The following is a 50,307-nucleotide window of genomic DNA, read 5'->3' on the forward strand; positions in this document are numbered from 1 at the left end:
AACTGAGCAGCTGCGGTGGCGGCGCATCGCCCCGGGCCTCATGGGCCTGGTGGGCCTCACGCAGGGGCAGGGAAGCAATCGCCCCCGCATTGCCGTGCAGGCCGCTGTGCAGGCGGCCGTTCTGCACCACGGCGCCGCCGACAAAGGTGTCCATGAAGACGTAGAGGAAGTGCGCCAGGCGCTGGCCTGCGCCCTGCATCAGCTCGGCCAGGCAGGCGGCGGCGGTGTCCTTGATGACGGTCACCGGCCAGCCCGACAGGCGCTGCACGCGCTCGCGCACGTCCAGGCTGTCCCAGGCGCTCAGGCGCTCGGGCGGCAGTTCAAGCTGCTGCTGCCAGCCCGACATCGAAAACGGCATGGCCAGACCCGCACCGCGCACGCGCCCGACGGCGTCGGCCAGGTGGTCGCGCACCGCCTGCAGGTGGCTGTCCAGCGCCTGGAAAATCGCCTCGGGCTCGGGAAAGTCATAGCGCGTGCTGCGCTGCAGCACCGCCCGCCCGGTGAAATCGACCAGAGAGACATCCAGCTGGCGCCGCCCCAGGCGGATGCCCACGGCGTAAGCGCCCTCAGGATGGATGGCGATGGGCACGCTGGGCTGGCCGACGCGGCCGCGCAGCGCGGCCTGCTTGAGCACCAGCCCGTCGTCCAGCATGCGCTGGATGATGACGCCCACCGTCTGCGTGGTCAGCCCGGTGATGCGCGCCAGATCGGCCTTGGCCTGCGCGCCGTGCAGACGGATCGCCTGCAGCACCACGCCCTCGTTGAACTGGCGCAGATCGCTGTGGTTGGAGCCTTGAGCGTGGCGCGGGGCGTGGCGGGGGAAGTTCTTCAGCACGGCAGTGAGCAATCGGGAATCGGGGTAAAAAGCCGCCCGAGTTTATGCCAGCGCGTCAGCGATCACGCCCTTTTTCAGGATGAAGTTGGCGTAGGGCTGCATCTCGCCGGTGTGGATGACGGCGAAGGCGCTGCGGCAGCGCTCGTAAAACGCGAAGCGCTCCAGCGCCTGGCAGCCCGCAGCGGTGGTTTCGCCGCTGGCGGCCAGCGCCTGGATCACGTCGCGCTGCACCTGCGAGGTGTCGCCCGGCGGCAGCTGGCAGACCTGCATGAAGGTCACCGGCTGATCCACCGCGCGGTCCAGCGGGAACAGCGGCATCACCGCCTGGACCACCTGCAGCACCCCGGCGCCGGGCAGGCGCACGACGGGCTTGCCCTGCGCCAGGCTGCGCGCGGTGAAATTGGCGTCGGCGATGATGATCTCGTCGCCATGGCCCATGTCGCACAGCAGCGCCAGCAGGTCGGGAATGAGCAGGGGGGAAATGCCCTTGAGCATGGTCGGTCCTTGGGTTCAGGCCAGACAGTCGGCCGGGATCTGGTCGGCTGACATGGCCCCGGTCATCACGGCGACGGTGTCGCTCATGCTGATTTTTTTGGGGTTGAGGACAGCGGCGCGCTTGCCCAGACGGGCGACGTGGATGCGGTCGGCGATCTCGAACACATGCGGCATGTTGTGCGAGATCAGGATCACCGGCAGGCCGCGGTCGCGCACCCGGCGGATCAGCTCCAGCACCATATTGCCTTCCTTGACGCCCAGGGCGGCGGTGGGCTCATCCAGGATGACCACATGCTGCGCAAAGGCCGCCGCGCGCGCCACGGCCACGCACTGGCGCTGGCCGCCCGAGAGCGTCTCCACCGCCTGCGTCATGCTGCGGATGCCGACTTTCAGATCGGCCATGCGCTCGATGGCGACCTGCAGCATCTTCTTCTTGTCCAGCATGCGCAGGGTGTTGCCCAGAAAGCCCTCGCGGCGCATTTCGCGGCCCAGGAAGAGGTTCTCGGCGATGGTCATGGCGGGCGCCACGGCCAGGTCCTGGTAACAGCATTCGATGCCCGCGCGGCGCGCCTCGATGGGCGTGCGGAACTGCACCGGTTTGCCGTCGAGCAGAATCTCGCCCTCGTCCGGAATGGTTGCGCCGGACAGCGCCTTGATCAGGCTGGATTTGCCCGCGCCGTTGTCGCCGATGACGGCCATGATTTCCCCGGCGCGCAGTTCAAAGTCGGCGCCATCGAGGGCGGTGACCTGGCCGTAGCGTTTGACCAGGCCCTTGGCCTGCATGACGAGTTTGGTGTTGGAGGTGCTCATCAGCGTGCTCCCTTGCGTGAGAGTTGATCCACCGTGACCGCGACAATCACCAGGATGCCAGTGATCAGCACCTGATAGACCGAGGACACGCCCATCAGCGTGAGGCCGTTGCGCAGGACGCCCACCACGATGGTGCCGGCCAGTGTGCCCAGCACCAGGCCGCGTCCGCCAAAGAGGCTGGTGCCGCCCAGCACCACGGCGGTGATGGCGTCCAGGTTTTCGGTTTGTCCGGCGTTGGGGTCACCCACGCCGGTGCGGGCCACGGCCAGCAGCGAGGCGATGCCGTAAAACACCCCGGCTGTGGCGTAAACGCCGATCAGCACGCGGTCGGTCGGGATGCCGATCAGGCGGGTGGCTTCGGGGTTGTTGCCCACGGCGTAAACGTGGCGGCCCGAGGCGGTGTCGCGCAGCCAGAACCAGGTGACCAGATACAGCAGCACCATCAGCACCGTGCCGTAGGCGATGCGCGTGCCGCCCAGCGAGAAAGTACTGCCCAGCCAGGTCATGGCATCGGGCACCGTGGTGACCGTCTGCGCGCCCGAATACAGCTGGGTGATGGCGAAGGCGATGTTGAAAGTGCCCAGCGTGACGATGAAGGGTGGCAGCTTGATGCGGGTGACCAGCAGGCCGTTGATCAGGCCAAAGAGGGTGGTCACGCCAATGCCCAGCAGGATGGCGATGGGCGCGGGCAGGCCGAAATCCTGCGCGATCTTGGTCATGACAATCGAGCCCAGCGCCATCACCATGCCGCAGGACAGGTCAATGCCCGCGGTGAGGATGATCAGCGTCTGGCCGATGCCGATGATGCCCACGACCATCACCTGCTGCAGGATGAGCGAGAAGTTGGCGGAGCTGAAGAAATTGTCGGTGGTCAGCCCGAACACCGCGCAGGCGATGATCAGGGCGATGAAGGGCCCGAGCTGGCTGATGGGCGGCAGCTTGTCTTTCATGGGAGGCTTTCAGCAAAGAGAACGGGGCAGCAGCGGGCGTCAGGCCCACCGCCGCCCCGAAAGGCAGGGCGGGAGACGGATTACTTGTTGCCCCAGCACTTGTCCAGACCGACCTTGGTGTCGGCGCTGGTCACACCGGCGACCGGTTTGGCAGCGATCAGCGTCACGCCGGTGTCGGTGTAGCCCGACTTGACCTTCTTGCCCGTCTTGGCAAACTCGACGCCAGCGGCCACACCCATGGCGGCCATCTGCAGCGGGTACTGCTGGCTGGTCGCGGCGATCTTGCCGGCCGCCACGTCCTTGACGCCGTCACAGCCGCCGTCCACCGACACGATCACCACGTCTTTTTCTTTACCGGCGGCCTTCAGGGCGTTGTAGGCGCCCGCGGCTGCGGGTTCGTTGATGGTATAGACCAGGTTGATGCCGGGGTTTTTCTGCAGGCAGTTTTCCATGCCGGTCTGGCCCTTGGCGCGGTCGCCGTAGCTGTCGGCCATGCAGACCACTTCAGCGGGCTTGGCCAGCTCGTTGCTGGTCGCGGGCAGCGATTTCAGGCCGTAGCCCTGCAGGAAACCGTTGTGGCGCTGGGCGCCCACCGGGTGGCCGGGGAAGAGATCCAGCGTGGCGATGACGGGCTTCTTGCCGCCCAGCGCCGCCTTGGCGTACTGGCCGATCAGCTCGCCGGCCTTGTAGTTGTTGGTGGCGAACAGGGCGTCCACGGCGGAGGCCGGGTCGGTCGGGCTGTCCAGGGCGATCACCTGCACGCCAGCGGCCTGCGCCTTCTTGATGGCCGGGATGATGGCTTTGGAGTCGGCCGGGGTGATCAGGATGGTCTTGGCGCCAGCGGCGACAAAGTTCTCGATCAGGGCGACCTGGCTGGCGTTATCGCCGTCGATCTTGCCCGCGCCGGACAGCAGCTTGGCGCCTAGCTTTTTGGCTTCGGCCTCGGCGCCTTCCTTCATCTTGACGAAGAAGGGGTTGGTGTCGGTTTTGGTGATCAGGCCAATGACGGGCTCGGCGGCGTGCGCGCCAAAAGAAAACAGGGCGCCCAGAGCGGCCAGGGCGACGGTGCGGGAGAGGGGGGTGAAGGCCATGGAATGTCTCGCTTGAAGAATGAAGTGAACGAAGGGTCGATGCAGGGAAAACGCCGGGAAATCAGGGAAGCCTGCCGCGCAGTGCCTGTGCTGCAGGACTGAAGTCAGTGTAATAAGTAAACAAAGATGATTTAATGGTGGAAACCCTGGGGCACTTTGGATGATTCGTTCACCAGTGAATCTGCACGCCGGCGCTTGGGTGGCTTGGCGTCCGGGCGCCGGGGCGCTCTGGTCAGGCTGCGCGCAGCGTGACGCGAAAGACGTTCAGCGGCTGGCCGGAGAGCGCGTCTTCGCCCAGCAGATAGCCTAGCTGCGCGCCGTGGCGGTCGCACAGCTCGCGGCACAGGTAGAGCCCAAGGCCGGTGCCCCGGCTGCGCGTCGAGTAAAAGGGTTCGAAGAGGTGGTTGTGCACGGCGGGCGGAATGGGGCTGCCGTCGCTGGCCACGTCCAGCCACCAGCCGCTTCCGCCGCCAGGCAGCGCGGGCGCGGCCCGTACGCTGATCTGGATGGAGCCGATCTGGCGGCGGCAGTGGCGCCAGGCGTTGTCCAGCAGGTTGACGCAGACGCGGTGGAAATCCTGGGCGTCAAACCAGAAGCTCGCGCCCGCTGGGCCGGGCGAGAGCTGCAGCACCAGATCGGGCGCCAGCGGCGGGGTGCTGGCCGCGGTGGTGGGGCAGTCGGCGGCGTCGGCCTGGCGTTCGCCGGGCGCCCAGTGGCGCAGCACTTCGGCGATCTGCTCGTCCAGCATCAGGGGCCGCGACTGGATCTGCTGCGGGTCTGCGGCGGTGTCCATCACGTCGTCGACGATGCGGCGCAGGCGCGACACGTTGGCGGCGATCATGTCCGACAGCCGCTGCAGCACCGGGTCGGTCAGATCCTCGTGCAGCAGCTGGTTGGCCTGCGCGATGGCCGCCAGCGGGTTGCGGAACTCGTGCGCGATGCCCGCCGAAAAACGGCCCATGGTGGCCAGACGCTCCTGGCGGTGGCGGCCCTGTTCGGTGCGCTGGTCCTCCATGAAGACGACGCAGACCGGCTGCTGGTGGCCACCCCGGTCGTGGGTGGCGATGCGGATGCGCAGCACCAGCGCGCGCTGCAGCCCGGAGGCAAAGTGCAGGGTCACCGTCTGGCGCCGCGACTGGATCAGCGCCTGCACGCTGTCGGTTGCGGCTGGCTGCGCAAAAGCCTGGCGCACGCTGGCGTGCAGCTCGGTCCAGGCGCTCTGTCCGGCCAGATCAAACGGCACCACGGGCAGCAGGCCCTGGTGGCCCAGCAGAGCGCGCGCGGCCGGGTTGGCGCTGTGTACCGATCCGGTGTTGTCCACGACCAGCACGCCCTCGTCCATGTCGCCGATGACCATGGCGTTGAGCAGCGCCTGCTGGCGCACCAGTTCGCGCTGCTCCTGCACCTGCGCGCGCTCGTGCAGGGTGCGCTGGGACACGCCCTGGGCCAGAAAGCCCAGCAGATACATGCCGGCCACGACCACCGCGCCCCGGCCCAGCTGCACCAGCGACTGCGGGAACGGATCCAGCGCCAGCGCAAACGGCGCCAGCAGGATGACCGCCGCCAGCGTGCTGGTGACCAGCGCGGTGCTGCGCGACATCAGCAGTCCGGCCATCAGCACCGGCAGCACAAACAGCGCGGCGTGGTTCAGCCCGCCAGCCGGTTCGCCCCAGTACAGCCAGCTGAAAAAGACGAGATCGCTGCCCACGGCCAGCAGCCAGGGGCGGTGCCACGCGGGCAGGGGCGGGGCCGGACCATCGCTGAGGCGACGGCGGCGCTGGCGCTGCTCCAGCTGCACAACCAGGCCCAGCCAGAGCAGGGCCTGCAGCGCATACAGCGTGGCGGGCACGAGGCTCTGGACCGGATTTTTGCCGACATCGGCCGACGAGGTGGACAGCAGCAGCTGCACGGCCAGCAGCGCCAGCGCCACAAACACCCGCACGCGCACGTAGCGCAGGTAGACCGGCCACTGCGGTGCCAGCGGGTCGGGCGCGGCGCCGCACAGATCGCGCAGCGCCAGTCCGGCGGCGGCCAGCCTCAGGGTGGCGGATGGCCGGACGGGAGGCAGGGGACTCACGCCGTGTGGGCAGGGCCGGCGTCAGCGTGCTCGCGGCAGCAGTAGGCCTGGTTTCCGATCATCAGCGCTTCGGGCCGCGCCAGATGGACGCCGCACTGCGCGCACACGACGGTATCGACTACCGGCGCGGGCGCGCTTCCGCCAGCAGCCTGCGCCTGCTGGGCTTTGAGGGCCTCGATCTGCTGCTGCAGCTTGCGCCGGATCCAGCGGCGGGCCAGATGCCAGCCGGCAAACAGGATGACCAGCCAGATGATGAGTTTCATGCGCGCGTCCTGACAGGCAAAAGCCCGATTCTAGGGGAGGCGCGGCGCCGCATCCACCGGCTGGGCGATGTCGAACTTGCTGCGCCGGATGCTGAAGTACGCCCGCACGTTGCGCACCTGGCGCTGGCCGCTGAGCAGGCTCTGGCTCAGGCGCTGGTAATGCGCCATGTCGGCCACCCAGGCGATCAGCACGAAATCGATGCCGCCGCCCGTGCGCCAGGCCTGCTGTACCTCGGGCAGCGCCTGCACGGCGGCCTCGAAGGCCAGCGCGGACTCGTCGGTCTGCGGGTCCAGAGTGATCTCCAGCACCACATGCAGGCCCTGCGCCACCTGCTGCGGCGCCAGCAGCGCCACCACGCGCTGGATGACGCCGCCCTCCATCAGACGGCGCACGCGGCGCAGCGCCGTCGCGGGCGAGACGTGCGCCAGCCGCGCCAGCGCCGCGTTGCTGCGCGAGGCGTCTTCCTGCAGCAGTCGAAGCAGCCGCCGGTCGGTGTCGTCCAGCTCCAGCGGGATTGAAGCGGCTGTGGATGAATCATTCATGAATGACTAAATTTTGGTTGATTGTTGCAAGATGGCATATTACTGCAATATTATTTCATTTACAGATGATTAATGAAAGATCGGGATCACGTCTGGTGAGCATGACAGCCGTGGCGCGGCTAGCATGTCGGCATCTTTCATCCTGTTCAAGGACCTGCTTATGTGTGGCATCGTGGGCGCCGTCAGTTCGCGCAACATCGTTCCGGTTCTGGTCGAGGGCCTCAAGCGCCTGGAGTACCGGGGTTATGACTCCTGCGGCGTGGCCGTGCACCAGGACGGCGCGCTGCGCCGGGCGCGCAGCACGTCGCGCGTGGCCGAGCTGGACACCCATGTGGCGCAGGACGGCATCGCCGCCGGGACGGGCATTGCGCACACGCGCTGGGCCACGCACGGCGAACCGGCGGTGCGTAACGCGCACCCGCACTTCTCGCGCGACCGCATCGCGCTGGTGCACAACGGCATCATCGAAAACCACGACGAGCTGCGCGCCGAGCTGCGCGCGCTGGGCTATGTTTTTGACAGCCAGACCGACACCGAAGTCATCGCCCACCTGGTCCACCACCTGTATCAGGGCGACCTGCTGGCGGCGGTTCAGCAGGCGGTGACGCGGCTGCAGGGCGCTTACGCCATCGCCGTGTTCAGTCAGGACGAGCCGCACCGCATCATCGGTGCCCGCGAGGGCTCGCCGCTGGTGCTGGGCCGCGGTCAGGACGGCGCCGCCGAGAACTTCCTGGCGTCCGACGCCATGGCGCTGGCCGGGGTCACCGACCAGATCGTCTATCTGGAAGAGGGCGACGTGGTCGACATGCAGCCCGGCCGGGTCTGGATCACGCGCCGCGACGCGGGCGGCCATTACGTGGACGTGCAGCGCGAGACACGCACCGTGCACGCGCACAGCGGCGCCGCCGAGCTGGGCCCCTACCGCCACTACATGCAAAAAGAGATTTTCGAGCAGCCCCAGGCCATCGCCGACACGCTGGACGCGGTCAGCCACATCACGCCCGAGCTGTTCGGCGAGAAAGCGCCGCAGGCGTTGTCCGAAATCAACCGCGTGCTCATCCTGGCCTGTGGCACCAGCTACTACGCGGGCCTGACCGCCAAATACTGGCTGGAAGGCGTGGCGCGCATTCCCACCGAGGTCGAAGTCGCCAGCGAATACCGCTACCGCACCAGCGTCCCCGACCCGAAAACCCTGGTCGTGACCATCACCCAGAGCGGCGAAACCGCCGACACGCTGGCCGCGCTCAAGCACGCGCGCAGTCTGGGCATGTCGCACACGCTGACCATCTGCAACGTCGCCACCAGCGCCATGGTGCGCGAGTGCGCCATGGCCTACATCACCCGCGCGGGGGTGGAGATTGGCGTGGCCTCGACCAAGGCCTTCACCACGCAGCTGATCGGCCTCTTCCTGCTGACGCTGACGCTGGCCAAACTGCGCGGCCACCTGAGCGCCGAAGAAGAAGCCCGCCACCTGAAAGATCTGCGCCACCTGCCCGTGGCAGTGCAGTCCGTGCTGGCGCTGGAGCCGCAGATCATCGCCTGGAGCGAGGAGTTCGTGCCGCGCCACAACGCGCTCTTCCTGGGCCGGGGCCGCCACTACCCGATCGCGCTGGAGGGCGCGCTGAAGCTCAAGGAAATCAGCTACATCCACGCTGAAGCCTACCCGGCCGGCGAGCTGAAACACGGCCCGCTGGCGCTGGTGACGCGCGAAATGCCGGTGATCACCGTCGCGCCCAACGACGAGCTGCTGGAAAAGCTCAAGAGCAACATCCAGGAAGTGCGCGCACGCGGCGGCGAGCTGTTCGTTTTCGCCGACGGCGACAGCCGCATGGAGAGCGAACCCGGCGTGCGCGTGCTGCGCATGCCCGAGCACTACGGCCTGACCAGCCCCATCCTGCACGTCATCCCGCTGCAGCTGCTGGCGTACCACACGGCGTGCGCCAGGGGGACTGATGTGGATAAGCCGAGGAATCTGGCGAAGAGTGTGACGGTGGAGTGAGGGTGCGGGGCAGGAGAGCCAGCCACTGGCGCATTCATTCCTCGCCCATCGCCAGGTTGCCCTGCGCTGAACCCGGTGGCCAAGCGCCCGCCTCCCTGCGGACCTCAAACCAGCGGTGCATGGCTGCGTCCTCACCGGCATATTCCCCACGCGCCGATTTCCACACCAAGGCAGGTGTGCGCTGGCGCAGCGACTCCAGGGATTTCTGCGCCTGCTGCACGCTGATCGGGCTTCCCAGCTTGTCACGGTAGAAGCGCAGCGCTTCGGCATCGTATGGGCGAAAGCGCGACCCCTGATCCAGCATGCGCCACAGCACCACCTGCTCGATGGGTTTGAGACCCAGGAAGTCGGATTCCATCTGCGCTTCGTCCTGAGACTGCTGGTCCTGCGCCGCCTGCTGCAGCGCGGGTTCGAAGCGGCCTTTGTGGCCCGACAGCGGGCTGAGCACGGCCCCCATCGCGGCCATGAAGAACTGCGGCCGGTGGCCGAAGGCGGTAAACGCCTCCTGCAAGGCGGCCCGGTCCACCGGGACCAGGTCGGGCCGCTGGGCCTCCACCAGGGTGGCTACATGGGCGATGAAATCCGTGTCCAGCGGGGGAAGTGTCTGAATCTGCGAACCGTAAAACGGTGCCCCCGCGCTGACCACCAGGCGCAGCAGCTTGTCACGATCGGACCCCGACATCACCAGCATCAGGTTCACCCGGCCAGGCTGGTTCATCTGGTCACGCGCCGACTTCAGCGCGGTCATCGCCACCTCGCCCGCCTCGCTGGTCAGGGCATGCTGGGCCTCGTCAATGATCAGCGCCACCGGACGGCCTGCCGCCAGGTGCAGGCTGCGCAGTGCGTCCACCAGGGTGAGGCCATCCACTTGACCGATCTGGCTGATGTCGATGTCCAGGGCGCCTGCCACCTTCACACTTTTGACGCCGGCCTTTCGTGCGGTGCGGGCGACCAGGCCAAGGTGCCCCTGCAGGGCTTGGGCAATGGCCTCGGCAATCAGGGCGCCGGGGTCGCGGCGGGTGTCGGCCCACAGGTCCACATATACGACTTCCACGTCGGCCTTCTGCAAGGCGGGCGCCAGGTCACCCTGCAAAAAGGTGCTCTTGCCGGTTCGGCGCGGCGCCGCCAGGAACAGTCCGTTGTGTGCGTCGCCCAGCAGCGTTTTGCCCTGCAGGGCCTGGACCAGCTGCTGCGCCAATGCGGTACGGTGGTAAGCGATCATGCAATTATCTTTTTTTATCCTGGAAAAGATATTTTATCTTTTTCAGGATAAAAGTGGATAGTTCGACAAAGCCCTTTCGTCCCGCCCACTCACGCCACCCCAACCACCTCATACCCCATCTGCCCTGACCCCACCTGCACCAGCACCTCATCCCCCTCGCATTTGCCCAGCAAGGCCCGGCCCAGCGGCGCCTCGCTGCTGATGACCTGAACGGGCTGGCCGCCGCAGAGCAGTTTCATGCTGCCCCCGGCGGGGCCGAGGAAGACGTGCTGCAGCGCGCCGTCGGCATCGGCCAGGCACACCAGCGCGCCAAGCTGTATGCCCTGGCGGGCGTCGTAGGGGCGCGGGTGAAACTGGCGCCAGTGGGTGATGGCCTGGCGGATGGCCGTGACGCGGCGGGCTTGGCCGGTGGCCAGGTAGGCAGCTTCCAGACCCAGGGTGTCGTACTTGTTTTCGGCGATGTTCTCTTCGTGCGTCGCCGTTTCATGGGCCGCCAGCGCGGCCTGTTCGGTTTGCAGCAGGTCTTGGGCGAGACTCTCCAGCACCTGCTGGCGTAACAGCGATTTATCCATGGGGGAAGCGGGAGTGGCCTCTCGAACAGGCTGCAGTCGGCTCTTGCGGATGAAGGGCTGCGCCCCTTACTCCGCAGCCCCGGGCTCGGTGAGTCGCTCGGGCTCTGTGGTGCGCAGGATTTCGCCCAGCACAGACGTGGCGTAGGTGCCAGCGGGCAGGGTGAAGCTGATCACCAGCTGGTCGGCTTGAGGCCATTCCCAGCTCATGTCGGCCGGGCTTGCCACCAGGGCGCGGCGCTCCTGGTCCAGTCCGGCGTATTCCAGGCCGTTGCACAAAATGGCGTGGCGCTCGGCCACGCTGTTCTCCAGGGCCTGCGCATCGCCCGAGGTGCTCACCCGGCCCCGGCCCCAAAGCGGCCCGGTGGGCTGGCCGGTGTCGGTCATCACATCGCCCGGCAAACTTTTGCCCCACAGCCCTTGCGCAATGCGCAGCGCCAGCACCTCATTGAAGACAAAAGAGCGCACCGCCGACAGGTAAATGCCCTTCTTCTTCGGATTGCGCACGCGAATCTCGCGCGCCAGCATGGCGCGGCCCAGCTCGACATTGCCGCCGTCAAAGCCAAAGCGCTGGGCGCCGAAGTAGTTGGGCACGCCCTGCGTCGCCACGGCCTGCAGGTTGGCCTCCAGCGCCTGCCGCTCGCCGCTGACTTCACGCAGCACGATGCGAAAGCGGTTGCCCTGCAGATCGCCCGGTCGCAGCTTCTTCACGTGGCGGCTCTGGCTCAGCACCCTGAATTCCGGGTGCGCAAGCGGCGTCAGGTCGGGCGTCTCGCCGGTTTTGCCGCTGGGCAGGTAGATGCTGAACCACTGCCGGGTGATGGCGTGGCGGTCCTTCAGACCGGCATAGCCCACATCCCACTCGTTCACCCCGGCGGCCAGGGCCAGTTGCTGGGCGACGTAGACGGTGTTGGCGCCGCTCTTTTCCACCTCCACCCAGATGTGCTCGCCCGCCCCCGAGGGCAACTGCAGCGGCAGCTCGGTGACGACGAAGTCCTCGTGATGGACTTTCAGCATGGCGCTGGCGCCGCTGGCCGGGTAGGCGCTGGGCCAGTGGGGCAGGGTGGTGTGGGTGGGGGGAGATTCGGTCATGGGAGTGTTGGCGGCGATTGAAGGGGCGAGTTTTGCACAAGCGGCTGACGTCTCTGCCAACGTTTGGCGCACGGCGGGCGCGGGAGATTCTGGTCGCCAAGCGCTACGGCGGGGTCGTTTGAGCCTGGAGGGCTGGCGCATCGGCTACTGCCCGCTGCCCGCGCCCACCCCGATGACGCGGGTGTCACGCTGACGCTGGAGCGCCATCCCCTTGAATTCGACGCCCCTCTGCGGCCCTGACATCTGCGAAAATGCTGTCTTTTCCGACCGACCGCCTTTGCCCGGCGCCGTCACACCCCATGTCCGACCTTGCTTCCTCGGTGCGCCAGCGGCGCACTTTTGCCATCATCTCCCACCCTGACGCGGGCAAGACCACGCTGACAGAAAAGCTGCTGCTGTTTTCGGGCGCGATCCAGATCGCCGGGGCGGTCAAGGGGCGCAAGGCCAGCCGCCACGCGACCAGCGACTGGATGGAGATCGAAAAGCAGCGCGGCATCTCGGTCGCCAGTTCGGTGATGCAGATGGAATACGGCGGCTGCGTCATCAACCTGCTCGACACGCCGGGCCACCAGGATTTCTCCGAGGACACCTACCGCGTGCTGACTGCGGTGGACGCCGCGCTGATGGTGATCGACGCGGCCAACGGCGTCGAGCCGCAGACGCGCCGCCTGCTGCAGGTCTGCCGCGCGCGCAACACGCCCATCCTGACCTTCGTCAACAAAATGGACCGCGAGGTGCAGGATCCGCTGACGCTGATGGATGAAATCGAGCGCGAGCTGGGCATGACGGTCGTTCCCTTCACCTGGCCGGTGGGCATGGGCAAGAGCTTCGCTGGCGTGATCGACCTGCGCGCGAAGCACCTGCGCGTTTTCGAGCCGGGCGAGGATCGCGTTCAGGGCGGCGACGAGCGCCTGCCGCTGTCGGACACGGCGGCGCTCACCCAGCGCTTTGGCATGGCTTATGACCAGGCGGCCGGCGAGATCGAACTTCTGGGCGAAGCGGCCACGCCGTTTGACGCGGCCGACTTTCTGGCCGGGCGCCAGACGCCGATGTTCTTTGGATCGGCGGTGAACAACTTCGGCGTGCAGGAGATTCTGGACGCGCTGACCGAGCTCGCGCCCGCGCCCGCGCCGCGTGCCGCGCTGCAGCGCGAGGTGGCGCCCGACGAGCCCAAATTCACCGGCGTGGTCTTCAAGATCCAGGCCAATATGGACCCGGCGCACCGCGACCGCATCGCCTTCGTGCGCGTGATGAGCGGCCACTTCGAGCGCGGCATGCGCCTCAAAGTCGTGCGCTCGGGCAAGGAGCTGCGGCCCAACACCGTGGTCAGCTTCCTGAGCCAGCGCCGCGAGCTGCTGGACGAGGCCTTTGGCGGCGACATCATCGGCATTCCCAACCACGGCGTGCTGCAGCTGGGCGATACGCTGACCGAGGGTGAATCGCTCCAGTTCACCGGCCTGCCGTTTTTTGCGCCGGAGATGTTCCGCAGCGTGGAAGTGGCCGATCCGCTGCGCACCAAGCAGCTCAAGGCCGGCCTGCAGCAGCTGGGCGAGGAGGGCGCCATCCAGGTCTTTCGCCCCGAATTGGGCTCGGTGCTGCTGCTGGGCGCGGTGGGCCAGTTGCAGTTCGAGGTCGTCGCGCACCGCCTGGAGCACGAATACGGCGTCAAGGCGCGCATCACCGGCAGCCGCTACCAGGTGGCGCGCTGGGTGACCTGCGACGCGGCCGATGGCGGCGAGACCGAACTCAAGCGCTTCATCAACGCCAACAGCCACCGACTCGCCTGGGACGCCGTCAACGCACCCACGCTGCTGCTGGAGTACGCCGCCGAGCTGCGCGCCATCGAAGAGAACTGGCCCAAAATCCGCTTCCACGCCATGCGCGAACACGCGGGGCTGGTGTTTCAGCGGGCGGGGGATTGAGATGAGCTGGCCCCAGCGACTGAGTCTGGTTCGCCATCTGCCCGCCGCCTGGCAACCCCGCGCGCGCCTGTATCTGGATCTGATCCGCTGGGATCGCCCGGCCGGCTGGCTGCTGCTGCTGTGGCCGACCCTGATGGCGCTGTGGCTGGCGGCGGGGGGCTGGCCGGGGCTGCACCTGCTGGGGGTGTTTGTGCTGGGCACGGTGCTGATGCGCAGCGCGGGCTGCTGCATCAACGATGTGGCCGACCGCGAGTTCGACCGCCACGTCAAGCGCACCGCGCAGCGGCCGGTGACCAGCGGGCGCGTGAGCGTCGCCGAGGCACTGATTGTCGGCGCGGTGCTGGCGCTGATCGCGTTCGCGCTGGTGCTGACCACGAACGCGCCCACCGTTCAGCTCAGTTTTGTGGCTGTGGCGGTGACGGTGCTTTACCCCTTTTGCAAGCGCTGGGTGTCCATGCCGCAGGGCGTGCTGGGCATCGCCTTCAGCATGGGGATTCCGATGGCCTTCGCGGCGGTGCAGGGCCAGGTGCCGGGCCTGGCCTGGGCGCTGATGGCGGTCAACCTCTTTTGGGTGCTGGCCTACGACACCGAATACGCCATGGTGGACCGCGACGACGACCTGCGCCTGGGCATCCGCAGCTCGGCGATGACGCTGGGGCGCTACGATGTCAGCGGGATTCTGGCTTTTTACACGCTGCACCTGCTGGGCTGGGTGATCGTGGCGTGGCAGAGTGTCAGACTGATGGGCGGGCACACGCTGGCCCTTCAGGCGGCGCTGCTCGCCGCTGCAGCGCAGGTGCTGTGGCATGGCTGGCTGATCCGCACGCGCGAGCGCGGGCCCTGCTTCACGGCCTTCCGCGCCAACCACTGGCTGGGGGCCACGCTGTTTGCGGGCGTGGTGCTGGCTTTGCTGTAAGCCGGCCGCCGACTTCTTCATCCGATTCAAAAACAGTTTCAAAAAGATTCAAAACCATGATCCTGACCACAGGCACCGCCGGTTTCATCGGCAGCAATTTCATTCTGGACTGGCTGGCCTCCACCGACGAGCCCGTGATCAACCTGGACGCCCTGACCTACGCGGGCAACCTGGAAAACCTGGCCACGCTGCAGGGCGATGCGCGCCATACCTTTGTCCAGGGCGATATTGGCGACAGCGCGCTCCTGCAGCGTCTGCTGGCGCAGCACCGGCCCCGGGCAGTGCTGAACTTCGCGGCCGAATCGCACGTGGACCGCAGCATCGCCGGGCCCGAGGCCTTCATCCAGACCAATGTGATGGGCACTTTCCGCCTGCTGGAGGCCGTGCGCGCTTACTGGAACGACTTGCCGCCCGATGAAAAATCGGCCTTCCGCTTCCTGCATGTGTCCACCGACGAGGTCTACGGCAGCCTGGGCGCGCAGGACGCGCCCTTCACCGAGCAGCACCGCTACGAGCCCAACAGCCCCTATTCGGCCAGCAAGGCGGCCAGCGACCACCTGGTCCGCGCCTGGTTTCACACCTACGGCCTGCCGGTGCTGACGACCAACTGCAGCAACAACTACGGCCCCTACCATTTCCCTGAGAAACTGATTCCGCTGTGCATCACCCGGGCGCTGTCGGGCGCCGCGCTGCCGATTTATGGCGATGGCCAGCAGATTCGCGACTGGCTCTATGTGGGCGACCACTGCAGCGCCATTCGCCGCGTGCTTCAGGCCGGGACGCCGGGAGAGGTCTACAACATCGGCGGCTGGAACGAAAAAGCCAACCTGGACGTAGTGCGCACGCTGTGCGCGACGCTGGACAAGCTCCAGCCCCGTGCCGATGGCGCCTCTTACGCCACGCAGATCACCTTTGTTCCCGACCGGCCGGGCCACGACCGGCGCTACGCCATCGACGCCAGCCGCATCGCCCGCGAGCTGGGCTGGAAACCGGCCGAGACCTTTGAAACCGGCCTGCGCAAAACGGTGCAGTGGTACCTGGACCACCCGCAGTGGGTGGCCAACGTGACCAGCGGCGCCTACCGCCAGTGGCTGGGGCAGCAGTATGGCGGCTGATCGCGATGTCCCGGTCATCCTGCTGACGGGCAAAAACGGCCAGGTGGGCTTCGAGCTGCAGCGTGCGCTGGCCCCTCTGGGCCAAGTGGTGGCGGTGGGCAGCGCGGACGTCAATCTGGCCGATGCCGTCGCGCTGCGCGAGCTGGTGCGGCGTGTGCGGCCTGTGCTCATCGTCAACCCGGCGGCCTACACGGCGGTGGACAAGGCCGAGAGCGAACCAGACCTCGCCCACGCCGTCAACGCCGTCGCGCCGGGCGTTCTGGGCGAAGAAGCTCAGCGCCTGGGCGCCGCCGTCATCCACTATTCCACCGACTACGTGTTCGATGGCCACAAGCCCGAGCCCTACACCGAGGACGACGCCTGCGCCCCGGCCAGCGTCTATGGCGCCAGCAAGCGCGCGGGCGAGCAGGCGCTGGCCGCAGCCTGCGCGCAGCACCTGATCCTGCGCACCAGCTGGGTGGTGGGCGCGCACGGGGGCAATTTCGCCAAAACCATGCTGCGGCTGGCAGCGACGCGCGATGCCTTGAATGTGGTTGCCGACCAGTGGGGCGCGCCCACGTCGGCGGCGCTGATCGCTGATGTGACCGCCCACCTGGCCGCACGCTGGCTGCGCCTGGCAGGCGCAGAAAAAGCGGTGGACATCCCTTGGGGCATTCCCTGGGGTATCTACCACCTGGTGGCGGGCGGCGAGACCACCTGGTGCGATTACGCCCGCCACGTGCTGGCGGCGGCCCAGGCGGCGGGGGTGGCGCTGAAGGCGGGTCCGGACCAGGTTCACCCCATCGCCACCGCCGACTATCCCACCCCGGCGCAGCGCCCGCTGCAGTCGCGGCTGGACACCTGCCGCCTGCGTGAGACCTTTGGCCTGCACCTGCCGCCCTGGCAGCAGGGGGTGGACCACATCCTGCAACAGATCCTGCCGAAAGGGCTGTCATGAGCGCACAAACTTCATCCTCTTCCCCGGCGGCTTCCCGTGTGCGGCGCAAAGGCCTGATCCTGGCGGGTGGGTCTGGTACGCGGCTGTATCCCGTCACGCAGGCGGTGTCCAAGCAGCTGATGCCGGTCTACGACAAGCCCATGGTCTATTACCCGCTGACCACGCTGATGCTGGCCGGGATCCGCGAGGTGCTGATTATTTCCACCCCGCAGGACACACCGCGCTTTGCCGAGCTGCTGGGCGATGGCAGCCCATGGGGCATGAGCATCCAGTACGCCGTGCAGCCCAGCCCGGACGGCCTGGCGCAGGCTTTTGTCATCGGGCGCGATTTTGTCGGCGGCGCCCCCAGCAGCCTGGTGCTGGGCGACAACATTTTTTACGGCCATGACCTGGTCCGCCAGTTGGCCCACGCCGATGCGCGCACGAGCGGGGCCAGCGTCTTTGCCTACCATGTGCACGACCCGGAGCGCTATGGCGTGGTCGAGTTCGACGCCCAGCGCCGCGCCATCAGCATCGAAGAAAAGCCGGTGCAACCCAAAAGCGCCTACGCGGTCACCGGCCTGTATTTTTACGACAGCCAAGTCTGCGACATAGCGGCGGACATCCGCCCCTCGCCGCGCGGCGAGCTGGAAATCACCGACGTCAACCGCCGCTATCTGGAACAGGGCCAGCTGCAGGTTGAGATCATGGGCCGGGGCTACGCCTGGCTGGACACCGGCACGCACGACAGCCTGCTGGATGCGGCCAGCTTCATCGCCACGCTGCAAAAACGCCAGGGCTTGATGGTGGCTTGCCCGGAAGAAATTGCCTACACCCAAGGCTGGATCGGCGCGGAGCAGCTCCAGCGCCTGGCTGCGCCGCTGGCCAAAAACGGCTACGGCCAGTATTTACTGCGCCTGCTGGGCCGCTGAACGAAAGACCCACATGCCCTACACCGTCACCCCGACCGCCCTGCCGGAAGTGCTGATCCTCGAGCCCCGCGTCTTTGGCGACGAGCGCGGTTTTTTCTTCGAGAGCTTCAACCAGCGTGATTTTGAAGCAGCGACTGGCGCGTCGGGTCAGCCCGCCACCGCAGCCCACTTCGTTCAGGACAACCACAGCCGCAGCCGACGCGGCGTGCTGCGCGGCCTGCACTACCAGATCCGTCAGCCCCAGGGCAAGCTGGTCCGCGTGGTGGAGGGCGAGGTGTTTGATGTCGCTGTCGATTTGCGCCGCAGCTCGCCGCGTTTCGGGCAGTGGGTGGGCGTGACGCTGGATGCTGACAGCCACCGCCAGCTCTGGGTGCCGCCCGGCTTTGCGCATGGCTTTGTGGTGCTGAGCGAATCGGCGCAGTTTCTCTACAAGACCACCGATTACTGGGCGCCCGAGTTCGAGCGCAGCCTGCTGTGGAACGATCCGGCGCTGGCCATCAACTGGCCGCTGGACCGGCTGGGCGGCCAGGCCCCGCAGCTCGCAGCCAAGGACGCCGCGGCGCTGCCGCTGGCGCAGTGCGAGCTTTACGACTGAGGCCGTGGTGGACCCGCGCTAGAATTGCCCCATGGACATCCACCACATTCTCAAAAAACTGCCGCACCGCTACCCCTTTCTGCTGGTGGATCGCGTGCTGGAGTTCAAAACCGGCGAAAGCATTGTCGCGCTGAAAAACGTGACCATGAACGAGCCGTATTTTGTCGGCCACTTTCCCATCCGTCCGGTGATGCCCGGGGTGCTGATCCTGGAAGCCATGGCGCAGGCCGCCGCGCTGCTGGCCTTTGAATCCATGGGCACGCAGACCGACGAGAAAAGCGTCGTCTACTTCGCCGGGATCGATGGCGCGCGCTTCAAGCGCCCCGTCGAGCCGGGCGACCAGCTGCACCTGCACGTCAGCCTGCTGCGCGCCAAAGCTGGCATTTACAAGTTCGCGGCCAAGGCCATGGTCGGCGCCGACCTGGCCGCCGAAGCCGAGCTGATGTGCACCATGCGCCAGGTGCCCTGAGGCCGCAGGCGGTTCAAGCCATGGCCCAGATCCATCCCACCGCGCTGGTTGACCTGGCCGCCCGCCTGCACGACAGCGTGCGCGTCGGGCCTTACTGCGTCATCGGCCCCGAGGTCAGCGTGGGCGAGGGCACGGTGCTGGGCCCGCACTGCGTGGTCGAAGGCAAAACGACCATCGGCCGCGACAACCGCTTCTTCCAGTTCAGCTCGATCGGCGCGCAGCCGCAGGACATGAGCCACGACGGCAGCGTGACCGAGCTGGTCATCGGCGACCGCAACACGGTGCGCGAGTTCTGCACCTTCAACACCGGCACGCACAAGGAGCAGGGACTGACCCGTGTCGGCAGCGACAACTGGATCATGGCCTACGTTCACCTGGCGCACGACGTGGTGCTGGGCGATCACTGTGTGCTGGCCAACAACGCCACGCTGGCCGGGCATGTGCACGTCGGCGACTGGGCGGTGATCGGTGGCCTGACGGGCGTGCACCAGTTTGTCCACATCGGCGCGCACAGCATGACGGGTTTCCAGGCGCATGTGGCGCAGGACGTGCCGCCCTTTATGACGGTCGATGGCCACCCGCTGACCGTGCGTGCCGTCAACCTGACGGGCCTGCGCCGTCGCGCGTTTTCCGACGCGCGCATCAGTGCCATCCGCCAGATGCACCGTCTGATCTACCGCAGCGGCCTGACGCTGGATCAGGCCCGCGAGCGCCTGGCTGAACTGGCCGACACCACGGCCGAGGCCACTGCCGATGTCGCGCTGATGCTGGATTTCCTGGCCGCGTCCCGGCGCGGCATCGTGCGTTGAACGCTCCGGCGCCGACGTCTGATCCGCGCCTGGCGCTGGTCATGGGCGAGGTCTCGGGCGATCTGCTCGCCGCACGCCTGCTGGCGGGCGCCCGTGAGCGCTGGCCGGGTCTGCTGGCTTACGGCATTGCCGGACCCGCCAGTCAGGCCCAGGGCATGTCGGCCTGGTGGCCGCACACCGAACTGGCCGTGCGCGGTTACGCCGAGGTGCTGCGCCACTACCCGCGCATCGCGGGCGTGCGCCGCCTGCTGATCGAGCGTCTGCTGGCCGATCCGCCCGATGTCTTCATTGGCGTGGACGCGCCCGATTTCAACCTGCACGTCGAGAAACGCCTGCGCGAGAGCGGCGTACCCACCGTGCACTTCATCTGCCCGTCGATCTGGGCCTGGCGCGGCGGGCGCGTGCGCCACCTGCAGGAGAGCTGCGACCGCGTGCTGTGCGTCTTTCCCTTCGAGCCCGAGCTGCTGGCGCGCCACGGCATTGCCGCGACCTACGTCGGCCATCCGCTGGCCAGCGTCATCCCTGATGAGCCCGACCGCGCGGGCGCCCGCCAGCGCCTGGGCCTGGCGGCGGACGTGCCCGTGGTCGCCGTGCTGCCCGGCAGCCGCAGCAGCGAGATCGACACCAACGGCCCCGTCTTCCTGCGCGCCGTGGCCCGCCTGCACGCGCTGCGCCCCGAGCTGCGTTTTGTGCTGCCCGCCGTGCCTGGCCTGCACGCGCGCCTGGCCGAACTGATCGCGCGCGAGGCGCCTTGGGCGGGCGTGCAGCTGCTGGACGGCGATTCCTACACCGCGCTGGCCGCCTGCGACGTCACCCTGATCGCCAGCGGGACGGCCACGCTGGAAGCGGCGCTGTTCAAGCGTCCCATGGTCGTCGCCTATGTGATGAATGGGGTGAGCTGGCAGATCATGAAGCGCATGGGCTATCAGCCCTGGGTCGGGCTGCCCAACATTCTGGCGCAGCGCTTTCTGGTGCCCGAGCGCCTGCAGGACGCGGCCACGCCCGACCAGCTGGCGCAGGATATTCTGGGCTGGCTGGATCAGCCGCAGCGCGTGGCCGATCTCCAGACCGAGCTGCACGCCCTGCACGAGCGCCTGCGGCGCGACACGCCTGGCCTTTGCGCGCAGGCGCTGGACGAGGTGCTGACCGCGCGTCGCGGTCGCAGCCCCGGGCCATGAACGCCGCGCCAGTGCTTCTGGTGGGCGTGGACGAGGCCGGGCGCGGGCCCTGGCTGGGGCCGGTTTTTGCCGCTGCTGTCATCCTGCCGACCGCCTTTGATCTGCCGGGCCTGACCGATTCGAAAAAGCTCAGCGCGCCGCGCCGGGAGCGCCTGTTTGACGCCATTCAGGCGCAGGCCGTCGCCTGGCACATTGCCAGCAGCAGCGCGGCCGAGATTGATCAGCACAACATCCTGCAGGCCACGCTACTGGCCATGCGCCGCGCCGTGCTGGCGCTGCCGGGTCTGGGCGAGGCCTTGCCGCTGGCGCAGATTCAGGTGCGGGTGGATGGCAACCGCGCGCCAGATCTGGCGCCGGTTCCCCGCGCGCAGGTGCAGACGGTGATCGGTGGCGACGCGCAGGTGGCGGCGATTTCGGCGGCATCCATTCTGGCCAAGGTCGCGCGCGACCGCTGGTGCGCGCAGGCCGAGGCGCAGTGGCCGGGCTACGGCCTGGCGCAGCACAAGGGCTACGGCACGGCCGTGCACGCCAGTGCGCTGGCCACGCTGGGTCCGTGTCCCGAGCACCGCCACAGCTTCGCGCCGGTGCGCCGCGCACTGGAGAGCCGTGATCTGGCCGGGCAGGGGGGCGCATGAGCAGCCCGCACGAGCCCATCACCTCCGCGCAGAACCCGCGCGTGCAGCGCCTGCGCCAGCTCGTACGCACGCCGGCGGCCTACCGCCAGCAGGGTCTGATCTGGATCGAGGGCGAGCATCTGCTCACCGCAGCGCTGGAAGCCGGGCTGCCGCTCGATACCCTTGTCGCCACGCCCGGCCTCGTCCAGGACGGCCGCTGCGCTGGCCTGCTGCCCCAGTGGCAGGCCGCGAGCCACCAGACGCTGTGGCTGGAAGATCGCCTGTTTGCCGCCGTCAGCGACCTGGTCACGCCTGTCCCGGTGGCGGCGCTGGTGCAGTCCAGCCGCCTGATTCAGCCTGCTCTACTGCCTGACGCCCCCACGCTGGTGCTGGACCGGCTGCAGGACACCGGCAACGTCGGCAGCCTGATGCGCACGGCGCGGGCCATGGGCTACCGCCAGGTGCTGGCGCTGGCGGGAACGGCCGCGCTGGCTTCGCCCAAGGTGATGCGTGCGGCGCAGGGCGCGCACTTTGGCCTGCATCTGGTCGAAGGTCTGGCGCCCGACGCACTGGCCGACCTGCGCGTGCCGCTGCTGGCCACGGCGCTGGACGCCCCGCACGAGCTGCACCGCACGCGCCTGCCCTGGCCCTGCGCCTGGGTGCTGGGTCACGAAGGGCAGGGCGTGGCCGCGACCGTGCAGGCGCGCTGCGCCCAGACGCTGCGCATCGCCATGCCTGGTGGTTTCGAATCGCTCAACGTCGCCGCAGCGGGCGCGATCTGCCTGTATGCCGCGCTGCCCTGGGACGCGGCGGTGCCGTCCTGATTCCTGGCCATCACTTCAATTCACCATGAATTCCACATCGACCTGCGACTGGTGCGACGCGCACAAATCCACCGCCCAGGGCCCGCAGGAACTGCGTGTGCTGGCGCTGCCCTGGCGATCCTATGGCGCGCGCGCGACCTTCAGCGGCCCGGCCGTCACGGTGCAGGCGCTGGACGACAACTCCGAGGTCAAACGCTGGCTGGAATCGCCGGGCGAAGGCCGCGTGCTGGTGGTCGATGGCCACGGCTCGATGCGCCGGGCGCTGCTGGGCGGCAACATGGCTGCCAGCGCGGCGCGCCAGGGCTGGGCGGGCGTACTGGTCTGCGCAGCGGTGCGCGATGTGGCCGAGCTGGCGCTGGCCGATGTCGGCATCTTCGCGCTGGGCACGGTGCCGCTGCCCACCGAGCGGCGCGGTCAGGGTCTGAGCCAGATTCCCGTTCGCCTGGGCGGCGTGACGGTGCTGCCGGGTGACCTCATCGTGGCCGACGCGGATGGCGTGATCGCCCTGCCGCCCGCCTTTTCGACCGGGCCTTCGATGGCCGCCGGAGCCGCTTCATGAGCCCCATGCCTTTCACTGTTTTCCCCGGGCGCCAGCGCCTGAACGACGAGCTGCACGCCCGCCCGCCCATCCGTGTGGATGGGCCGACGCGGGTCAGCTATCTGGCCTTTCTGACCGCCCCGCGCGGCGACGACGGCGCCCGCGACACCGTTCAGGGCGCGGCGCCGGAAGGGGCGGACAGCGCGCCTGACGGGCCGCACCGGCGCCATCTGGCCGGGCTGTTCGAGGCCATGGCGCTGCCCCTGGTCCCTGGGCCGGATGCGCGCCACCTCATCATCGACACCCCGGCCTTTCGCCTGAAATGGGAGCAGCACGGCGAGTTCTGCACCTACACCTTCTTCCAGCCGGTGACCGGCCCCGCGCCGGTGCTGGATCTGGCGCGTGCGCTCAGCCCCGACGCGGCGGCGCCCACCGCGCTGGCAGGCGTTCCGGCCGACTGGCTGGCGGGGATTCCGGGCGAGCTGCTGGTGGCCACGCACCTGGACGTCATCCCCGGCACCGAAGCGCAGGTGCAGCGCCAGCTCGCCGAGCTGGGCGACCCGCGCGAGCACTGGGTGGCGTCCAGCCTGGCGGGTGAAGCGGCGTGGGTGTTCACCGATTTCCGGCTGCACGATGGTTTTTCGCGCATCACCCTGGTCGATGGGGGACTGGGCCGGATGCGCGGCGGCCGCACGGTGCAGCGCCTGCTGGAGATCGAAACCTACCGCATCACCGCGCTGCTGGCGTTTCCCGTGGCCAAAGAGGTCTCGCGGCTGCTGGGCCGCTGCGAGACGCATCTGGCCGCGCTGATCGCGCGCATGAGCCAGGCGCGCACGCCCGAGGACGAGCGCGCCATTCTGGGCGATCTGACGCAGCTGGCTGCCGAGGTCGAGCATTCGGTGGCGCGCACCACCTATCGTTTTGGCGCCTCAGCGGCGTATTACCGCCTGGTTCAGCAGCGCATCCGCGATCTCAAGGAGCGTTATCTGGCGGGCTACCCCAGCATCCAGGGCTTTATGGCGCGTCGCCTGGCCCCTGCGCTGGACACCTGCGCGGCGGTGTCGCGTCGCCAGTCTGACCTGTCGGCGCGCATTGCGCGCACCAGCGCGCTGCTGCGCACGCGGGTGGATATCGAACTGGAGCGCCAGAACCAGGCCGTGCTCCTGCGCATGGACCAGCGCGCCCACCTGCAACTGCGCCTGCAGGAGACGGTGGAAGGGCTGTCGGTGGTCGTGCTGACCTATTACGGCTCGCAGCTCGTCAACTACCTGAGCAAGGGGCTGAAGCCCCTGATCGGCTGGTCCAGCGATACGGTCACGGCGATCTCGATTCCGGTGATCGCCGCGCTGGTCGCTTGGGGCACGCACCGCATGCGCCGCAAACTGGCCGCGCACGAACCCAGGAGCTGACGCCGATTCCCGGGTCGGGCGCTGTGCCCGGCCTTCCCTCACCAGGCGCTGTTGCCGGAGTTGGGGCTGAAGAAGAAGTGGCGGAAGTAATCCATGAAGGCCGTGGCGACGGCCGATGGCGTGCCCGCCTTGTTCCAGGCCATGCCCACGTTCATGGGCGGCAGATCGTCTTCGATGGGCCGCGTTTCGATGCGGCGGCCTTCCAGCGACCAGGGGCGGTAGATCATGTCGGGCAGAACGGCCACGCCGACGCCGTTGGCGGCCATGCTGCGCACGGCTTCGATCGAACTGGTGCGCAGCACCACGCTGGGCTCCAGCCCGAAGTGGCGCCAGTTGCGCATGGCGGCTTCTTCGGCTTCGTCCGAGTTGAGCATGATCAGCGGATGGCGCGCGACATCTTTCATGTCCGTGCTGTTGCCGCTGGCCAGCTCGTGGCCGGTGGCCATCCACACGCGCATGGGCGAACCGAAAAAGACCTCGCTGTTGATATCGCCCGTGCGCTGGATGTTGTCAGTCAGCAGCAGGCCGACGTCGACCTGGCCGCGCACCAGCGCTTCTTCAATGGCGGGGCGGGTGAGTTCTTCGATCTCGACCTGCAGTTTGGGGTGGAGCTGGCCCACGCGCTGCAGGTGGGTGGGCAGGAAATAGCCCATCACTGTCGGCGTGACAGCCACCTTGACCCGACCGCTGATGGTGCTTTCCTGGTTGGGCATGGCCATGGCGCGGTCGGCCGCGTCCAGCACCTCGTAGGCGTGGCTCAGGAAGCGTCGGCCCATGGGCGTCAGCACGACGCCCGACGAGGTCCGGTCAAACAGGGTGTTGCCCAGAAAAGCTTCCAGATCGCGCACAGCGGTCGTGATCGCCGATTGCGAGATGTTCAGCTGCACACCCGCCTGGGAAATCTGGCCCAGTTCTGCGGCCGTGACGAAGTACTTGAGCTGACGAAGGGTGAAGGCCATGGTGCTGTCCGGTGAGGTGCCTGGTCGGCGGGACTGAGAGACGAGTGGCACGAGTCATTACCAGCTCTCGGTTTCCTGGAATTTTATTGTTGAACGCGCCGATTTTATGGAATCGCTTGATGAAAGCGCGAGCAATCGGCGCGGAATATACCAGAATGACTCCGTTTGTTGAACAAGGTTCCTGCGGGGAGCCGCCTGAACATGTAAAAAACCGGGGGGGCCAAAAAAAACCCGGCGCAGGGCCGGGTCGGGTGCAATACCCTCATCCGAAGCCGCCGTCTAACCCGCGGAAGCGGGGGTGACGGCCTGGGCGGTTGTGCTGGCGGGCTTGACCGGCGCGGCCTGCTGCCAGACGCGGGTGTCAAAAACGCTGCACATCATGGGCATGCGCGTGCCAAAGGTGCTGTTGAAACCGCTTTTGGACGCAGGCTTGGGTTTGACGTCCAGCGCCGGGGTTTCGGGTTCCGGATCCCAGGTGCTGTTGTCCTGCACGATGGAGAACGAGTAAAAGCAGCGGAAGGGCACCTTGCGGTCGGCCCAGAATTCGGCCACGTCGGCGAAGGTGTCCAGCAGTTGCTCGCGGGCATCGCGGTCAAAGCGGGCGCTGCCAGGGATCTGGTCGAGCACGACGATGAAGCCCACCTGTGGGCCAGCACTGTGCACGGCGTTGGTCAGGCAGTCATACAGGGCGTCGAGGTTCTTGCCGAAATGATCGGGAAAGAGGAAGGCGCGGGCAATGATCTCGAGCACGTCAGCCTTGGTCTGCGCCTGGGTCAGGTCGGCGTAGAGGAAGTGTTGCCCCGTGTCCTGGGCGGCCTGGGCGAGATCATCGAGCCGGTAGGCGCGGATGGCCTGAACGATGTTGCTTCGGATGTTTTGCAGCTGGATCATCGGTATCCTCGGAAATCAAAGAACAAAAGAGCGTTTGTCGCCAGTGGGCCAGTCGGCTGGCTGGCGCGGGTCAGTGGACCACCTGCCGGAAGCTGGCGTAGTGGTCCGCCGTGTAAAAACAGTGCGCAGGCGCCCGGGGCTGAGTGCCTCCGCACACCAGACGCCGGGCGCCCCTGTGGCTCACCCCCGGTGTTTCGACGGTGTATTCGCGGTAGTAGCCGCGTTTCTGGGCGGGCAGCAGGCGTTCGCGGTTGCCAAACACCGTGCCGTCCTTGTCGTGATCAAAGTCGTAAGAGCCCACAATGCGGCCCAGAATGTCCTGGCCCTCAGGCGGCAGGGCGCTGTAAGCCACCGTGGGCAGCCCGACGGGCGCTGCGTCCAGCAGGGCGTTCAGTGCTTCGGAACCGCTGCCCGAAGGCGCCTGCGCCTTAGCTGCGGTGGCCTGGGAAGCGGCTGGTGCGAAGGCGACCGTGGGGGCGCCTGTCCGGGCTTGCGCACTGCCAGTGCGGCTGGCGCCCCACTGATACCCCAAACCCAGCAGGAGGGCGGCAAAAAACACCAGCGCCAGAGTGGTGGGGAGATCCAGCCGACCCCAACCGAAGCGGCGGGAGGGCTGCTGGCGCGACAACGATGGCTTGGGCATACCCGGGTGAATTCTCATGAATTCGCCATCTTAGCCAATGCGTCCCCAAAGCTCAAGCCATGGCCCCGCCAGCCCGGCGGCGGGGCGGCCGGGCTTGACAGGCTATCGTGCGCTGTGCTGTGCCGGGGATCGGGGCGGCAGCCCCGGTCCGTCAGCGGCTGGCGTTGGCGTCGGCGACCGTCAGCGCGGTCATGTTGACGATGCGCCGCACGGTGGCGGAAGGCGTCAGGATGTGCACCGGCTTGCTGGCGCCCAGCAGGATGGGCCCGATGGCGATGCCGCCGCCCGCCGCCGATTTCAGCAGGTTGTAGCTGATGTTGGCGGCGTCGATGTTGGGCAGTACCAGCAGGTTGGCTTCGCCCAGCAGCGTGCTGTCGGAAACCACGTCCTTGCGCGTGCTGACATCAAGCGCGCAGTCGCCGTGCATTTCGCCGTCCACTTCCAGCCACGGGGCCTGCTCGCGCAGCAGATCGCGGGCAGCGCGCATTTTCAGCGCCGAGGGCATCTGGCTGCTGCCGAAGTTGGAGTGCGACAGCAGCGCCGCGCGGGGCTCGATGCCGAAGCGGCGCAGCTCTTCGGCGGCCAGCACGGTGATCTCGGCGATCTGTTCGGCCGTCGGGTCGTAGTTGACGTGCGTGTCCACCAGAAAAACCTGGCGCCCGGGCAGGATCAGCCCGTTCATGCAGGCGTAGGTGTTGACGCCCGCCCGCTTGCCGATGACCGCGTCGATGTACTGCAGGTGGTTGTTGGTCACGCCCCAGGTGCCGCAGATCAGGCCATCGACTTCGCCCTTGTGCAGCAGCATCGAGCCGACCAGCGAAAAGCGGCGGCGCATTTCGATCTTGGCCAGCTGCACCGTGACGCCCTTGCGCTGCAACATGCTGTGGTAGGTCTGCCAGTAGTCGCGGTAGCGCGGATCGTCGTCGATGTTGACGACTTCGAAGTCGCGGCCCATCTCCAGGCGCAGGCCCAGGCGGGCGATGCGGTCGTTGATGACGCGCGGGCGGCCGATCAGCCACGGGCGGGCCACGCCTTCGTCGACGACCACCTGGATGGCGCGCAGCACGCGGTAATCTTCGCCTTCGCTGAAGGCAATGGCCTTTTTGGCCGCCTTGCGCGCGATGCTGAAAATGGGCTTCATCATCGTGCCCGAGGCGTAGACGAAGCTCTGCAGGTGGTGGGCGTAGGCGGCCATGTCGGCGATGGGCCGCGTGGCCACGCCGGAATCCATGGCGGCCTGAGCCACGGCCGGGGCGATTTTCATCATCAGGCGCGCGTCAAACGGCTTGGGGATGAGGTATTCGGGGCCAAAGCTCAGGTTGATGCCCGCGTAGGCGGCGGCCACGGTGTCGTCCTGCTCGGCGCGCGCCAGCTGCGCGATGGCGTGGACAGCGGCCACTTCCATGGCGTCGTTGATGGTCGAGGCGCCGCAATCCAGCGCGCCCCGGAAGATGTACGGGAAGCACAGGACATTGTTAACCTGGTTGGGGTAATCGGTGCGACCTGTCGCCATGATGGCGTCATCGCGCACCGATTTGACGTCTTCCGGCAGGATCTCCGGGTTGGGGTTGGCCAGCGCGAAAATGATGGGCTGCTTGGCCATGGCCGCAACCATGTCGGTCTTGAGCACGCCCTTGGCCGACAGACCCAGGAAAATGTCCGCGCCGGGGATGACTTCCGCTAGCGTACGAAGCGGCGTGGGCTGGGCGAAAATGGCTTTGTCCTCGTCCATCAGCTCGGTGCGGCCCTCGTAGACCACGCCCGCCAAGTCGGTCACCCAGATGTTTTCGCGCGGCAGGCCCAGCTTGACCAGCAGGTTCAGGCAGGCCAGCGCGGCGGCGCCCGCACCGCTGGCGACCAGTTTGACCTCGGTGATCTTCTTGCCGACCACCTCCAGGCCATTGATGATGGCCGCGCCCACGACAATGGCCGTGCCGTGCTGGTCGTCGTGGAAGACGGGAATTTTCATGCGTTCGCGCAGGCGGCGCTCGACCAGGAAGCAGTCCGGCGCCTTGATGTCTTCCAGGTTGATGCCGCCAAAAGTGGGCTCCAGCGCGGCGATGATCTCGATGAGCTTTTCGGGGTCGGATTCGTTGATTTCGATGTCAAAAACGTCGATCCCGGCGAACTTCTTGAACAGGACGCCCTTGCCCTCCATGACCGGCTTGCTGGCCAGCGGGCCGATGTTGCCCAGGCCCAGAACGGCGGTGCCGTTGGTGACCACGCCGACCAGGTTGCTGCGCGCCGTGTAGCGCGCGGCGGTGGTCGGATCGGCGACGATTTCCTCGCAGGCGGCGGCGACGCCGGGCGAGTAGGCCAGGGCCAGATCGCGCTGGTTGGTCAGCTGCTTGGTGGGGGTGACGGAGATTTTCCCCGGCGTCGGAAACTCGTGGTAATCGAGTGCGGCGCGGCGCAGGTCGGCCTGGCGCTGGGCTTTTTCGTCGTCGGAAATGGGCGAGGGCAGGGGGCTGTTCATGGCGGGCGGGCGCCGCTGGGGCACCAGGTTGGGACTGCATTGATTGTAGGTGCTGCCACGGCGGCCTCCGGCGGGCAGGCGGCTGGATGGGGGTAATCCCGCGCCAGCGCCTGCGGTCTGGGCCGTGGCGGGGGCACAATACGCGCCATGCCCACCGCCGAGTTTGACCTCATCCGCCGCTGCTTCACACGACCGCCCGTGCACGGCGCGGGCGAGGTGAGCGTCGTGAGCCTCGTGAGCCTCGGTATTGGCGACGACTGCGCCGTGCTTCAGCCCACGCCGGGCCAGCAGTGGTGCGTGTCCACCGACACGCTGGTCGCGGGCGTGCATTTTTTCGAGGATGTTGATGCGGCCCGGCTGGGCCACAAGGCGCTGGCCGTGAACCTGAGCGATCTGGCGGCTTGCGGCGCCACGCCCCGGGCGTTTTTCCTCGCGCTGAGCCTGCCCCGCGCCATGGCCGCGAAAGAGGCCTGGTGCCAGTCGCTGGCGCACGGCCTGTTCGCGCTGGCCGACGCGCATGGCGCGGTGCTGGCCGGTGGCGACACCACGCGCGGCCCCTTGAGCCTGACGCTGACGGTGATGGGCGAAGTGCCCCAGGGCCAGGCCCTGCTGCGCAGCGGTGCGCGGGTGGGGGACGAGGTCTGGATCAGCGGCGATCTGGGCGGTGCTTATCTGGGTCTGCAGTCGCGGCGCGAGCCCGGCCGGTTTGCGCTTGGTCCGCTGTTTCAGGCCGCCATCGACCGACTGGAATGCCCGCAGCCGCGCGTGGCGCTGGGCCAGGCGCTGCGTGGCATCGCCCACAGCGCGATTGATCTGAGCGACGGCTTGGTGGCCGACCTGGGCCATGTGGCGCGGGCGTCAGGCCAGGCGGACGGGCCTCTGCACTTCGAGCTGGATTTTGACCGCCTGCCGGCCCACCCGGCGCTTGCGCTGCTGGATGATGTCCAGCGCCAGCAGGCCATTCTGGCGGGCGGCGATGATTACGAGCTGGCTTTCACCGCCCCGGTCGGTGCCCACGCGGCCGTGCTGGCGGCCGCGCAGGCCAGTGGCACGCCCGTGCACTGCGTGGGCCGGGTGCGTCCTGCACAACCCGCAGAGGCTGCGGTGATTGTTGTGGCCGACGGGCAGGCGCTGGCGCCGCCGACGGGCGGTTTTGTTCATTTCTGATCCGGCGCCGGATCGGGTTTTTGGCTGGAATTTCCATGTCTGCCACATCGTCTTCGACCGCTTTTGAAGCGCTGCCCGCCGTGATCCCTCAACCGGAGTCGCCCCGGGCGAACTGGGCCTGGATGCGCCAGCGTCCCGGCCGCTGGCTGGCGCTGGGCGGCGGTTCGGGGCTGAGCCCCTGGGCGCCGGGGACGGCGGGCACTCTGGCCGCCTGGCTGGCGTTTGCGCTGCTGGATGCACTGCTGGGCTGGGTGGGCATGACGGGCTGGAGCCGCGATGCCATCTGGGGGAGCGTCTTCGTGCTGGGTGCGGTGGTGGGCGTGGCGGTGTGCACCGAGGCGGCGCGTGGCCTGAACCGGGCCGATCCGTCCTGCGTGGTGTGGGACGAAATCTGGGCCTTCTGGCTGGTGCTGTGGTGGGTGACACCGGTGGCGGCCGCCGGGCCCTTCCCGGGCTGGCTGCAGCAGCTGCTGGCGTTTGGCCTGTTCCGGCTGTTTGATGCCGTCAAGCGCGGCCCGGTGGGCTGGGCGGATGGCCTTTACAAGCTGCGCCCCGGCGAGGCCATAGGCTGGCGCCAGGGCTGGGGCATCCTGTTTGATGACCTGGTGGCGGCCGCCTGCACTTTGGCGGTGCTGGCGGTGCTGGTCAGGATCGCCGGGTTCTGGGCCTAAACCCTATCAACTCCTGACCTTTTCATCCTGGTCTTCCACCAGCGTCAGGGTCACGTCGATGTTGCCGCGCGTGGCGTTGGAGTACGGGCAGACGATGTGCGCCGCGTCCACCAGCTTCTGCGCCGTGGCTTTGTCCAGACCCGGCAGGCTGATTTTCAGCTCGACCGCGATGCCAAAGCCCGTGGGGATGGGGCCGATGCCGACAGCGCCTTCCACCTGGGTGTCCGCCGGAACGGCGATTTTGTCGCGCCCGCCGACAAACTTCATGGCGCCCAGAAAGCAGGCGCTGTAACCGGCGGCGAAAAGCTGCTCGGGGTTGGTGCCGGTGGCGCCGTTGCCGCCCAGTTCTTTCGGCGTGGTCAGCTGCACGTCCAGCACCTTGTCGCTGCTGGTGGCACGGCCTTCGCGGCCGCCGGTGGCTGAGGCGTGGGCGGTGTAAATGATTTTTTCGACGCTCATGAAGTTCTCCTGTTGGGACTGTGATCTTGAATTTGCACGCTATTAAGTAGCGAACGATCTAATTATGCGCGCTGCGGCAAAACCTGGCGCTGCTGGGGTTATTGAGCGTCCAGGCGCTGACGCAGGGCGATCAACGGGTCGCGCAACGCGGCCAGGTCCTGGGGGCTGCACTGCAGCGCGGCGTGGATGCAGCCGGGCACGTCCAGCGCCTGCTGGCGCAGGCTGCGGCCGCTGTCGGTCAGGGTGACCAGCACCTGGCGCTCGTCGTGCGTGGCGCGCTGGCGGGTCAGCAGGCCGCGCACTTCCAGGCGCTTGAGCAGCGGGGTCAGGGTGGCCGTGTCCAGCATCAGGCGCTGGCAGATGTCGGAGACACGCAGCCCATCGCCCTCCCACAGCACCAGCATGACAAGGTACTGCGGGTAGGTCAGATCCAGCCCGGCAAGGGCCTGGCGGTAGACCCGGTTCATGCCCAGGTGCGCGGCGTAGAGCGCAAAACACAGCTGGCCGTCGAGGGCCAGCGGGTTGGGGGAAGCGGACGTATCCGGCGGATCGGGCCAGTTCATCGCACCATTTTAGATCGTGCGCGATGAGTCTGCAGGCGATCAGGCGGCGTGGTCGTAGCGGCCGGCCATCAGGATGGAGGCGTGCAGGCGCGAAATGCCTTCGTTGGCGGCCGGCTTGCCGTGGTTGGTCAGCAGGCCCCAGACCAGGTTGTCGTCCATGCGGAACTGGCACAGCAGCGTGTTGGTCGAGGCGATTTTCAGCATCTGCGCGGGGCTGAGCACGTCGATCATGGCAGCGGTTTCCTCGGTGACGCCCAGACGGAACAGGGCCTGTTCGCGGTCGGCCCGGATCAGGCTTTGCGCCAGCATCAGGTAAGACAGGTTGGCTTCGCGGATTTCGGCGAGGATCTGTTCTGTTTTCATGGTGAACTCCGGTGCGCGGTGAGGCGTTATAAGGTGGGGCGAGGTCAGAAGGTGATTCGCAACGGTTCCCACTCTAAAGCCCGGAAGAGGCCCAGGTTATCGGCTTACTTCCATCGCGGACGTCGGCGTTTGATGACACGCTTGTCAGAATTTATCTGACACACTTGTCAGGCAGACCGCTGTTTTCGGTGGCTTCCGGAGCGATCTGCGCGGTTTTCCGCCCTTTTTTCGTGGATTTGTGCATGACATCTGCCCCTCTTGACTCGGACGACAGACCGGGCCGCATCGTGACGTTTCCGGGCTCGCCCTACCAGCTCTGGCAGCCCTACGAGCCAGCGGGCGATCAGCCCACCGCGATCAACCAGCTCTGCGAAGGCCTGGAGGACGGCCTGAGCTTTCAGGCGCTGCTGGGCGTGACGGGCTCGGGCAAGACTTACACCATGGCCAATGTGATCGCGCGCAGCGGCCGCCCGGCCATCGTTTTTGCGCACAACAAGACGCTGGCGGCGCAGCTGTACAGCGAGTTCCGGGAGTTTTTTCCGCACAACGCGGTCGAGTATTTCGTCAGCTACTACGACTACTACCAGCCCGAAGCTTATGTGCCGCAGCGCGATCTGTTCATCGAAAAAGACAGCGCCATCAACGAGCATATCGAGCAGATGCGCCTGTCGGCGACCAAAAGTCTGCTGGAGCGCCGTGACGTGATCATCGTCGCCAGCGTCAGCGCCATTTACGGCATTGGCGACCCCAGCAGCTATCACAAAATGGTGATGACGCTGCGTGCGGGCGACGCGCTGGACCAGCGCGAGATCATCGCCCAGCTGGTCAAGATGCAGTACGCGCGCAACGACATCGATTTCGGGCGCGGTACCTTTCGCGTGCGCGGCGACACCATCGACGTGTTTCCGGCCGAAAACTCCGAGCAGGCGCTGCGCATCGAGCTGTTCGACGACGAGGTGGAAAGCCTCTCGCTGTTCGATCCGCTCACCGGCCGCATCCTGCAGGGCGTCAAGCGCTTCACCGTCTACCCCAGCAGCCACTACGTGACGCCGCGCGAGCAGGTGCTGGCGGCCATCGAGACCATCAAGGTCGAACTGCGCGAGCGCGCCGCCGAGCTTTACGCCGCCAACAAGCTGGTCGAGGCGCAGCGCATCGAGCAGCGCACCCGCTTTGATCTGGAGATGCTCCAGGAGGTCGGCCACTGCAAGGGCATCGAGAACTACACCCGCCACCTGTCCGGCGCCGCGCCGGGCGAGCCGCCGCCCACGCTGGTGGATTATCTGGCGCACGATGCGCTGATGTTCTTCGACGAAAGCCACGTGCTGATCGGCCAGTTTGGCGCCATGTACAACGGTGACCGCTCACGCAAGATCACGCTGGTCGATTACGGTTTCCGCCTGCCCAGCGCGCTGGACAACCGGCCGCTGAAATTCGCCGAGTTCGAGGGCAAGATGCGCCAGAGCATTTTCGTCAGCGCCACGCCGGCCGATTACGAGATGCAGCACGCCGGGCAGGTCGTCGAGCAGGTGGTGCGGCCCACGGGCCTGGTCGACCCCCTGCTGGAAGTGCGCCCCGCCACGCACCAGGTGGACGATGTGCTGCAGGAGATTCGCCTGCGCACCGAGCGCGAGGAGCGCGTGCTCATCACCACGCTCACCAAGCGCATGTCCGAGCAGCTGACCGAATACCTGACCGAGAACGGCGTCAAGGTGCGCTACCTGCACAGCGACATCGACACCGTGGAGCGGGTGGAGATTCTGCGCGACTTGCGCCTCGGGATTTTCGATGTGCTGGTCGGCATCAACCTGCTGCGCGAGGGGCTGGATATTCCGGAGGTTTCGCTGGTCGCGATTCTGGACGCCGACAAGGAAGGCTTTCTGCGCGCCGAGCGCAGCCTGATCCAGACCATAGGCCGCGCGGCGCGCAACGCCTCGGGCAAGGCGATTCTGTACGCCGACAAAATGACGCGCTCGATGGAAAAAGCCATCCAGGAAACCGAGCGCCGCCGCACCCGCCAGGTGGCCTACAACCTGGAACACGGCATCACGCCGCGCACGGTGAAAAAAGCGGTGCGCGACATCATCGACGGGGTGGCGTCCAGCGCCGCGACCAAGGCCATCGACACGGCGCGCAAATCGGCGCAGGCGATGGGCGCCAGCGATTGGCTGACCGAAAAGCAGGCGCTGTCGCTGAGCGAGAAAGACCTGGGCCGCCACCTGAAGCGGCTGGAGAAAGACATGCTGGAACACGCCAAAAACCTCGATTTCGAGAAAGCCGCCCGCCTGCGCGACCACCTGGCGCAGATCAAGAACTGGACGCTGGGTGGCGCCCTATGAGGCCTTTGTCGTTCACATCCGCTCTGGAACACACTTACGCGCGCGATATTCCCGGCGGCAGCGCGCCTGCTGCGCCGCAGGCCGCGCCACAGCCGCGTCTGCTGTGGTTTAACCGCGATCTGGCGCAGGAGCTGGGTTTGCCGACCGACGGTGTCAGTGACGACGATCTGGCGCAGTGCTTCAGCGGCAACGCGCTCCCCACGGGCAGCCAGCCGGTGGCGCAGGCCTACGCGGGGCACCAGTTCGGGCGCTTTTCGCCGCAGCTGGGCGATGGCCGCGCGCTGCTGCTGGGCGAGCTGCGGGCGCCGGACGGATCGCTGTGCGACCTCGCGCTGAAGGGTTCGGGGCGCACGCCTTTCTCGCGCGGCGGCGATGGCCTGGCGGCCGTCGGCCCCATGCTGCGCGAGGCGCTGATGGGCGAATCGCTCCACGCCCTGGGCGTCCCGACCACGCGTGCGCTGGCGGTGGTGGCCACGGGCGGGACCGTGCGGCGCGACACCGCTTTGCCCGGCGCTGTGCTGTGCCGCGTGGCCGCCAGCCACATCCGCGTGGGGACGTTTGAATACTTCGCGGCCCGAGAGGACACGGCGGCGCTTCAGGCGCTGCTGGCCCACACCGTGGCGCGCCACGACCCCACCCTGGCCGCGTTGCCTGCTGAGGAGCAGGCGCTGGCGCTGCTGCAGGCGGTGGTGCGCCGCCAGGCCCACCTGATCGCGCAGTGGATGGACATCGGCCTGATCCACGGCGTGATGAACACCGACAACATGACGCTCAGCGGCGAAACCATCGATTTCGGCCCCTGCGCGATGCTGGAGGCGCACGACCCGGCGGCGGTGTTCAGCTCGATCGACCTGGGCGGACGCTACGCTTACGGCAACCAGCCGCGCATCGCCGCCTGGAACCTGGCGCGCCTGGCCGAGGCCCTGTTGCCGCTGATGGTCCCGCCCAGCGCCGATCCGGCCGCCGCCATCCCCGCCGCAACCGAGGCTGTGCAGGCCTTCGCCAGCCACTACGGCGCCGCGCGTCTGGCGCTGGCGCGATCTCGCTGGGGGTTGGATGCGCCCGGCCCGGCGGACGCTGCGCTGGATGCGGGCGACAACCGCCTGCTCGACGACTGGCTGGCGCTGCTGCACGCGCACCGTGTGGATCACACTCTGGCGGGCTGGCACCTGGCGGGGGCCTGGCCGGGCGCGGGTATGGGCGCCGGTATGGGCGCCAATACGGGGGCGTCAGGCGGTCTTCATGCGCTGTTTGGCGCCGAGGCCCAGGCGCCCCTGAATGCCTGGCTGGCCCGCTGGCAGCAGCGCCTGGCGCAGGCTGGGCCAGGCACGATGCCCGCCGCCCAGGCCCGCGCCCGCCTGCGCCAGCACAGCCCCTGGATCATCGCGCGCAACCACCGCGTCGAAGAGGCGCTGGCCGCCGCGACGGCGGGCGATCTGGCGCCCTTTGATGCGCTGATGGCGGCGCTGCGCCAGCCCTTTTCCCCCGATGGCCAGGACGCGCGCCGCGCGCCTTACGCCGAAGCGGCCGCGCCGGACATCACGGCGGGTTACCAGACTTTCTGCGGAACATGATGCTTGAGCTGATTTTCATCACCCTGGCCAGCGGCCTGGCCGGATTCATCGACGCCATCGTGGGCGGGGGGGGCCTCGTGCTGGTGCCTGCGCTGTTTGCGGCCTTCCCAACGACCGAACCGGCCACGCTGCTGGGTACCAACAAATCGGCCTCGGTCTGGGGCACGGGCATGGCGGCGTGGCAGTACAGCCGCCGCGTGCCGGTGCGCTGGCGGGCGCTGGGCTGGGGCGCTGCGGCGGCGGCGCTGGCTTCGTTTGCGGGGGCCTGGGCGCTGACGCTGGTCTCGGCTGACGCGCTGCGCCGTCTGCTGCCGGTCATCCTGCTGGTGGTGTTTGTTTACACCCTGGTCAAGAAGGACCTGGGCCAGGTGCACGCACCGCGTTACAGCGGACGCCGCGAGGCTGTCCTGATTGCCCTGATCGGCGCCGCGACCGGCTTTTACGACGGCTTTTTCGGGCCGGGCACGGGCAGCTTCATGGTCTTTCTGCTGGTGCGCGTGCTGGGCTACGATTTTCTGGGTGCGGCCATGGGCGCCAAGGTGCTCAATGTGGCCACCAACCTGGCGGCGCTGCTGCTGCTGGGCGCCAAAGGGCATGTGTGGTGGCAGATGGGCCTGGTGATGGCCGTGGCCAACGTGGCGGGCAGCGTGCTGGGGTCGCGCCTGGCGCTGCGCAAAGGCGCCGGATTCGTGCGCGGCGTGTTCATCGTGGTGGTCGGCGTGCTCATCGTTAAGGCGGTGTGGGACGGCTGGCTGAAAACAGCCTGAGCGAGATCGCGGGGCATTCAGTGGCTCACCCATCTGGCGGATGGCGCTGCGGGTGGGCCTGCTGCGACAATGGCGGTCTGACCCGATTCGTGTCTGACCCTATCCCGACTGGACTTTGCCGTGAGTGCCCTTCTCAGCGACGATCTGCTGCGCCGTTTTGACATCCCCGGCCCGCGCTACACCTCTTACCCCACCGCCGACCGTTTTCACGACGCTTTTGGTGAGCCCGATCTGCTGCAGGCGCTGCGCGAGCGTGGCAGCGATGCGCAGCGTGCTGCCGCGCCGCTGTCGGTCTATGTGCACATCCCGTTCTGCGCGTCGGTGTGCTACTACTGCGCGTGCAACAAGATCATCACCCGCCACACCGAGCGCGCCGCGCCCTACCTGGCGCTGCTGCAGCGCGAGATCGGCCTGATCGCCACGCATCTGGGCGCTGGGCGGGCGGTGTCGCAGCTGCACCTGGGCGGCGGGACGCCCACTTTTTTCTCGGACGACGAGCTGCGCACCCTGATGGACAGCCTGCGCGCCGCCTTTGGCCTGGCGGCGGATGGCGAGTTCGCCATCGAAGTCGATCCGCGCACCGTCACGCCCGAGCGCCTGCAGGCGCTGTGGGACATGGGCTTCAACCGCCTGAGCTTTGGCGTCCAGGATTTCGACCCCGACGTGCAGCAGGCGGTGCACCGCATCCAGCCCGCGCAGGGCGTGTTTGATCTGATGGCGGCGGCACGGGCCATCGGCTTTCGATCGATCAACGCCGACCTGATCTACGGTCTGCCGCGCCAGACCCCGGATTCGTTCGCGCGCACGCTGGAGCAGCTGGTGCAGCTTGCGCCCGATCGCGTGGCGCTCTACGCCTACGCGCACCTGCCTGCGCGCTTCAAGCCGCAGCGACGCATCATCGACGCCGAGCTGCCCGCGCCCGGCGACAAGCTGGCGCTGCTGCGCGGCGCGCTGCACACGCTGCAGGCCGCCGGATACGAGCACATCGGTATGGATCACTTCGCCCGGCCCGACGACGCGCTGGCTCAGGCCAAGGCGCAGGGACGGCTGCACCGCAATTTCCAGGGCTACAGCACCCAGCCCGACTGCGATCTGATCGCGCTGGGCGTTTCAGCCATCGGTCGCATGGGCGACACCTACAGCCAGAACGCCAAGACCCTGGAAGAGTACGAAGCCGCCCTGGGCGCCGGACACCTGCCCGTGGTGCGCGGTCACCGCCTGAGCGCCGACGACCTGCTGCGCCGCGATCTCATCATGGCCATCATGTGCCAGGGGCGGCTGGACGCCGACGCGCTCTCGCTGCGTCTGGGCCAGCCTTTCGCCAGCGCTTTTGCGTCCGAACTGGCGCGCCTTCAGCCCCTGGCCGAGGCGGGCCTGGTCGATATCAGGGCTGGTGGCCTGCGCGTCACCGAAGCTGGATGGTACCTGGTGCGCGCCATTGCCATGGTGTTCGACACCGGTCTGAACCGCGCCACTGCGGCGGGCGGGCGCACGCAGTTCTCGAAGATCATCTAGCCTGGCGCAGCAGGCTCAGCCCTGCGCCTGGTCGTGATACCGCATCACCGCTTCGACCTCGTCGCGCGAACCCAGCACCACCGGCACGCGCTGGTGCAGCTCGGTCGGAACGATGTCCAGGATGCGCTGCGTGCCCGTGCTGGCCAGGCCCCCGGCCTGCTCGACGATGAAGCCCATGGGGTTGGCCTCGTACATCAGGCGCAGCTTGCCGGGCCGGGTGGGGTCGCGCGTGTCCCAGGGGTAGAGGAAAACGCCACCGCGCGTCAGGATGCGGTGCACGTCGGCGACCATGCTGGCCACCCAGCGCATGTTGAAATCCTTGCCGCGCGGGCCATCGGCACCGGCCAGGCAGTCGTGGATGTAGCGCCGCGTGGGCTCGTCCCAGTGCCGCATATTGCTCATGTTGATGGCGAATTCCTGCGTCGCGGGCGGAATCTGCACGTTCTCGGCGGTGAGGATCCACGAGCCCAGCTCGCGGTCCAGCGTGAACACCGAAACGCCATCGCCCACCGTCAGCACCAGCGTGGTCTGCGGCCCGTAGACGCAGTAACCCGCGGCGGCCTGGGCCTTGCCGGGCTGCAGGAAATCGGCCTCCGACACGCCGCGCGCGTGCCCGACCTTGCGCAGCACCGAGAAAATCGTGCCGATGCTGACGTTGATGTCGATGTTGGACGAGCCGTCCAGCGGATCGAACAGCAGCATGTACTCGCCCTGCGGGTAGCGGTTGGGCACGACGTGGATGGTGTCCATTTCCTCCGAGGCCATGCCCGCCAGGTGGCCGCCCCATTCGTTGGCTTCGATGAGCACCTCGTTGGCGATCACGTCCAGCTTTTTCTGCACCTCGCCCTGGATGTTGGCGCTGCCCGCCGTGCCCAGCACTTCGCCCAGCGCGCCCTTGTTGACCGAAACGGCGATGTGCTTGCAGGCGCGGGCCACGACCTCGATCAGCAGGCGCAGTTCGGCCGAGATGTGGCCGTGTTCGCGCTGCTGCTCGATCAGGTAGCGGGAGAGGCTGATGCGTTGGGCTGTGCTCATGGTGGGCGGCTGTGTGCGGGTCAGAAGAGGGAAGGGATTCAGTCGGCGCTGGACTGCGGCGCCAGCGCGCGGGCGATGACCTCGCGCACGTCGCTGGGCAGATCGGCCTGGGCAACGCGCTCCAGCGCCGCGCGGGCGGCATCCTGCCAGGGGGGGGCCAGCACGCGCCAGCGCTCCAGCATCCGCGCCAGGCGCGAAGCCACCTGCGGATTGCGCGGCGACAGCGCCAGCACCTGGTCGGCCCAGAAGGCATAACCTTCGCCGCCGGGCAGGTGCAGACCCGCCGGGTTCATGCAGTAGCTGAAGATCAGGCTGCGCGCGCGGTTGGGGTTGGCCAGGCTGAAATCGGGGTGCTGCAGCAGCTGGCGCACGCGCGCCAGCGCGACGCCCGGAGCGCCATCCACCGGCTCGGGCGTGCGCGCCTGCAGCGCGAACCACTTGTCCAGCACCAGCGCATCGCCTTTGAACAGCTCGTAAAAACGCGCCAGCGCCTGATCGAACAGCGGGTGCCCGGCGGCCTGCAGCGCCAGCAGCGCGCCCATGCGGTCGGTCATGTTGCCCGCATCCTTGAAGCGCTGGTAGATGCGTCCGGGCCAGATGGCGTCGCCGCGCCGCTGGGCTTCCACGGCGATGTGCAGCAGTGCCAGGTGGGCCAGCTCGCGCTGCCCGGCCTGCTGGGCCGTGGGCGCGTAAGCGGCGCTGATCTGGCTCGCGTCGAAAGCCGCCAGCCAGTCGTCCCAGAGCTGCTGGGCGAGCTGCGCGGTGATCGCGCTGTGCGTGCGGTGTATGGCCTGCGGATCAACCAAGCGACCGCGCTCGGACAGGGCCTGCGCCCACTGCGCCTGCGCGGGCTGGCTGAGCACCTGCGCCTTGAAGGCAGCGTCCAGAGACGGGTCGCGCAGCACGGCGCGCAGCGCATCCACCAGGCGCGGGCTGAGCGGCGGCAGCGGGCTGGTCTGCTCCAGCGCCGCCAGGCCCTGATCCAGCAGCAGGCGCTGCGCGGCCTCGCAGCGGTTGAAGGCGTCGGCGTCGTGCGCCAGCAGCAGCAGGCGGTCGTCCGCGGACAGATCATCCTGCAGCAGCACCGGCGCCGAGAAGCCGCGCAGCAGCGACGGCACGGGCGGCTGGGCGATGCCGGTCCACGTCAGCGTGGTCTGCGCCTCGGTCAGCACAACGAGTTCTTCCTGGACGGCAGGCGCATCACTGCCCGCGCGCTGCAGGGGCAGGGCGCGGCCACTGGCGTCCAGCAGGCCCAGACGCACGGGGATCAGCGCCGCCTTTTCCTGACCGTGCACGCGCACGGCGGTGGGGTTGGACTGCGTCAGCGTCAGCGTGTAGGTCTGCGCGGCGGCGTCGTGCTGGCCGCGCGCGTGCAGGCGCGGCGTGCCAGCCTGCGCGTACCAGACCTTGAACCGATCCAGCTGCTGCGCCAGCGCGCTGTCCGGGTTGGCGTCGGCGATGGCCTGGGCGAAATCGTCGCAGGTCACGGCCTGGCCGTCGTGGCGCTGGAAGTAAAGATCCATTCCCTTGCGGAAACCGTCGCGGCCGACCAGGGTCTGCATCATGCGCACGACTTCGGCGCCCTTCTCGTACACCGTCATGGTGTAGAAATTGTCGATGGCGACATAGCTGTCCGGGCGCACCGGGTGGGCCATGGGGCTGTCGTCCTCGGGGAACTGCAGGGCGCGCAGCTGGCGCACGTCGGCCAGGCGGCGCACGGCGCGCGCCGAGGCGCTGCCCGCCATGTCCATGCTGAACTCCTGGTCGCGGAAGACGGTCAGACCCTCTTTGAGCGAGAGCTGAAACCAGTCGCGGCAGGTGATGCGGTTGCCCGTCCAGTTGTGGAAGTACTCGTGCGCAACCACCGATTCGATGCCGTCGAAATCGGCATCGGTGGCCGTGGCCGGTTTGGCCAGCACGTAGCGCGTGTTGAAGATGTTCAGGCCCTTGTTCTCCATGGCGCCCATGTTGAAATCGGGCACGGCGACGATCATGAAGCGCTCGAGATCCAGCGACAGACCGAAGCGGTGCTCGTCCCAGGCGATGGACGCCATCAGCGACTGCATGGCGTGCTCGGTCTTGTCCAGATCGCCAGCGCGCACGTAAATCTGCAGCAGGTGATCGCGTCCGCTGCGGCTGCGCACCTGCTGCTCGCGGCAGACCAGATCGGCGGCGACCAGCGCAAACAGATAGCAGGGTTTGGGATGCGGGTCGTGCCAGACGGCCTCGTGGCGACCTTCGGGCAGGTCGGACTGGCTGACCAGGTTGCCGTTGGACAGCATCACCGGGAAGCGCGCGGTGTCGCCGCGCAGGGTCACGGTGAAAACCGACATCACGTCCGGCCGGTCCAGATAGAAGGTGATGCGGCGAAAGCCCTGGGCCTCGCACTGGGTGAAGAGGCCGCCGCTGGAGGCGTAAAGGCCCGACAGCTCAGTGTTTTTGTCGGGCGCGACGGTGTTGCGCAGCTCCAGCCAGAAGGGCTCGGCGGGCACGCTGTCGATGGTGAGCGTGTCGCCCTCCTGGCGGAAACTGACGCTGTCACCGTTGATCTGCACGCGCAGCAGCGTCAGGCCTTCGCCGTCCAGCACCAGAGGCTGACCGGCAGCGTGGGCCTGGGGCTCGATGCGCAGGCGGCTGGCGACGCGGGTTTTGGCCGTGTCCAGATCAAAGCTGAGGTGGGTTTCGCGGATGTGGAAGGCCGGCGGAGTGTAATCCTGGCGGCGCACCACGCCGGTGTCGGCGGGGGCGGTGGAAGCAGCAGTCATGGGCGATCCGGAAAAAAGGGATGAGGTCGGGCGCTGCCTTCAGGGGGCGGGCGGCGTGAGCGGCGCGTAGCCGCAAAAATCAGCCATCACGTGGCTGACGTTGTCGTAGGTCTCGAACGCGCTGGCGGGCAGGGTGGTGGTCAGCGCCACGGCGCGCATCCCGGCGCGGCGGGCGGCCTCCACGCCCAGCGGGGCGTCTTCAAAGACCAGGCATTGTGCCGGGTCTGCGCCCAGGCGGCGCGCCGCTTCCAGAAAGATGTCCGGATGTGGCTTGCCGCGCAGCAGCTCGCCGGCTGCGCCGCCATGGCGCGCGTCGGCCGGACAGACGATGGTCTCGACCAGCTCATCCAGCCCGAAGCGCTGCGTGGCCAGCGCGATGTTGTCCGGCATCGAGGCCGTGCACACCGCCATGCGGTGCCCGGCGGCGCGGGCGCGGCGCAGGTAATCCAGCGCCCCTTTGATGGCCTGCAGCTGCGTCAGGGCGCGCTCGCGGTAGAGCCCTTCCTTGACCTTGGCCTCGGCCGCGATGGCGGTGGCGTCCAGGCGGGGCAGCAGCTCGCCCATGACCTCGGTGTTGCTGCGCCCGGCGGTGGCCTCAAAAAAAGCCTGCCCCTCGAAAGGCAGGCCGTGGCGCGCGTGCCAGTCAGCCCAGGCCAGCTCGTGCAGCGGCATGGAATCAATCAGCGTGCCATCCATGTCAAACAGCAGGACGTCGGTGGGAGCGGGGGTGTGGGTCATGGGGATCAAAGGCTTGTGTCGGTCTGCCGGGAAAATGATGCGGCCGCGTCTGGCGGTAAAAGTGGCGGTAGGTAATCCGGCAGACGATCAGCTGCGCTCATACCGGAACCGCTTCTTCCAGCACGGTTTTGCGGAACTGGTCGGGCAGGGCGGCTGGTGTGAGGACATCGACCGGGACGCCCAGAAGGCGTTCCAGACTGACCTGAATTTTGGCCACATCCATCAGGCTGGTTTCGGCAGTGGGCTCGATGAGGAGGTCAAGATCACTATTTTCGCCGTCCTTCCCGCGCAGGACAGAGCCGAACACCCGCGGGTTGCAGGCGCGATGCTCCAGCACGATCTGCCGGATGGCCGCGCGGTGCTGGTCAAGGGCGAATGAGGGCTTCATGGCGGTCTTTGTGACAAAGGCCTCACAGCCCCTGTTTCAGGCTCTCGGTGATGAAGGGGTCGAGGTCGCCGTCCAACACTTTTTGTGTGGCCGAGATTTCGACGTTGGTGCGCAAGTCCTTGATGCGGCTGTTGTCCAGCACGTAGGAGCGGATCTGGTGGCCCCAGCCCACGTCGGTTTTGGTGTCTTCCAGCTTCTGCTGCTCTTCCATGCGCTTGCGCATTTCGAAGTCGTAGAGCTTGGAGCGCAGCCGCCCCCAGGCCAGATCGCGGTTGCTGTGCTGGCTGCGGCTGTCCTGGCTCTGCACCACGATGCCGGTGGGCAGGTGGGTCAGGCGAACGGCCGAATCGGTCTTGTTGATGTGCTGGCCGCCCGCACCGCTGGCGCGGTAGGTGTCCACGCGCACATCGGCGGGGTTGATGTCGATCTCGATGCTGTCGTCGATTTCCGGGTAGACGAAAATCGACGCGAAGCTGGTGTGGCGCCCGCCCGAGCTGTCGAAGGGCGATTTGCGCACCAGGCGGTGCACGCCGGTTTCGGTGCGCAGGTGGCCGAAAGCGTATTCGCCCTCGATCTTGATGCTGGCGCTTTTGATGCCAGCGGTGTCGCCGGGGGTCTCGTCCTCGACGGTGACCTTGAAGCCCTTGCGCTCGCAGTATTTCAGATACTGGCGCAGCAGCATGCTGGCCCAGTCGCAGGCCTCGGTACCGCCCGCGCCGGCCTGAACGTCCAGGAAGCAGTTCAGCGGGTCGGCCGGGTTGCTGAACATGCGGCGGAATTCGAGCTCTTCCACGCGGCTGGACAGCGAGACGTTGTCGGCCTCGATGGTGGCCATGGCGTCGAAATCGTCTTCGGCGCGGCTCATTTCGAACAGCTCGCCGTTGTCTGACAGCCCCTGCGTCAGGTGGTCGATGGTCCCGACGACATCATCGAGCGATTTTTTCTCGCGGCCCAGCTCCTGGGCGCGCTTGGGGTCGTTCCAGACGTCGGGGTTTTCGAGTGTGGCGTTGACCTCGACCAGCCGCATTTTCTTGCGGTCGTAGTCAAAGATACCCCCGAAGCTGTTCGGTGCGGTGCTGCAGGTCGGCGATGTGGTTGCCAATGGCGTTGATGCGTTCGATGTCCATGGATAACAGGCCCAGCGGGTTCACGAAAAGCTCAATTTTCGCACGGCTGCGCCGATACAGCACACAGAGCAGACCCTGTCGGGGCGTTCAGCCCCGGGGATGACAGCGTGTCGGAATCTGGCTGACAGGCCCTCCAGGCCCGTCCCGACTGACAGGGCCTGCTGCACTTCGTAGAGTCAGATCAAGGCATCAGCGTCCGGTGCTGCCTGTCCCCAAGCCCCGAGATCCGGAACAAGGCAGCAGCGACTGCCCGCAGCAGGAGAAAGCCCCATGCGCACCCAAACCAGTCCCAAAAACCTGCGATTCAACCCCTTTTCGGCCCTGGTCGAGCCCGAGCGCGTGCTGGCCGCTGTGGCCAGTTCCGAGCGCCTGGCCCAGCTGGAAAGCCGCATCTGCCGTCCGCTGGACAAGCCCATCATTCCGCATGTGGCCACCGGCGTGGCGCCGGAAGACGATCTGCCTGCGCTGCGTCAGGCGAGCTGAACGGGGCGGTTTCGGGGCGTCATTCGAGTGATCAAGGTCGCCCGTCCAGCGTTTCGGGGGCCACAAACTGTGACAGGCTGGCGTCGGCCAGGGTGTCGGGCAGCGGATCGGGGTCGGGAAAGGCCTGGGTCAGAAACCCCTGGATGATGTGCTGCTCGATCTCCTGACGCTGGCTGTCGGGCATCACCAGGCGCACATGGAGGGCGTAGCAGAGGTCGGTGGCCGTCTGCAGCGTGATCTGCGGCTCGATCTGCGGGCTGTCGATGAAGTGGCGTTTTTTCTGTTTCTGCCACTGCTTGTAGGCGGGGGCGAAGTAGGGCAGCGTCTGCTCGAAAGCCAGCGCACGCACCAGCGCCAGGCTGCGCTGCGGCGGCACGCTGTAAGGCACCTGCATCTGAAAGTGATGCATCACATAAGAGCCCATGGTGTTTTCGCGCGACACCGTCTGCGTCAGCACCAGGCTGTTGGCGAAGGTCAGGATGCGGCCCGTCATCAGGTGCGTGCCCTGGCCGGGGCCGAACTCGAGCACCGTCGTGGCCAGCCAGCCGACATCAATGACGCGCCCGCGGATGGTCCCCAGCTGGATGTCGTCCCCGACCGAATAGCTGTTGGACGCACGGCGCACCAGCGTGCCCGATACGCAGAGAATGAGCTCTTTGGTGGCGATGATCAGGCCCACGCCCAGCGCCAGGACCGAGAGCAGCAGCGATTCGAGCTCGCGCGCCCAGATCAGCCCCAGGCCCAGAACCCCCAGCATGAACAGGATGTTGCGGCTGTTGACCAGCCACTGGCGGCGGTCCTCGATGCGCAGGCTTTCGTTCCAGCCCAGCAGGCGGCCGATGATCAGGCGCACCGCCACCAGAAACGCCACCAGGATGATGGAGCGCAGGATCTCCGGCCCGTGCTGGCTTTGCAGATCGTTCAGGGCCAGCTCGGCGTAGGACAGGGTTTTCTCGACGGGATTCACGGTGCGGCTTTCGGACAGTCAGCGCTATTGTGCCCTGTCCCGCCCGCCGTGCTCAGGCGGTGGCGAGCGTGGCCGGGGCCGGGTGGACGGGCTGCGGGGCGCAGGACACGCTCTGCGCCTGGTTCTGCGCCTGGTGGCTGGCGGCCATGCGCTCCAGGCCGTCGACCACGTCGCCGCTGGCGCTCTCCATGGCTTCCAGATCGGCGATGGCCTGGTCAGCCTGGCCCTGCTCCAGCAGCACCAGCGCCTGGCGGCCGTGACGGTGGACGCGGATGTGCGGCGCCTCGATGCTGCGGTAGCCGTCCAGCTGCGAATAGCACTGACGCCCGTCGCCCTCGTAATACCACTTGCCCATGCGGCAGCCGGTGTGGTCGGCCAGCTCGCGGGCGCGCTTGTCGGACACGCCAAAGAAGACCTTGTAAATCTCGAACTTGAAAATCAGGTGATCCAGCTTGGCCAGTTCGATGAAAGAGCGCATGGCGCTGTGCTCGATGGCGTGCTGCACCGCTTCGGACATGCCGGCCACCTGACCCATCTCGCGGGACATGCTGCCGCCTTCCCGGCTGAAGCGCTGCGCCTGGTCAGACAGGCCGTTGACGTGTTCGCGCAGGCCATTGGATTCGGCCTGGATGGCGCGCACCAGCGGCACGATGTTTTGGGTGGCCTGGTCGGTGTCGGCCGACAGGCGCTGCACCTCTTTGGCGACGGCGGCAAAGCCGGTGCCCTGCGTGCCCGCGCGGGCCGCTTCCACGGCGGCGTTCATGGACAGCAGGTGGGTCTGCGCGGCGATGCGCTGGATCAGCTCGACCATGTCGTTGATGCGCTGGCTCAGCGTGTGCAGCTGCTGCATGCCGTGGGCGGATTGGCCCGAGCTCTGCGCCAGCGACAGCAGCTGCTGCGACATCTCGTGGACCATGCCCTGGGCGTGCTGCGACATCTGCGCGGAGGTGCCTGCGCGGTCACGCTCTTTCTGCATGGTCTGCGCCATGGTCCCCATGCTGGCCTGCGAAGCCGTGAACGAGCGGCTGAAATGCGCCATGCAGCCGCCAATGGCGCGGTAATGGACGAGCTGCGCGCGGGCGCTGTCCAGCTCGGCGCGCAGCGCGCGGATTTCGTTGTCGCGCCCGTCGGGCTGTTCGTGGGCCGTGCGCCAGAAGCGAAGCATGTGGGGGAACTCCTGCGGCCTCACGGCCGTGCCAAAACCGTTCCACTGTATCGCCGCGACGCAGGTCATCTGGCCTGGATATCCGCCAGATAGGGCCGGTATTTCAAAGGAGCAGATGCCGCTGGCGGCGCGTGCTGCCAGGCCTGGTGTCAGGTGGGTGGAGTAAGGCCGCTCCGCCCCAGGGTGGCGGGCTTCGGGCCACTACAATCGGTGCAGATCTTTCACCCCAACCGCCTGATCGGCCATGGTGCACATTCCTTTTCCCGCTTCTGCCTCTGCTGATCCGCTCCGCCGTCAGGCGCTGCAGCGGAGTCTGCTCGTGCTGGGCAGCGCGGTGCTGGCGGGCTGTGCCTCGTCGCCCGTGCAGCGGCGCAGCGGCTCCGGGACGATCAGCGGGCGCGTGCCCGAACCGTCGCGCCTGGGCGGCAGCCTGATCACCCTGCCGGGCTCGGAGCGCGGCGCGGTGGTGCAGACCGCGCTGCAGCAGCTGGGCGTGCCTTATGTGTGGGCGGGCACCGACCCGGCGAACGGATTCGACTGCAGCGGGCTGATGGTCTACAGCTTTCGCGCCGCGCTGGGCGTTGATCTGCCGCGCCAGAGCGCCGACCTGGCCGCCGTCAGCCGCCCCATCGATCTGGCGCGCGCGCAGCCCGGCGATTTCGTGTTCTTCAACACCCTGGGGCGGCCGTTCTCGCACCTGGGGCTGTACCTGGGCAGCGGCGAGTTCATCCACGCGCCCTCCAGTGGTGGCCGCGTCAGCCGCGTCCGCCTGGACAACCGCTACTTCGCCCCGCGCTTCAACGGGGCAAGGACGGTGTTTGTGTGAGGCTGTTGGGTGGTTATTCAGCGGGCGTCACGTCACCGCCGCCGGCCTGGCCGACAGCTCGATCCCCAGGGCTTTCATCACTGCCAGCGTGGTGCGCAGGGCCGGGTTGCCTTCGGCGCTGAACTTGCCTGTGACAGAAACTCCACCAGCTCGTCCCGCCGCGCCAGGCCGTCGTCCCAGCCCAGACGGATCAGGGCGGCGATGAAACCGGGCGAGAAGAGCAGGTAGCTGGCCAGCACGCCGCTGCTGTCGGCCAGCATGCCCAGGCTGTCCAGGGCGTCGCGCAGGCCGGGTGGGAGCTGGCCCATGTGTTCGCGGGCGATTTCGTCGGGGCCGCGCGAGGGGTGGATGGCCATGACATCGACGATGCCGTGATCCAGCGTGCGCGTCGCCTCGGGCGGCAGCGAGCCGATCAGGCTGTTGATGCGGCGGATCTGGTCCATATTGCTGTGCAGCGTGTCGTGGAACACGCTGTTGAGCACATGCCCGGCGATGTGCGCCAGCGACGGGTGATCCTCGGTGCTGCAGGCCACGTCGTCGTCGGGCTGCGGGCCGGGGTTGGCGCTGATGACCAGAATGCGCCGCGCGCCCAGGTGCATGGGCGCCGACAGGGGAAAGGTGTGGCGCATGGCGCCGTCGCCGAACAGTTCGCGGCAGGGTTCGCTGGAGCCCGGGGCCATCGGCACGTCCAGCGCCACGCCAGGGAACAGAAAGGGGATGGCGCTGGACGCCATCACGTGCTCCAGCCGGATGTCGCTGGCGTGCAGCCGCCGCCCCGGGCGCTGCCACTGCGGCAGGGCGTGGCCGGGGCGCAGCTGGCAGAAGGTCCAGTGCTCGCCGCCGGTGTAGCTCGATGCGGTGATGCCCAGCGCGTCCAGCGGGCCCTCGCGCGTGGCGCGGGCCAGATCGGCCCAGTCGATGCCCTGGCGCAGGAAGTGCTGCAGCGGCGTGTTGTCCAGCAGCGCGCCCGTGCGCTGCACGCGCTGCGACAGCTGCCAGGCCAGCAGCCAGCGGTGCCAGGTGGCCCAGTGCGGCACGGGCAGGCGGTAGATGGTGTCGCCAGTCAGGCGCCGCCAGTAGCGCGCCAGTGCGGCCAGCGAGGACACGCCCCGGCTGGCGCGGCTGGCCAGAAAGGCGGCATTGATGGCCCCGGCCGAGGTGCCGAACAGCGAAAGAAAAGGGAAGTGCCCGTGCGGCCACACGGCCGCCAGCGCCGCCAGCACGCCCGCCTGGTAGGCGGTGCGCGCGCCGCCGCCGCTCAGCACCAGCGCGCAGTGGGCGCTGCCGGGCGGAGGGCGGGCGCTGGCGCTCATGCGGCGGAATCCTGACGGCGGCTAGTGCAGCCGGGCTGTGCCAGCCAGAGACTCCACCGCCGCCGCCCCGGCGCTGGCGCCAATGCGCTTGGCCAGACGCTGGGCGATGTTCTCGCGCTGCGTGTAGTTGATCAGCTCGGGCGCCTTGATGGTGTCGCGGGCCAGATCGTTCAGGCCGCCCAGGCGGTCGATCAGGCCCAGCTTGATCGCCTGTTCGCCCGTCCAGACCGCGCCGGAGAAGGTGCTGTCGTCTTCCTTCAGACGCGATCCGCGCCCGGCGCGCACGTCGGTGATGAACTGTTTGTAGATGGTGTCCAGCGCCGCCTGCATCACCGCTTTCTGGCCAGGCTGCTCGGGCGCGAAGGGATCCAGCATGTCTTTGTTGGGGCCGGAGGCCATCACACGACGCTCGATGCCCAGCTTGTCCATCAGGCCCGGAAAGCCAAAGCCGCTGGAAATCACCCCGATCGAGCCGACCAGCGAGGCGCGGCTGGCCACGATCTCGTCCGCCGAGGAGGCGATGTAGTAGGCCGCCGACGCGCCGATGTCGCCGATCACGGCGTAGACCTTGCGGTCCGGGTGCAGGCCGCGCAGGCGGCGCACCTCGTCGTAGACCAGTCCCGCCTGGACCGGGCTGCCGCCGGGCGAGTTGATGCGCAGCACCACGGCTTTGGCGTTGGGCGCGTCGAAGGCCTCATCCAGGCTCTGGATGATGTTGCTGGCACTGGCTTCGCTGTCGGCGCTGATCTCGCCGCTGATGTCGATCACGGCGGTGTGCGTGCCGTCATGCGCTTCGCCGCTGAGCGAGCGCTGCGTGAACAGCCCCCAGGCGATGGCCATGAACAGCGCCAGCCACAGCGCGCGGATGGCAATGGTCCAGCGCCGCTCGATGCGCCGCTCGCGCACCATGGCTTTGGCGAAGTCGTACATCAG

Annotated in this window: 48 protein-coding genes and 1 pseudogene (1 of these 49 cut by a window edge); 22 read left to right on the plus strand and 27 right to left on the minus strand. The window is 67.6% G+C overall.

Translation table 11 applies throughout. The annotated features are described in order from the left end of the window. From RV045_RS05375 to RV045_RS05410, 8 genes are all read right to left on the minus strand, one after another. Positions 1-847 carry the 5' portion of an ROK family transcriptional regulator gene (locus tag RV045_RS05375; RefSeq protein WP_423234751.1) on the minus strand. Its footprint begins 386 nt before the window's first position, so 847 of the gene's 1,233 nt are visible here — the first part of the coding sequence; it begins with the start codon at positions 845-847; the stop codon falls past the left edge of the window. Between the two features lie 30 nt (positions 848-877). Beyond that, entirely contained in the window at positions 878-1,330 is a 453-nt protein-coding gene (locus tag RV045_RS05380) for an RbsD/FucU family protein (RefSeq protein ID WP_423234752.1), read from the minus strand. A 15-nt stretch (positions 1,331-1,345) separates the two neighbouring features. Next, complete coding sequence (locus RV045_RS05385; protein WP_423234753.1) at positions 1,346-2,140, minus strand: ATP-binding cassette domain-containing protein; 795 nt, start codon at positions 2,138-2,140, stop codon at positions 1,346-1,348. Further along, the gene (locus RV045_RS05390) at positions 2,140-3,090 is read right to left on the minus strand and encodes an ABC transporter permease (RefSeq protein WP_423234754.1); all 951 of its coding nucleotides are present in this window, start codon (positions 3,088-3,090) and stop codon (positions 2,140-2,142) included. The genes RV045_RS05385 and RV045_RS05390 overlap by 1 nt, the downstream gene beginning before the upstream one ends. An 80-nt stretch (positions 3,091-3,170) precedes the next feature. Beyond that, positions 3,171-4,181, minus strand: a complete 1,011-nt coding sequence (locus RV045_RS05395; RefSeq protein ID WP_423234755.1) for a sugar ABC transporter substrate-binding protein — start codon at positions 4,179-4,181, stop codon at positions 3,171-3,173. A gap of 232 nt (positions 4,182-4,413) precedes the next feature. Further along, positions 4,414-6,258, minus strand: coding sequence for a sensor histidine kinase (locus tag RV045_RS05400; RefSeq protein WP_423234756.1), 1,845 nt, complete (start codon positions 6,256-6,258; stop codon positions 4,414-4,416). After that, positions 6,255-6,521, minus strand: a complete 267-nt coding sequence (locus tag RV045_RS05405; protein ID WP_423234757.1) for a PP0621 family protein — start codon at positions 6,519-6,521, stop codon at positions 6,255-6,257. Before RV045_RS05405 ends, RV045_RS05400 begins: the two co-directional genes overlap by 4 nt. A gap of 30 nt (positions 6,522-6,551) precedes the next feature. Next, on the minus strand, positions 6,552-7,064 hold the full coding sequence (locus RV045_RS05410; RefSeq protein WP_423234758.1) for an Lrp/AsnC family transcriptional regulator: 513 nt from the start codon (positions 7,062-7,064) through the stop codon (positions 6,552-6,554). Between the two features lie 160 nt (positions 7,065-7,224). Here RV045_RS05410 and glmS point away from each other — a divergent pair, with 160 nt between their 5' ends. Further along, complete coding sequence (gene glmS, locus RV045_RS05415; protein ID WP_423234796.1) at positions 7,225-9,063, plus strand: glutamine--fructose-6-phosphate transaminase (isomerizing); 1,839 nt, start codon at positions 7,225-7,227, stop codon at positions 9,061-9,063. 34 nt (positions 9,064-9,097) lie between these two features. Here glmS and RV045_RS05420 read toward each other — a convergent pair whose 3' ends face one another. The 3 genes from RV045_RS05420 to truD form a co-directional block, all read right to left on the minus strand. Then, a complete protein-coding gene (locus tag RV045_RS05420) occupies positions 9,098-10,285 on the minus strand; it encodes an AAA family ATPase (RefSeq protein ID WP_423234759.1) in 1,188 nt (395 codons plus the stop codon). Positions 10,286-10,374: 89 nt separating this feature from the next. Beyond that, positions 10,375-10,857, minus strand: coding sequence for a GreA/GreB family elongation factor (locus RV045_RS05425; RefSeq protein ID WP_423234760.1), 483 nt, complete (start codon positions 10,855-10,857; stop codon positions 10,375-10,377). Between the two features lie 66 nt (positions 10,858-10,923). Continuing rightward, positions 10,924-11,946, minus strand: a complete 1,023-nt coding sequence (gene truD / locus RV045_RS05430; RefSeq protein ID WP_423234761.1) for a tRNA pseudouridine(13) synthase TruD — start codon at positions 11,944-11,946, stop codon at positions 10,924-10,926. Positions 11,947-12,245: 299 nt separating this feature from the next. On the opposite strand from truD, the gene RV045_RS05435 reads away from it, so the two are divergent. The 13 genes from RV045_RS05435 to RV045_RS05495 are packed head-to-tail and all read left to right on the plus strand — an operon-like array spanning position 12,246 to position 24,183. Next, positions 12,246-13,868, plus strand: coding sequence for a peptide chain release factor 3 (locus RV045_RS05435; protein ID WP_423234762.1), 1,623 nt, complete (start codon positions 12,246-12,248; stop codon positions 13,866-13,868). 1 nt (position 13,869) lies between these two features. Further along, positions 13,870-14,784, plus strand: coding sequence for a 4-hydroxybenzoate octaprenyltransferase (gene ubiA, locus RV045_RS05440; protein ID WP_423234763.1), 915 nt, complete (start codon positions 13,870-13,872; stop codon positions 14,782-14,784). Between the two features lie 56 nt (positions 14,785-14,840). Then, on the plus strand, positions 14,841-15,899 hold the full coding sequence (gene rfbB, locus RV045_RS05445) for a dTDP-glucose 4,6-dehydratase (RefSeq protein ID WP_423234764.1): 1,059 nt from the start codon (positions 14,841-14,843) through the stop codon (positions 15,897-15,899). Continuing rightward, positions 15,889-16,836 carry a dTDP-4-dehydrorhamnose reductase gene (gene rfbD, locus RV045_RS05450; RefSeq protein ID WP_423234765.1) on the plus strand — a complete coding sequence of 316 codons (948 nt, stop codon included), beginning with the start codon at positions 15,889-15,891 and terminating at the stop codon, positions 16,834-16,836. The genes rfbB and rfbD overlap by 11 nt, the downstream gene beginning before the upstream one ends. A 38-nt stretch (positions 16,837-16,874) precedes the next feature. Then, complete coding sequence (rfbA, locus tag RV045_RS05455) at positions 16,875-17,747, plus strand: glucose-1-phosphate thymidylyltransferase RfbA (protein ID WP_423234797.1); 873 nt, start codon at positions 16,875-16,877, stop codon at positions 17,745-17,747. A 13-nt stretch (positions 17,748-17,760) separates the two neighbouring features. Beyond that, on the plus strand, positions 17,761-18,342 hold the full coding sequence (rfbC, locus tag RV045_RS05460; protein ID WP_423234766.1) for a dTDP-4-dehydrorhamnose 3,5-epimerase: 582 nt from the start codon (positions 17,761-17,763) through the stop codon (positions 18,340-18,342). 31 nt (positions 18,343-18,373) lie between these two features. Then, complete coding sequence (gene fabZ / locus RV045_RS05465; protein WP_423234767.1) at positions 18,374-18,811, plus strand: 3-hydroxyacyl-ACP dehydratase FabZ; 438 nt, start codon at positions 18,374-18,376, stop codon at positions 18,809-18,811. 20 nt (positions 18,812-18,831) lie between these two features. After that, entirely contained in the window at positions 18,832-19,620 is a 789-nt protein-coding gene (lpxA, locus tag RV045_RS05470) for an acyl-ACP--UDP-N-acetylglucosamine O-acyltransferase (protein ID WP_423234768.1), read from the plus strand. Between the two features lie 41 nt (positions 19,621-19,661). Then, entirely contained in the window at positions 19,662-20,798 is a 1,137-nt protein-coding gene (lpxB, locus tag RV045_RS05475; protein WP_423234798.1) for a lipid-A-disaccharide synthase, read from the plus strand. Beyond that, positions 20,795-21,433 carry a ribonuclease HII gene (locus RV045_RS05480; RefSeq protein WP_423234769.1) on the plus strand — a complete coding sequence of 213 codons (639 nt, stop codon included), beginning with the start codon at positions 20,795-20,797 and terminating at the stop codon, positions 21,431-21,433. Before lpxB ends, RV045_RS05480 begins: the two co-directional genes overlap by 4 nt. Beyond that, positions 21,430-22,236 (plus strand): TrmH family RNA methyltransferase, encoded by an 807-nt coding sequence (locus RV045_RS05485; protein WP_423234770.1) that lies wholly within the window; start codon positions 21,430-21,432, stop codon positions 22,234-22,236. Before RV045_RS05480 ends, RV045_RS05485 begins: the two co-directional genes overlap by 4 nt. 25 nt (positions 22,237-22,261) lie before the next feature. After that, the gene (rraA, locus tag RV045_RS05490) at positions 22,262-22,795 is read left to right on the plus strand and encodes a ribonuclease E activity regulator RraA (RefSeq protein WP_423234771.1); all 534 of its coding nucleotides are present in this window, start codon (positions 22,262-22,264) and stop codon (positions 22,793-22,795) included. Continuing rightward, the gene (locus RV045_RS05495) at positions 22,792-24,183 is read left to right on the plus strand and encodes a DUF3422 family protein (RefSeq protein WP_423234772.1); all 1,392 of its coding nucleotides are present in this window, start codon (positions 22,792-22,794) and stop codon (positions 24,181-24,183) included. The genes rraA and RV045_RS05495 overlap by 4 nt, the downstream gene beginning before the upstream one ends. 38 nt (positions 24,184-24,221) lie before the next feature. Here RV045_RS05495 and RV045_RS05500 read toward each other — a convergent pair whose 3' ends face one another. The 4 genes and pseudogenes from RV045_RS05500 to RV045_RS05515 form a co-directional block, all read right to left on the minus strand. Next, positions 24,222-25,142: a LysR family transcriptional regulator gene (locus RV045_RS05500; RefSeq protein ID WP_423234773.1), complete on the minus strand. Its 921-nt coding sequence runs from the start codon at positions 25,140-25,142 to the stop codon at positions 24,222-24,224. Between the two features lie 498 nt (positions 25,143-25,640). Then, positions 25,641-26,030, minus strand: a pseudogene (locus tag RV045_RS05505) (barstar family protein); the annotation flags it as partial. A gap of 73 nt (positions 26,031-26,103) precedes the next feature. Then, a complete protein-coding gene (locus tag RV045_RS05510; protein ID WP_423234799.1) occupies positions 26,104-26,427 on the minus strand; it encodes a guanyl-specific ribonuclease in 324 nt (107 codons plus the stop codon). A 400-nt stretch (positions 26,428-26,827) separates the two neighbouring features. Continuing rightward, entirely contained in the window at positions 26,828-29,152 is a 2,325-nt protein-coding gene (locus tag RV045_RS05515) for an NADP-dependent malic enzyme (protein ID WP_423234774.1), read from the minus strand. Positions 29,153-29,299: 147 nt separating this feature from the next. On the opposite strand from RV045_RS05515, the gene thiL reads away from it, so the two are divergent. Then, complete coding sequence (gene thiL, locus RV045_RS05520) at positions 29,300-30,319, plus strand: thiamine-phosphate kinase (protein ID WP_423234775.1); 1,020 nt, start codon at positions 29,300-29,302, stop codon at positions 30,317-30,319. A gap of 35 nt (positions 30,320-30,354) precedes the next feature. After that, a complete protein-coding gene (locus RV045_RS05525) occupies positions 30,355-30,990 on the plus strand; it encodes a phosphatidylglycerophosphatase A family protein (RefSeq protein ID WP_423234776.1) in 636 nt (211 codons plus the stop codon). A gap of 6 nt (positions 30,991-30,996) precedes the next feature. On the opposite strand, the gene RV045_RS05530 is transcribed toward RV045_RS05525, so the two are convergent. From RV045_RS05530 to flhD, 3 genes are all read right to left on the minus strand, one after another. Beyond that, positions 30,997-31,449: an organic hydroperoxide resistance protein gene (locus tag RV045_RS05530; protein WP_423234777.1), complete on the minus strand. Its 453-nt coding sequence runs from the start codon at positions 31,447-31,449 to the stop codon at positions 30,997-30,999. A gap of 98 nt (positions 31,450-31,547) precedes the next feature. Continuing rightward, positions 31,548-32,012, minus strand: a complete 465-nt coding sequence (locus tag RV045_RS05535; protein ID WP_423234778.1) for a MarR family winged helix-turn-helix transcriptional regulator — start codon at positions 32,010-32,012, stop codon at positions 31,548-31,550. A gap of 39 nt (positions 32,013-32,051) precedes the next feature. Next, positions 32,052-32,375 (minus strand): flagellar transcriptional regulator FlhD, encoded by a 324-nt coding sequence (gene flhD / locus RV045_RS05540; RefSeq protein WP_423234779.1) that lies wholly within the window; start codon positions 32,373-32,375, stop codon positions 32,052-32,054. Positions 32,376-32,617: 242 nt separating this feature from the next. On the opposite strand from flhD, the gene uvrB reads away from it, so the two are divergent. The 4 genes from uvrB to hemN all read left to right on the plus strand — a co-directional run bounded on the left by uvrB (position 32,618) and on the right by hemN (position 38,567). Then, positions 32,618-34,711, plus strand: a complete 2,094-nt coding sequence (gene uvrB, locus RV045_RS05545) for an excinuclease ABC subunit UvrB (protein WP_423234780.1) — start codon at positions 32,618-32,620, stop codon at positions 34,709-34,711. Further along, positions 34,708-36,285: a protein adenylyltransferase SelO gene (locus tag RV045_RS05550; RefSeq protein ID WP_423234781.1), complete on the plus strand. Its 1,578-nt coding sequence runs from the start codon at positions 34,708-34,710 to the stop codon at positions 36,283-36,285. The genes uvrB and RV045_RS05550 overlap by 4 nt, the downstream gene beginning before the upstream one ends. Beyond that, positions 36,282-37,052, plus strand: a complete 771-nt coding sequence (locus RV045_RS05555) for a TSUP family transporter (protein WP_423234782.1) — start codon at positions 36,282-36,284, stop codon at positions 37,050-37,052. The genes RV045_RS05550 and RV045_RS05555 overlap by 4 nt, the downstream gene beginning before the upstream one ends. 120 nt (positions 37,053-37,172) lie before the next feature. Next, positions 37,173-38,567, plus strand: a complete 1,395-nt coding sequence (hemN, locus tag RV045_RS05560; RefSeq protein ID WP_423234783.1) for an oxygen-independent coproporphyrinogen III oxidase — start codon at positions 37,173-37,175, stop codon at positions 38,565-38,567. 15 nt (positions 38,568-38,582) lie between these two features. Here the strand turns inward: hemN and RV045_RS05565 are convergent, their stop codons facing one another. The 5 genes from RV045_RS05565 to prfB all read right to left on the minus strand — a co-directional run bounded on the left by RV045_RS05565 (position 38,583) and on the right by prfB (position 44,620). Continuing rightward, positions 38,583-39,602: a class 1 fructose-bisphosphatase gene (locus RV045_RS05565; protein WP_423234784.1), complete on the minus strand. Its 1,020-nt coding sequence runs from the start codon at positions 39,600-39,602 to the stop codon at positions 38,583-38,585. A gap of 38 nt (positions 39,603-39,640) precedes the next feature. Continuing rightward, complete coding sequence (gene pepN, locus RV045_RS05570; RefSeq protein ID WP_423234785.1) at positions 39,641-42,367, minus strand: aminopeptidase N; 2,727 nt, start codon at positions 42,365-42,367, stop codon at positions 39,641-39,643. 39 nt (positions 42,368-42,406) lie between these two features. Beyond that, a complete protein-coding gene (locus RV045_RS05575) occupies positions 42,407-43,105 on the minus strand; it encodes an HAD family hydrolase (protein WP_423234786.1) in 699 nt (232 codons plus the stop codon). 97 nt (positions 43,106-43,202) lie between these two features. Next, positions 43,203-43,493 (minus strand): nucleotidyltransferase family protein, encoded by a 291-nt coding sequence (locus tag RV045_RS05580; protein ID WP_423234787.1) that lies wholly within the window; start codon positions 43,491-43,493, stop codon positions 43,203-43,205. Positions 43,494-43,515: 22 nt separating this feature from the next. Then, a protein-coding gene (gene prfB / locus RV045_RS05585; protein ID WP_423234800.1) for a peptide chain release factor 2 occupies positions 43,516-44,620 on the minus strand; the annotation gives its coding sequence in 2 pieces (ribosomal slippage) (positions 43,516-44,538 and positions 44,540-44,620; 1,104 coding nt in all). A 270-nt stretch (positions 44,621-44,890) separates the two neighbouring features. Between prfB and RV045_RS05590 the strand changes: the two genes are divergently transcribed. Beyond that, a complete protein-coding gene (locus RV045_RS05590; RefSeq protein ID WP_423234788.1) occupies positions 44,891-45,103 on the plus strand; it encodes a hypothetical protein in 213 nt (70 codons plus the stop codon). A 31-nt stretch (positions 45,104-45,134) separates the two neighbouring features. On the opposite strand, the gene RV045_RS05595 is transcribed toward RV045_RS05590, so the two are convergent. Beyond that, positions 45,135-46,070 (minus strand): mechanosensitive ion channel domain-containing protein, encoded by a 936-nt coding sequence (locus RV045_RS05595; protein ID WP_423234789.1) that lies wholly within the window; start codon positions 46,068-46,070, stop codon positions 45,135-45,137. Between the two features lie 52 nt (positions 46,071-46,122). After that, positions 46,123-47,235 carry a methyl-accepting chemotaxis protein gene (locus RV045_RS05600; RefSeq protein WP_423234790.1) on the minus strand — a complete coding sequence of 371 codons (1,113 nt, stop codon included), beginning with the start codon at positions 47,233-47,235 and terminating at the stop codon, positions 46,123-46,125. Positions 47,236-47,479: 244 nt separating this feature from the next. Between RV045_RS05600 and RV045_RS05605 the strand changes: the two genes are divergently transcribed. Continuing rightward, on the plus strand, positions 47,480-48,061 hold the full coding sequence (locus tag RV045_RS05605; RefSeq protein WP_423234791.1) for a C40 family peptidase: 582 nt from the start codon (positions 47,480-47,482) through the stop codon (positions 48,059-48,061). A 77-nt stretch (positions 48,062-48,138) separates the two neighbouring features. Here RV045_RS05605 and RV045_RS05610 read toward each other — a convergent pair whose 3' ends face one another. After that, positions 48,139-49,374 carry a patatin-like phospholipase family protein gene (locus RV045_RS05610; protein WP_423234792.1) on the minus strand — a complete coding sequence of 412 codons (1,236 nt, stop codon included), beginning with the start codon at positions 49,372-49,374 and terminating at the stop codon, positions 48,139-48,141. Positions 49,375-49,395: 21 nt separating this feature from the next. Beyond that, on the minus strand, positions 49,396-50,307 hold a 912-nt coding region (sppA, locus tag RV045_RS05615), incomplete at its 5' end, for a signal peptide peptidase SppA (RefSeq protein WP_423234793.1).

The organism is Amphibiibacter pelophylacis, assembly GCF_037688875.1.
Taxonomy (GTDB): domain Bacteria; phylum Pseudomonadota; class Gammaproteobacteria; order Burkholderiales; family Burkholderiaceae_C; genus Amphibiibacter; species Amphibiibacter pelophylacis.

Excerpts from the sequence above, each read along its gene's own strand:
- RV045_RS05380 (WP_423234752.1), bottom strand. The coding sequence starts at position 1,330 with ATGCTCAAGGGCATTTCCCCCCTGCTCATTCCCGACCTGCTGGCGCTG.
- RV045_RS05525 (WP_423234776.1), top strand. The coding sequence starts at position 30,355 with ATGTCTGCCACATCGTCTTCGACCGCTTTTGAAGCGCTGCCCGCCGTG.
- RV045_RS05425 (WP_423234760.1), bottom strand. The coding sequence starts at position 10,857 with ATGGATAAATCGCTGTTACGCCAGCAGGTGCTGGAGAGTCTCGCCCAA.
- RV045_RS05390 (WP_423234754.1), bottom strand. The coding sequence starts at position 3,090 with ATGAAAGACAAGCTGCCGCCCATCAGCCAGCTCGGGCCCTTCATCGCC.
- RV045_RS05515 (WP_423234774.1), bottom strand. The coding sequence starts at position 29,152 with ATGAACAGCCCCCTGCCCTCGCCCATTTCCGACGACGAAAAAGCCCAG.
- lpxA (WP_423234768.1), top strand. The coding sequence starts at position 18,832 with ATGGCCCAGATCCATCCCACCGCGCTGGTTGACCTGGCCGCCCGCCTG.
- uvrB (WP_423234780.1), top strand. The coding sequence starts at position 32,618 with ATGACATCTGCCCCTCTTGACTCGGACGACAGACCGGGCCGCATCGTG.
- rfbD (WP_423234765.1), top strand. The coding sequence starts at position 15,889 with ATGGCGGCTGATCGCGATGTCCCGGTCATCCTGCTGACGGGCAAAAAC.
- truD (WP_423234761.1), bottom strand. The coding sequence starts at position 11,946 with ATGACCGAATCTCCCCCCACCCACACCACCCTGCCCCACTGGCCCAGC.
- RV045_RS05565 (WP_423234784.1), bottom strand. The coding sequence starts at position 39,602 with ATGAGCACAGCCCAACGCATCAGCCTCTCCCGCTACCTGATCGAGCAG.
- RV045_RS05600 (WP_423234790.1), bottom strand. The coding sequence starts at position 47,235 with ATGCTTCGCTTCTGGCGCACGGCCCACGAACAGCCCGACGGGCGCGAC.
- RV045_RS05480 (WP_423234769.1), top strand. The coding sequence starts at position 20,795 with ATGAACGCCGCGCCAGTGCTTCTGGTGGGCGTGGACGAGGCCGGGCGC.
- RV045_RS05435 (WP_423234762.1), top strand. The coding sequence starts at position 12,246 with ATGTCCGACCTTGCTTCCTCGGTGCGCCAGCGGCGCACTTTTGCCATC.
- RV045_RS05495 (WP_423234772.1), top strand. The coding sequence starts at position 22,792 with ATGAGCCCCATGCCTTTCACTGTTTTCCCCGGGCGCCAGCGCCTGAAC.
- ubiA (WP_423234763.1), top strand. The coding sequence starts at position 13,870 with ATGAGCTGGCCCCAGCGACTGAGTCTGGTTCGCCATCTGCCCGCCGCC.
- RV045_RS05385 (WP_423234753.1), bottom strand. The coding sequence starts at position 2,140 with ATGAGCACCTCCAACACCAAACTCGTCATGCAGGCCAAGGGCCTGGTC.
- pepN (WP_423234785.1), bottom strand. The coding sequence starts at position 42,367 with ATGACTGCTGCTTCCACCGCCCCCGCCGACACCGGCGTGGTGCGCCGC.
- RV045_RS05555 (WP_423234782.1), top strand. The coding sequence starts at position 36,282 with ATGATGCTTGAGCTGATTTTCATCACCCTGGCCAGCGGCCTGGCCGGA.
- RV045_RS05580 (WP_423234787.1), bottom strand. The coding sequence starts at position 43,493 with ATGAAGCCCTCATTCGCCCTTGACCAGCACCGCGCGGCCATCCGGCAG.
- rraA (WP_423234771.1), top strand. The coding sequence starts at position 22,262 with ATGAATTCCACATCGACCTGCGACTGGTGCGACGCGCACAAATCCACC.
- rfbB (WP_423234764.1), top strand. The coding sequence starts at position 14,841 with ATGATCCTGACCACAGGCACCGCCGGTTTCATCGGCAGCAATTTCATT.
- RV045_RS05610 (WP_423234792.1), bottom strand. The coding sequence starts at position 49,374 with ATGAGCGCCAGCGCCCGCCCTCCGCCCGGCAGCGCCCACTGCGCGCTG.
- RV045_RS05575 (WP_423234786.1), bottom strand. The coding sequence starts at position 43,105 with ATGACCCACACCCCCGCTCCCACCGACGTCCTGCTGTTTGACATGGAT.
- RV045_RS05550 (WP_423234781.1), top strand. The coding sequence starts at position 34,708 with ATGAGGCCTTTGTCGTTCACATCCGCTCTGGAACACACTTACGCGCGC.
- RV045_RS05590 (WP_423234788.1), top strand. The coding sequence starts at position 44,891 with ATGCGCACCCAAACCAGTCCCAAAAACCTGCGATTCAACCCCTTTTCG.
- rfbC (WP_423234766.1), top strand. The coding sequence starts at position 17,761 with ATGCCCTACACCGTCACCCCGACCGCCCTGCCGGAAGTGCTGATCCTC.
- RV045_RS05605 (WP_423234791.1), top strand. The coding sequence starts at position 47,480 with ATGGTGCACATTCCTTTTCCCGCTTCTGCCTCTGCTGATCCGCTCCGC.
- RV045_RS05395 (WP_423234755.1), bottom strand. The coding sequence starts at position 4,181 with ATGGCCTTCACCCCCCTCTCCCGCACCGTCGCCCTGGCCGCTCTGGGC.
- glmS (WP_423234796.1), top strand. The coding sequence starts at position 7,225 with ATGTGTGGCATCGTGGGCGCCGTCAGTTCGCGCAACATCGTTCCGGTT.
- fabZ (WP_423234767.1), top strand. The coding sequence starts at position 18,374 with ATGGACATCCACCACATTCTCAAAAAACTGCCGCACCGCTACCCCTTT.
- RV045_RS05420 (WP_423234759.1), bottom strand. The coding sequence starts at position 10,285 with ATGATCGCTTACCACCGTACCGCATTGGCGCAGCAGCTGGTCCAGGCC.
- lpxB (WP_423234798.1), top strand. The coding sequence starts at position 19,662 with ATGGGCGAGGTCTCGGGCGATCTGCTCGCCGCACGCCTGCTGGCGGGC.
- flhD (WP_423234779.1), bottom strand. The coding sequence starts at position 32,375 with ATGAAAACAGAACAGATCCTCGCCGAAATCCGCGAAGCCAACCTGTCT.
- RV045_RS05535 (WP_423234778.1), bottom strand. The coding sequence starts at position 32,012 with ATGAACTGGCCCGATCCGCCGGATACGTCCGCTTCCCCCAACCCGCTG.
- RV045_RS05405 (WP_423234757.1), bottom strand. The coding sequence starts at position 6,521 with ATGAAACTCATCATCTGGCTGGTCATCCTGTTTGCCGGCTGGCATCTG.
- thiL (WP_423234775.1), top strand. The coding sequence starts at position 29,300 with ATGCCCACCGCCGAGTTTGACCTCATCCGCCGCTGCTTCACACGACCG.
- RV045_RS05500 (WP_423234773.1), bottom strand. The coding sequence starts at position 25,142 with ATGGCCTTCACCCTTCGTCAGCTCAAGTACTTCGTCACGGCCGCAGAA.
- RV045_RS05410 (WP_423234758.1), bottom strand. The coding sequence starts at position 7,064 with ATGAATGATTCATCCACAGCCGCTTCAATCCCGCTGGAGCTGGACGAC.
- RV045_RS05485 (WP_423234770.1), top strand. The coding sequence starts at position 21,430 with ATGAGCAGCCCGCACGAGCCCATCACCTCCGCGCAGAACCCGCGCGTG.
- RV045_RS05530 (WP_423234777.1), bottom strand. The coding sequence starts at position 31,449 with ATGAGCGTCGAAAAAATCATTTACACCGCCCACGCCTCAGCCACCGGC.